Annotated in this window: 46 protein-coding genes and 3 pseudogenes (1 of these 49 running past the window's edge); 25 read left to right on the top strand and 24 right to left on the bottom strand. The window is 70.1% G+C overall.

The genetic code is table 11. The features are described 5' to 3' along the window. Nucleotides 1-208 carry the 3' end of a hypothetical protein gene (locus IPN03_15190; protein ID MBK9375024.1) on the top strand. Its footprint begins 902 nt before the window's first position, so only the last 208 of its 1,110 coding nucleotides appear in the window; the start codon falls outside the window, past its left edge; the stop codon is at nt 206-208. On the opposite strand, the gene IPN03_15185 is transcribed toward IPN03_15190, so the two are convergent. Further along, nucleotides 183-419, bottom strand: coding sequence for a hypothetical protein (locus tag IPN03_15185; protein MBK9375023.1), 237 nt, complete (start codon nt 417-419; stop codon nt 183-185). The two genes, IPN03_15190 and IPN03_15185, sit on opposite strands and share 26 nt — an antisense overlap. Between IPN03_15185 and IPN03_15180 the strand changes: the two are divergent. The 3 genes and pseudogenes from IPN03_15180 to IPN03_15170 all read left to right on the top strand — a co-directional run bounded on the left by IPN03_15180 (nt 315) and on the right by IPN03_15170 (nt 1,694). Beyond that, a pseudogene (locus IPN03_15180) lies at nt 315-866 on the top strand (YdcF family protein). The gene IPN03_15185 and the pseudogene IPN03_15180 sit on opposite strands and share 105 nt — an antisense overlap. Before the next feature lie 193 nt (nt 867-1,059). After that, a complete protein-coding gene (locus tag IPN03_15175) occupies nt 1,060-1,302 on the top strand; it encodes a ribbon-helix-helix protein, CopG family (protein ID MBK9375022.1) in 243 nt (80 codons plus the stop codon). Further along, nucleotides 1,299-1,694, top strand: coding sequence for a type II toxin-antitoxin system VapC family toxin (locus IPN03_15170; GenBank protein MBK9375021.1), 396 nt, complete (start codon nt 1,299-1,301; stop codon nt 1,692-1,694). The genes IPN03_15175 and IPN03_15170 overlap by 4 nt, the downstream gene beginning before the upstream one ends. A 10-nt stretch (nt 1,695-1,704) precedes the next feature. Here IPN03_15170 and IPN03_15165 read toward each other — a convergent pair whose 3' ends face one another. From IPN03_15165 to IPN03_15150, 4 genes are all read right to left on the bottom strand, one after another. Further along, entirely contained in the window at nt 1,705-3,735 is a 2,031-nt protein-coding gene (locus IPN03_15165; GenBank protein MBK9375020.1) for a S9 family peptidase, read from the bottom strand. A gap of 120 nt (nt 3,736-3,855) precedes the next feature. Then, nucleotides 3,856-4,017: a hypothetical protein gene (locus tag IPN03_15160; GenBank protein MBK9375019.1), complete on the bottom strand. Its 162-nt coding sequence runs from the start codon at nt 4,015-4,017 to the stop codon at nt 3,856-3,858. A 498-nt stretch (nt 4,018-4,515) separates the two neighbouring features. Then, nucleotides 4,516-4,752, bottom strand: a complete 237-nt coding sequence (locus IPN03_15155) for a hypothetical protein (protein MBK9375018.1) — start codon at nt 4,750-4,752, stop codon at nt 4,516-4,518. Between the two features lie 21 nt (nt 4,753-4,773). Next, nucleotides 4,774-5,544 carry a hypothetical protein gene (locus IPN03_15150; GenBank protein ID MBK9375017.1) on the bottom strand — a complete coding sequence of 257 codons (771 nt, stop codon included), beginning with the start codon at nt 5,542-5,544 and terminating at the stop codon, nt 4,774-4,776. Nucleotides 5,545-6,298: 754 nt separating this feature from the next. Between IPN03_15150 and IPN03_15145 the strand changes: the two genes are divergently transcribed. Continuing rightward, nucleotides 6,299-10,828, top strand: a complete 4,530-nt coding sequence (locus IPN03_15145; protein ID MBK9375016.1) for a hypothetical protein — start codon at nt 6,299-6,301, stop codon at nt 10,826-10,828. A 199-nt stretch (nt 10,829-11,027) separates the two neighbouring features. After that, nucleotides 11,028-12,152 carry a hypothetical protein gene (locus IPN03_15140; protein MBK9375015.1) on the top strand — a complete coding sequence of 375 codons (1,125 nt, stop codon included), beginning with the start codon at nt 11,028-11,030 and terminating at the stop codon, nt 12,150-12,152. 840 nt (nt 12,153-12,992) lie between these two features. On the opposite strand, the gene IPN03_15135 is transcribed toward IPN03_15140, so the two are convergent. Genes IPN03_15135 through IPN03_15120 form a run of 4 tightly spaced genes read right to left on the bottom strand, consistent with a single transcriptional unit; the run spans nt 12,993 to nt 16,590 of the window. Continuing rightward, complete coding sequence (locus IPN03_15135; GenBank protein MBK9375014.1) at nt 12,993-14,375, bottom strand: DDE-type integrase/transposase/recombinase; 1,383 nt, start codon at nt 14,373-14,375, stop codon at nt 12,993-12,995. 55 nt (nt 14,376-14,430) lie between these two features. Further along, nucleotides 14,431-14,820: a DUF5615 family PIN-like protein gene (locus IPN03_15130; protein MBK9375013.1), complete on the bottom strand. Its 390-nt coding sequence runs from the start codon at nt 14,818-14,820 to the stop codon at nt 14,431-14,433. Beyond that, nucleotides 14,817-15,047 carry a DUF433 domain-containing protein gene (locus tag IPN03_15125; GenBank protein MBK9375012.1) on the bottom strand — a complete coding sequence of 77 codons (231 nt, stop codon included), beginning with the start codon at nt 15,045-15,047 and terminating at the stop codon, nt 14,817-14,819. Before IPN03_15125 ends, IPN03_15130 begins: the two co-directional genes overlap by 4 nt. A 52-nt stretch (nt 15,048-15,099) precedes the next feature. After that, nucleotides 15,100-16,590: a mechanosensitive ion channel family protein gene (locus IPN03_15120; protein ID MBK9375011.1), complete on the bottom strand. Its 1,491-nt coding sequence runs from the start codon at nt 16,588-16,590 to the stop codon at nt 15,100-15,102. A gap of 175 nt (nt 16,591-16,765) precedes the next feature. On the opposite strand from IPN03_15120, the gene gltB reads away from it, so the two are divergent. The 4 genes and pseudogenes from gltB to IPN03_15100 all read left to right on the top strand — a co-directional run bounded on the left by gltB (nt 16,766) and on the right by IPN03_15100 (nt 25,491). After that, a complete protein-coding gene (gene gltB, locus IPN03_15115; GenBank protein ID MBK9375010.1) occupies nt 16,766-21,373 on the top strand; it encodes a glutamate synthase large subunit in 4,608 nt (1,535 codons plus the stop codon). Nucleotides 21,374-21,375: 2 nt separating this feature from the next. After that, nucleotides 21,376-22,864: pseudogene (locus IPN03_15110) on the top strand (glutamate synthase subunit beta). A 65-nt stretch (nt 22,865-22,929) separates the two neighbouring features. After that, on the top strand, nt 22,930-24,378 hold the full coding sequence (locus tag IPN03_15105) for an aminoacyl-histidine dipeptidase (protein MBK9375009.1): 1,449 nt from the start codon (nt 22,930-22,932) through the stop codon (nt 24,376-24,378). A gap of 204 nt (nt 24,379-24,582) precedes the next feature. Further along, nucleotides 24,583-25,491, top strand: a complete 909-nt coding sequence (locus IPN03_15100; GenBank protein MBK9375008.1) for a hypothetical protein — start codon at nt 24,583-24,585, stop codon at nt 25,489-25,491. A 19-nt stretch (nt 25,492-25,510) separates the two neighbouring features. Here the strand turns inward: IPN03_15100 and IPN03_15095 are convergent, their stop codons facing one another. Beyond that, nucleotides 25,511-26,245 (bottom strand): hypothetical protein, encoded by a 735-nt coding sequence (locus IPN03_15095; protein MBK9375007.1) that lies wholly within the window; start codon nt 26,243-26,245, stop codon nt 25,511-25,513. Nucleotides 26,246-26,294: 49 nt separating this feature from the next. Between IPN03_15095 and mutL the strand changes: the two genes are divergently transcribed. Genes mutL through IPN03_15080 form a run of 3 tightly spaced genes read left to right on the top strand, consistent with a single transcriptional unit; the run spans nt 26,295 to nt 29,561 of the window. Continuing rightward, on the top strand, nt 26,295-28,088 hold the full coding sequence (mutL, locus tag IPN03_15090; protein ID MBK9375006.1) for a DNA mismatch repair endonuclease MutL: 1,794 nt from the start codon (nt 26,295-26,297) through the stop codon (nt 28,086-28,088). Next, nucleotides 28,085-29,005, top strand: coding sequence for a rhomboid family intramembrane serine protease (locus tag IPN03_15085; GenBank protein ID MBK9375005.1), 921 nt, complete (start codon nt 28,085-28,087; stop codon nt 29,003-29,005). The genes mutL and IPN03_15085 overlap by 4 nt, the downstream gene beginning before the upstream one ends. Before the next feature lie 25 nt (nt 29,006-29,030). Next, nucleotides 29,031-29,561, top strand: a complete 531-nt coding sequence (locus tag IPN03_15080) for a hypothetical protein (GenBank protein MBK9375004.1) — start codon at nt 29,031-29,033, stop codon at nt 29,559-29,561. Between the two features lie 90 nt (nt 29,562-29,651). Here IPN03_15080 and IPN03_15075 read toward each other — a convergent pair whose 3' ends face one another. From IPN03_15075 to IPN03_15065, 3 genes are read right to left on the bottom strand one after another with little or no spacing between them, the layout of a single operon-like run. Continuing rightward, on the bottom strand, nt 29,652-30,248 hold the full coding sequence (locus tag IPN03_15075; protein ID MBK9375003.1) for a hypothetical protein: 597 nt from the start codon (nt 30,246-30,248) through the stop codon (nt 29,652-29,654). Between the two features lie 20 nt (nt 30,249-30,268). Next, a complete protein-coding gene (locus tag IPN03_15070) occupies nt 30,269-31,069 on the bottom strand; it encodes a hypothetical protein (GenBank protein MBK9375002.1) in 801 nt (266 codons plus the stop codon). After that, a complete protein-coding gene (locus IPN03_15065) occupies nt 31,066-31,695 on the bottom strand; it encodes a sigma-70 family RNA polymerase sigma factor (protein ID MBK9375001.1) in 630 nt (209 codons plus the stop codon). Before IPN03_15065 ends, IPN03_15070 begins: the two co-directional genes overlap by 4 nt. Before the next feature lie 141 nt (nt 31,696-31,836). On the opposite strand from IPN03_15065, the gene IPN03_15060 reads away from it, so the two are divergent. From IPN03_15060 to zupT, 3 genes and pseudogenes are all read left to right on the top strand, one after another. Next, the gene (locus IPN03_15060) at nt 31,837-32,346 is read left to right on the top strand and encodes a hypothetical protein (GenBank protein ID MBK9375000.1); all 510 of its coding nucleotides are present in this window, start codon (nt 31,837-31,839) and stop codon (nt 32,344-32,346) included. A 67-nt stretch (nt 32,347-32,413) separates the two neighbouring features. Continuing rightward, nucleotides 32,414-34,229: pseudogene (gene typA / locus IPN03_15055) on the top strand (translational GTPase TypA). An 82-nt stretch (nt 34,230-34,311) separates the two neighbouring features. Continuing rightward, entirely contained in the window at nt 34,312-35,169 is an 858-nt protein-coding gene (gene zupT, locus IPN03_15050; GenBank protein ID MBK9374999.1) for a zinc transporter ZupT, read from the top strand. 10 nt (nt 35,170-35,179) lie between these two features. On the opposite strand, the gene IPN03_15045 is transcribed toward zupT, so the two are convergent. After that, the gene (locus IPN03_15045) at nt 35,180-37,894 is read right to left on the bottom strand and encodes a protein kinase (GenBank protein ID MBK9374998.1); all 2,715 of its coding nucleotides are present in this window, start codon (nt 37,892-37,894) and stop codon (nt 35,180-35,182) included. A gap of 83 nt (nt 37,895-37,977) precedes the next feature. On the opposite strand from IPN03_15045, the gene IPN03_15040 reads away from it, so the two are divergent. Then, nucleotides 37,978-38,652, top strand: a complete 675-nt coding sequence (locus IPN03_15040) for a chromophore lyase CpcT/CpeT (GenBank protein MBK9374997.1) — start codon at nt 37,978-37,980, stop codon at nt 38,650-38,652. Here the strand turns inward: IPN03_15040 and IPN03_15035 are convergent. Continuing rightward, nucleotides 38,649-40,037, bottom strand: coding sequence for a polynucleotide adenylyltransferase PcnB (locus tag IPN03_15035; protein MBK9374996.1), 1,389 nt, complete (start codon nt 40,035-40,037; stop codon nt 38,649-38,651). The two genes, IPN03_15040 and IPN03_15035, sit on opposite strands and share 4 nt — an antisense overlap. Before the next feature lie 119 nt (nt 40,038-40,156). On the opposite strand from IPN03_15035, the gene IPN03_15030 reads away from it, so the two are divergent. After that, nucleotides 40,157-42,445, top strand: coding sequence for a hypothetical protein (locus tag IPN03_15030; protein MBK9374995.1), 2,289 nt, complete (start codon nt 40,157-40,159; stop codon nt 42,443-42,445). A gap of 10 nt (nt 42,446-42,455) precedes the next feature. Here IPN03_15030 and IPN03_15025 read toward each other — a convergent pair whose 3' ends face one another. Together IPN03_15025 and IPN03_15020 are read right to left on the bottom strand one after the other, a co-directional pair. Then, nucleotides 42,456-42,716, bottom strand: a complete 261-nt coding sequence (locus IPN03_15025; protein MBK9374994.1) for a hypothetical protein — start codon at nt 42,714-42,716, stop codon at nt 42,456-42,458. After that, nucleotides 42,713-43,981: an AAA family ATPase gene (locus tag IPN03_15020; GenBank protein ID MBK9374993.1), complete on the bottom strand. Its 1,269-nt coding sequence runs from the start codon at nt 43,979-43,981 to the stop codon at nt 42,713-42,715. Before IPN03_15020 ends, IPN03_15025 begins: the two co-directional genes overlap by 4 nt. A 48-nt stretch (nt 43,982-44,029) precedes the next feature. On the opposite strand from IPN03_15020, the gene IPN03_15015 reads away from it, so the two are divergent. Both IPN03_15015 and IPN03_15010 read left to right on the top strand, forming a co-directional pair. Further along, nucleotides 44,030-44,608, top strand: coding sequence for a dTDP-4-dehydrorhamnose 3,5-epimerase family protein (locus IPN03_15015; protein ID MBK9374992.1), 579 nt, complete (start codon nt 44,030-44,032; stop codon nt 44,606-44,608). A 40-nt stretch (nt 44,609-44,648) separates the two neighbouring features. Continuing rightward, complete coding sequence (locus tag IPN03_15010; protein MBK9374991.1) at nt 44,649-45,476, top strand: hypothetical protein; 828 nt, start codon at nt 44,649-44,651, stop codon at nt 45,474-45,476. 52 nt (nt 45,477-45,528) lie between these two features. Here IPN03_15010 and IPN03_15005 read toward each other — a convergent pair whose 3' ends face one another. The 3 genes from IPN03_15005 to IPN03_14995 form a co-directional block, all read right to left on the bottom strand. Continuing rightward, nucleotides 45,529-45,996: a universal stress protein gene (locus tag IPN03_15005; protein ID MBK9374990.1), complete on the bottom strand. Its 468-nt coding sequence runs from the start codon at nt 45,994-45,996 to the stop codon at nt 45,529-45,531. A gap of 39 nt (nt 45,997-46,035) precedes the next feature. After that, nucleotides 46,036-47,439: an amidohydrolase family protein gene (locus IPN03_15000; protein MBK9374989.1), complete on the bottom strand. Its 1,404-nt coding sequence runs from the start codon at nt 47,437-47,439 to the stop codon at nt 46,036-46,038. A 90-nt stretch (nt 47,440-47,529) separates the two neighbouring features. Continuing rightward, nucleotides 47,530-48,162, bottom strand: coding sequence for an HDIG domain-containing protein (locus tag IPN03_14995; GenBank protein ID MBK9374988.1), 633 nt, complete (start codon nt 48,160-48,162; stop codon nt 47,530-47,532). A gap of 171 nt (nt 48,163-48,333) precedes the next feature. On the opposite strand from IPN03_14995, the gene glnA reads away from it, so the two are divergent. Then, nucleotides 48,334-49,674, top strand: a complete 1,341-nt coding sequence (gene glnA / locus IPN03_14990; GenBank protein ID MBK9374987.1) for a type I glutamate--ammonia ligase — start codon at nt 48,334-48,336, stop codon at nt 49,672-49,674. Nucleotides 49,675-49,805: 131 nt separating this feature from the next. On the opposite strand, the gene IPN03_14985 is transcribed toward glnA, so the two are convergent. The 3 genes from IPN03_14985 to IPN03_14975 form a co-directional block, all read right to left on the bottom strand. After that, the gene (locus tag IPN03_14985) at nt 49,806-50,057 is read right to left on the bottom strand and encodes a hypothetical protein (protein MBK9374986.1); all 252 of its coding nucleotides are present in this window, start codon (nt 50,055-50,057) and stop codon (nt 49,806-49,808) included. Nucleotides 50,058-50,184: 127 nt separating this feature from the next. After that, the gene (locus tag IPN03_14980; protein ID MBK9374985.1) at nt 50,185-51,447 is read right to left on the bottom strand and encodes a hypothetical protein; all 1,263 of its coding nucleotides are present in this window, start codon (nt 51,445-51,447) and stop codon (nt 50,185-50,187) included. Beyond that, on the bottom strand, nt 51,444-52,715 hold the full coding sequence (locus tag IPN03_14975; GenBank protein MBK9374984.1) for a hypothetical protein: 1,272 nt from the start codon (nt 52,713-52,715) through the stop codon (nt 51,444-51,446). The genes IPN03_14980 and IPN03_14975 overlap by 4 nt, the downstream gene beginning before the upstream one ends. A gap of 85 nt (nt 52,716-52,800) precedes the next feature. Between IPN03_14975 and IPN03_14970 the strand changes: the two genes are divergently transcribed. The 4 genes from IPN03_14970 (at nt 52,801) to IPN03_14955 (ending at nt 56,700) form a co-directional block, all read left to right on the top strand. Continuing rightward, entirely contained in the window at nt 52,801-55,209 is a 2,409-nt protein-coding gene (locus IPN03_14970) for a winged helix-turn-helix domain-containing protein (protein ID MBK9374983.1), read from the top strand. Between the two features lie 81 nt (nt 55,210-55,290). Beyond that, nucleotides 55,291-55,776 carry a hypothetical protein gene (locus IPN03_14965; protein MBK9374982.1) on the top strand — a complete coding sequence of 162 codons (486 nt, stop codon included), beginning with the start codon at nt 55,291-55,293 and terminating at the stop codon, nt 55,774-55,776. Beyond that, complete coding sequence (locus tag IPN03_14960) at nt 55,773-56,096, top strand: hypothetical protein (protein ID MBK9374981.1); 324 nt, start codon at nt 55,773-55,775, stop codon at nt 56,094-56,096. The genes IPN03_14965 and IPN03_14960 overlap by 4 nt, the downstream gene beginning before the upstream one ends. Before the next feature lie 64 nt (nt 56,097-56,160). Continuing rightward, the gene (locus IPN03_14955; protein ID MBK9374980.1) at nt 56,161-56,700 is read left to right on the top strand and encodes a thioredoxin family protein; all 540 of its coding nucleotides are present in this window, start codon (nt 56,161-56,163) and stop codon (nt 56,698-56,700) included. Nucleotides 56,701-56,722: 22 nt separating this feature from the next. Here the strand turns inward: IPN03_14955 and queA are convergent. Beyond that, nucleotides 56,723-57,671, bottom strand: a 949-nt coding sequence (gene queA, locus IPN03_14950) for a tRNA preQ1(34) S-adenosylmethionine ribosyltransferase-isomerase QueA (protein ID MBK9374979.1), incomplete at its 5' end; no start/stop codon positions are given.

The raw sequence follows: 57,671 nt of genomic DNA, 5'->3' as shown, positions 1-57,671 counted from the left end.
GTCCGCCCTGTTCGCGGTCATCGCGCAGGTCACGTCGACGCCACCGGCGGCGAGCGGCGGCGAGCCGCGTTCCGCCCGTCGCGCGGAGTCGTTCCTGCTCCGGAAGGGGCAGCCGGTCCGCTGGACCCTCGACTCCTCCTGGGACGGCGGACGCGCGGCTCTCGTCCTCGAGATCACGCTCGTCAGGGTGGGCGCCGTTCCGCGCTGAGCGCCGGGCCTGCGATCATCGAGGCGTGCTCCTCGCCTCGAAGATCGCGGCCACGCTCGTCCTTCCGCTGAATCTCGCGATCCTCCTCGGCCTCGTCGCGCTCGTCATGGCGCGGCGGCGCCGGGGAGCGCTCGCGGCCACCTTCGGCTTCCTCGCGCTGGCGATTCTCGTCACGGCATCGCTCCCGGTGGTGAGCGACGCCCTCGCTCACTCGCTCGAGCGCGCGTACCCGCCCTCCGACCCCGCCGCCGCGCCGACGGCCGGGGCTATCGTCGTCCTGGGCGGCGCCCTGGCCCCGGGGGCTCCCCCGAGGCTCGGCCCCGAGCTCGTCGATTCCTCGGACCGGATCCTCCACGCCGCCCGCCTCTTCCGCGCCGGGAAGGCCCCGCTCGTCATCCCGACCGGCGGGCGCCTCCCGTGGTCTCCCGCGCCGCGCACCGAGGCGGCCGAGATCGCGGACCTCCTCGTCGAGTGGGGCGTTCCGCGCACGGCGATCGTCGAGGAGGGGAAGGCCCGGACGACCTCCGGCAACGCGGTCGAGACCGTGAAGCTCCTCCGCGCGCGCGGCGTGAGGCGCGTCCTTCTCGTCACCTCGTCGCTCCACATGCGGCGCGCCCTCGCCTCGTTCCGGGCCGAGGGGCTCGAGGCGATCCCGTCGCCCTGCGACGCCCTCGTCGTTGCGCCGAAGCCGCGCGGAGGCGCTCGACTGGATCCCGCGCCCCGGTGCGCTCGAGCAGACGCACGCGGCCCTCTGGGAGCTTCTCGGCCTCGCGTTCTACCGCGTCACCGGGAGGGCGTGAGGAGCACGCACTCACGAGGACCTCCCGCCGCGAGCGCGGTATACTCATCATATGAGTACGCGCCTCCAGGTGCTCCTGGACGAGTCCGAGCTGAAGGAGATCCGGCGGGCGGCCCGTCGCCGCGGGATGACGGTGTCCGAGTGGGTACGGGGCGCCCTGCGCGACGGACGGCTGGTGGAGCCGGGTACGGCCGCACGGCCGAGGGGGGGGGCGGCCCCCCCCCCCCCCCCCCCCCCCCCCCCCCGGGCGGAGATGCTCGAGGAGATCGAGTCGGGCTACCGGAGCCCCGTGTGATCTTCATCGACTCGAACATCCCGATGTACCTCGTCGGCGCGGCTCACCCGCTGAAAGCGGTGGCCCGGGCGCGCCTCGAAGAGGCGATCTCGGGTGGCGAGCGCCTCGTCACGAGCGCGGAGGTGCTGCAGGAGATCCTCCACCGTTACGTCGCGATCGAGCGGCGCGAGGCGATCCGGCCCGCGCTCGACGCCATCCTCGGGGTCGTCGACGAGGTCTACCCGGTCGAGCGTGCGGACGTGGAGAAGGCCGCGGAGGTCCTCGCGGGTCGGCTACGGGTCTCGGCCCGTGACGCCCTTCACGTCGCCGTCATGGCGCGCCGCCGGGTGAAGCGGATACTCAGCTTCGACGGCGGTTTCGACGGCGTGCCAGGGATCGAGCGGATCTCTTGATCCTCTAACGCTACTTCAGCCACCGCGCCAGCCAGCCGAGCACCTCGCCGTACCAGTGCTTCGCGTTCGTCCCCTTGAGGACCCAGTGGTTCTCGTCGGGGTAGGCGACGAGGCGCGCCGGGACCCCCTTGGCCGTCAGGACGCCGTAGAGCTCGAGCCCCTGCGTGATCGGCACGCGGAAGTCCTTCTCTCCGTGGACGACGAGCATCGGCGTCTTCAGGCGCGCCGCGTGGCGGTTCGGGGTCCAGCGCTCGACGTTCTCGAGGGCCGTGAACGGGTACCCGCCGTACGAGTGGTGCCGCCCGAACGTCACGTCCGACCCGAACTGCCCGAGGAGGCTGTAGATCCCCGCGTGGCTCACGAGCGCCGCGAAGCGGTCGGTCTGGCCCGCGATCCAGTTCACGAGGTAGCCGCCGTACGACCCGCCCGTCGCCGCCATCCGCTTCTCGTCCACCGACCCTTCGGCGATCAGGAAGTCCGTTGCGGCCATCACGTCCTGCAGCGGCTTGTCGCCCGGCGCGCCGAGGATCGACTCGACGAACGCCTGACCGAAGCTGGAGGAACCGTGGAAGTTCACCATCGCCACGACGTAACCCGGCGCGGCGAACGCGTGGGCGTTCCAGCGCGGGTGGAACTCGTCGCCCGACGTCCCGATGGGGCCTCCGTGGATCACGTGGACGAGCGGGTACTTCTTTCCCTTCTCGAATCCCGGCGGGTGGATGACGAACATCTGCACGTCGTCGCCGCCGGCCCCCTTGAAGACGACCTCGCGCTCCTCGCCGAACGAGATCCCGGCCATCAGCGCGTCGTTCCAGGTCGTCAGCGTGCGCAATGCCGTGCCGTCGAGCTTCACCGTCGCCAGCTCCGCCGGGCGGCGGAAGGAGGTCGCGCCGAAGACGAGGTCCGTGGCCCCGGCCATCGCGAGGCTCGTGGCGCGGCCGCCCTTCCAGACGAGTCGCGGCGTCCCGCCCGCGATCGGCAGCGCGTAGACGTTCGTCCGCGCGCGGACCTCGGAGCGGCAGACGAGCGACTTCCCGTCGGGCGTGAAGCTCCAGTCCTCGGGAACGGAATCCCACTCCTCGGTGAGGACCCGCGTCTTTCCGGTCGCCAGGTCGAGGAGCGCGAGGCGCGTCCGGTCGGGCCAGCCGTCCCCCTTCGTCTCGCGCCCGTAGGCGATCGTCTTGCCGTCCGGTGAGAAGACGGGGCTGCCGTCCTCGGCCGGGTTGTCGGCCGTGAGGTTCCTCGGCGCGCCGCCTCCGGCCGGTACGAGGAAGAGGTCGGTGTTCGTCGTCTTCCACGGCGGCTCGGTGGCATTCGCGGCGAAGACGACCGAGCCGTCGCGCGCGACGTCGAACGCGAGGCCGCCGTCGAGCTGCCCGAGCCGCTTCATCCCGGGCGTCAGCTCCGTCACCGCGCGCGATGCGACGTCGAGGGCGAAGAGGCGCACCCACTCGTCCGTCTCGAGCCAGTGGTCCCAGTACCGTACGACGCGGTTCTCGGAGACCGTCGCCTTCACCCGCGTCTTCTCGTCCTTCTCGCGGCGCGCCAGCTCCGTCTTCGTCGTCTCCAGGCTCCCGCCGAGGACCGACGACACGAAGACGATCCGCTTCCCGTCCGCCGTCCACTTCGGCGACTGGACCGCCATCGGCATCTGGGTCCACCGCTCCGCCTCGCCGCCGTCGAGCCTCAGGACGTAGAGCTGGGCCTCCTTGTCACCGTCGCGCTTGCTCACGAACGCCAGGCGCGTGCCGTCGGGGGAGAACGCCGGGGCCGACTCGCCCGCCTCGTGCGACGTGAGCCGCCGCCCCGGTCCCCCGGCGAGCGGCTGGAGCCAGAGGTCTGTCAGGTTCCGGTTCTTCTCCGCCTCCCAGGTCGTTCGCGGATAGACGACCGTCTTCCCGTCGGGCGAGGCCACCGGCCGCCCGACGCGCACCACGGCCCAGATGTCGTCGACGGTCAGCGGCTTCTTCGCGGGCGGTTCGGCGGCGGAAAGGGAGAACGCGGCGAGGAGCGCAACGGCGAGCAGGGCGCGAAGACGCATCGGGACCTCCGGGGGAATGGTACGGGAGGAGAAATTCGCGAGGGGGGAACGCCGGACGGAGGGACCGGCGGGGCCTGGAGTCGGCCAGTTCCTTACCGGCCTCGAAGGTGCCTTTCACCTCTACGCGCCGCCCGGAACGGCGTCGGTCACCGTTTCGAGGCAGGGCTTTGCCGCCACCTCGTCCACTCCGCAGTCCCTCTCTCCCGGGCAGGCGGTCGATCTCGGAGCGATCCGCCTGAAGAGGACGGTCGGCGGCGCCTGCACGGCCGTCGGTACGGTCATCACGCCTCAGGGAGCCCCGATCGAAGGGGCGACAGGCGTCCTCGAGGGTTACGACGCCACCTACGTGACGAACGCCGCCGGGGAGTACACGGTGTCTCTCCCGTCGCACCTCTCCCGTTATCGGATGACGTTCTCCAAGGCGGGCTATCCCGCATGGACGGAGGACCTCACCTTCATGGGGTTCTACCCGGTGGATTGCCTTTCCGTCCCGTACCTCTCGGATCTCATCCTCGACCCAAATCCCCGGCCGGCTCTCTCCTCCGTGTCGTTCCTGCAGCCGACAGTGGTTTCCGGGGGAAAGGTGCATGTCCGACCAGTCCTTGCGGGTCCGGCTCCTCCGGGTGGTGCCCGGGTGTCGATGACCCTCGTGACGCAGGGTCTTTCCGGCACGAGCTGGCGAGCACTCTCGATACCGGGAGGGCAGACCGGTTCCGGAGGCTCTTTCGAGGTCACCCTCCCTGCGGTCGGGGCTCCGACGACCGTCACCTATGCCTTCTTCTACGGCGGCGTGACGAAGAGGACCTCCATCGATGTCGTCCCCGAGACACTCTCGATCAGCTGTCCCAACGGCCTGACAGGGGCGACGACGGCTACGTGCACGGTCTCACTCAGTACGGGCCCGGCTCCGGCCGGAGGAGCCGTCGTTGCGCTGACGTCCTCGTATTCCGGCCTCTTCTCGGTGCCCGCGTCCGCAACCGTGCCGCAGGGGCAGACGAGCGTCACCTTCCCTCTCACGATCGGTCCCTTCTTCGGCAACTACCTGAGTGCCACGCTGAAAGGCCTGTGGGCCGGGGGGTGGGGTGAGCGCTCGATAAGCGCCTTCCGCCCGGATGTCGATCGGATCGACATCTCCCCGACGGCCGTCGTCGGGGGAGGCAGCGCGACGGCAACGGTGGTTCTGATGGGTCCCGCGTATCCGACCGGACAGACCACCGTCACACTGGAAAGCACGTTACCTGCGATCACCCTTCCCGCCTCGGTCACCGTCGCTCCCGGGGAGTCGACTGCGACGTTTCCGATCGCGACGACTTCCGTCTCGCAGCCGGCGACCGGGTCGATTCTCGGGCGCGTGACGATGCTGTCCGGCTCCCCGATCGTCGGGGCGCAGCAGAGAGGTGGGAGCCTCCTCGTGACACCGTCCGGCCTCGGTCTCGCCTGCATTCCCGCAGAGCTCCTCGGCGGGGAGGAGGCGTCGTGCCAGGTCTCGCTTCCGGGCAGCCCGGCGCCGGCGGGTGGCACCGTTGTCGCGCTGACCTCGCCGTCGGGCGTCCTCTCCGTACCCGCCTCGGTCACGGTTCCGCAGGGTATGAGCTCCAGAGGCTTCACGGTGACGGCTATCCCCGTGGTCTCGACGACCAGCGCCGTCGTTCGAGCCTCACTGGGAACGGAAGTGGCGGAGGTGACGCTGACCGTCCGAGCGTCCAGCCTGAGTTCGCTCGATCTCGTTGGCGGAGGATCTCCCGTCGAAGGTGGATTCCGGACCTCGGCGAGCGTCTCGCTCCACGGAACAGCGCCCGCAGGCGGCATCCTCGTCGCGCTCTCGGTCGCGGGAACAGCGGCGACCGTTCCTCCGTCCGTGCTGATTCTCGAGGGGAACTACTCGGCATCGTTCCCCGTCACGACCGTCGCCGTCTCCACGGCCACCGACGTCGTCCTCACTGCGACGTACGGCTCCGTGTCTCTCACGAAGACGCTGCCCCTAGAGCCCCAGACGTGGCGCCTCTCTCCTCTCGCGCCCGGTCGCGTCGTGGCCGGCGCGGGAGGCGTCACGCTGTACGGCCGCGACTTCCTGCCGAGCAACACGATTCAGCTCTCCGGCCCCGTCTACTCCCTTGCGGCCCCCGACGTGCCCCTGTGTGACGAGCCGGTTGGAGCCTGTCCCGCCGTAGACGCCTCGGACGCGACAGTGGTCCTCCAGAACGGCCCCGAGAGCGGGAACCGGATCGTCTTCACGGTCCCGGCCTCGCTCTCCCCCGGCTACTACACTGTCCGGGCGAAGACCGCCGCCGGAACCCTCTCTTCCGAGGCTCGCTGGCTTCTTCTCGACGACCCCGCCCCGGTCGTTCCCGCCCTCGCCCCCGAGCAGCACGGCCTGGCCCGGCCCATCACCTCGGGCCAGACGGTCACCGGTACCTTCGTCGAGAACGGCGACACGTCGGGCGCCACGAACGACTTCAACCTCTACTACCTCGTCGCCGCCGCCGGGACGCGGGTCTCCGTCCGCCTCGAGCGGGCCGACGCCTCGCTCCCGTGGGAGCACCCCGACAGCCTCGACCCGCAGGTGGCCCTCATCGCGCCCGACGGCTTCGTCTACGAGAACGAAGGGCGCCAGGACGTCGCCCGCGCCACCGACCTCAATGCAGAGATCACCGACGTCGTCCTCCGACAGACGGGGATGTGGCTCATCGCGGCGAGCACGAGCCGCGGGCACGGCGGCTACCGGCTTTCGTACACGCTGACCCCTCCGGGGAGCGTCCCGCTCGACCAGCGGGTTATCGCCTTCTCGGGCCGTGGCATCACGGCGCCTGTGGGGCAGAGTGCCCGCCTCACCCTCGCTGCTCTCGATCCGAGGGGATACCCGCTCTCCGGCGCCGGCATCTCCTTCATCCCCTCCTACCCCGACCCCGTGGCGGGCCACGTCGAGTGGCTCGAAGGACAGAGCACCTTCACAGCGGTCGACGGCCTCGCCCAGTGCACGGTGCGAGCCACGACACCCGGCGCCGTCGATATCCGTCCCAATCTCCTCGACGTTAACGGCATCATCAACTCTCTCTCGGAAGACCCTGCGGCCGAAGCGCTCTTCCAGACCGCCCTCGAGGGCCTCCCGAGCTACCAGCCGCTCGAGCATCACACCTACGCGGTGCGCGACGTCGACCCCGACGGAAACCTGTCCCTCGACCTCGGCCCCGTCCGTGCCTTCCAGCCGGCCCACCCCTCGCGCCCCAGAACCGAGTGGAAGACCGGAACCGGCGCCACGAAGGTGCTCGGTACCAAGGCGGCCCCCGCTCCGGAACTCGAGGAGCGCGCCACCCCGCGGCCCCTGCCTCCGGTCGAGCAGGCGGTCGCGTCGACCTGCACCGAGCTGAAGCTCTTCCGGTTCGAGGCGGTGGCCGCCTCGGAGGTCAAGGCGCCCTTCACCGTGACGCTCGCGGACGTGTCACCCGGCAAGCCTGAGGGGGGCGTTCCCATCGGCGAGAAGGGAATCGAAGGCTACCGGATCGAGAAGACCGTCCACCTGAAGATCGACGTCAGGGACCGCGACGGCAACACGCCGCCGCACCCGGTGCTTTTGCGCCTCTCGGTCGCCGGGCCGATCTCACGCACGGGAATGCTCATCCTCGACCCCAACGGCGCCCGGCGTCAGTGCAAGACCGCTTTCCTGGTCTGGCACGACCGCGATGCCCAGGGAACCGTCATCGAAAACGATCTCATCGAATACCGCCTCGGCACCCTCTCGGTCCTGCCAGGCGTGGAGCCCGATCCGGATCACCCGGGGCAGGTCAAGCCGGTCTGGGGCGTGGCGGAGCTCCTCGACGTCACGGCCGAAGTCGTCACCACCGATTCCACCGTCATCAGCCGCAAGGCCTTCCCCCTCCGGCCCCTCCCGGGCAAGCCGCTCGAGCTCGTCGACTGGGACGGCAGCCTGCAGGACGACGGCTGGGAGTGGTGGAACGGCTTCTACACCTACCACGACTCGCAGCTGGGAAGGCGAGCGGTCTCTCTGACGAGCTACAACGCCTACACCCTCGTCGACAAGTACCAAAACATCGTCTGGGGCTACCGGGACACGGTGACCCGCAACGTGCCCGCCCAGATGACCGTGGGCCTGCCCTTCCAGGAGACCACGGGACCCGACTTCCGGGCCTATGCGCTCCAGTTGAAGTGGTGGGCCGACGCGACAGACCAGATGCCTCAGGGGGCTTTCCCGGTCCTGCTCGTCGTCCCCTACGCGGCGAATGAGCCCGACTGGACGGCAGGAGAGGTCATCAAACAGACGCTGATCGACCTTCAGGGGGGAAACCAGACCCACCTGAAGTTCTACGACCGTTACGAGGCCCGCTACGGCCTGGACGACGGGGAGTTCCCGATGTCGGTCTCGCCGGGGGCGGACGCTGAAAACGGTGCGCTCCCCAAAGTGGGCCCTCCGGCCTTCGGGGCCGTCCCGGGAAGGAGCTTCGACTCACCTCGGCGGCTCGCCCTCGTCCTGGTGACGGGCAAGGAATCCCCGTCGGCAGAAGAGATCTTCAGGGCACCGCACCACCCGTGGGAGTGGCAGGGGACGGGCTGGGTGGAGAGGCCTGTCGTCCCTGCGCCCAACCCTCACCTCGACGTCGCTTCGAGACCGAAGCTGACGATGAAGCTCGTCGACGTCAACGGCAACGTCCAGACGGCCGCGGGCTTCAAGGTGCACCTCTGCCCGAGGTTCGATCACGAGGGGAACCCGACGGCCCCGGAGTGGGCCTGCCCGGCGGCGCCGCGGGAGAGCACGAACGGAGTCATCGCGGAGCTGGCCATGAACCCGGGCGTGGTCGGCAGCGGAGACCCGCCGTCTCCCGATGCCACCGGCTACCTCGGCCTCGAACTGACGAAGGCGCCCGTCGCCCCGGGAACCTACTATGTGTACGTGGAGTCTCTGGATAAGGACGTGAAGATCCGCGACCAGTCGCCGCTGCACCTGGATGACACGCCGGAGGGGCAATTCCAGGGCGGGTTTGCTCTGTGTACGGTGATGAGCGGGGAGATCCTGGATTCGGATTTCCGACTCGTCACTCCGATCGATGTCGCGGCCCCCACCGCCGCTTATGTCCGCATCGTCGATCCTGACGAGACTGCGAACTCATTCGTTATCGATCTCGAGACCTACGACGGTGACAGTCCCTTCGATCGAGCGGAAGAGATCGCCATGACGCGCCTGGGTCGCTCGAGTACCTTCATGTCGGAGCCAGTTGAGCTCTATCCGCCAGGAGCCTCCCCATCCGGGGCTGCACCTGCGAGTCGGCGCCTAGCCGTGACTGGCACATCAACGAAGAGAGTGCGCATCAAGGCTAAAGACGAGAAGGTCGAAGCCATCAAGAGACTCCCGTCGAGGAGGGTGGCGATCAACGTCACCAGGTTCTTGAACACGCCGACGATCCCGTCTGGTCTCCGAGTCGCCCTCACTCTGTACCAGGGGACGAAGTTCGGCGACGGCACGCCCTACTACTTCCTGGCGGATCCGTCCTTCGTGGGACCGATCCTCGGGGAAAGACTGGATCCCTCGCCACCCGTCACCTGGAGCATCGACCCGCCCGCAGCAGCGCAGGAAGGAACGGGGCAGATCGCCCGGATCGAGATCGAACCCGCAGAGGGGCAAACACCAGGTCAGGCGTTTCTCCGTGGGATCAGGATCTCTACGGGTGAAGGAACGATACCCGCCACCAAACTCGTGGTGACGGCGGTTGCACCGGGAAACGTGAAGGCCTCGGTCGGAGTCAGGATCGCGCGGCCGGCGGCACTGGGCTCGCATACCGAGATCTTCCGAGACTACGAAGGCGTTCCTGTAGATCTGAAGAAGCTGATCATCGACACTGCCGATCGCCACGGCATTCCTCCTCACTATCTGGCGGCGCAAATGTATGCCGAGTCGGGTTTCAATCCGTACACCTACCGATACGAGGCATCTAGTCGAGACTTCAAGCAACTCGTCGGCGACTGGCATGAGACGGCCGTCGGTGGCGTGCGCCGGCTCTATTCCCCGGCTGCGGCCTTCTCGAAACTCGGCATCAGGCGCGGCACTGTCGCCGAGTTTCTGCCGAGCCAGAACGCGCCGACGGACAGTCTGACTCGCGGGGTGGCACGCATCCCTGGGCAAGAGCCTCCGGAGATCGAGACCTTCACCTTCGTCGCCGACGGCAGTTCAACGTCCTACCAGGTAGCTGGATTGAACGGCGACAAGATACAACTCGGGGTCGACATTCGGCCACCCGGTGCGGTTCTCCGCGAGTTCGCTCAGGACCTCTTAGCCGATTGTGCCAGCGACGCGCTATCCCTCAGCGAGTTCTGCGTTGACGGGGACGCAGGTACATTGCGTTTCGGCCTGCCGCCGGTCGGGCAGCAGGTCGTTAGCTTCCGGCGTGTCAAAGTCCTTCGGAATCTGCCTCCTCCTGGTACGTTCGGCAGTCTGATTGGTGACGCCCAGCATCAACAAGACGCGGTCGACAAGATCCGACTGAAGAACCCATTGGCGCACGTAAGGCCCCCGGCTTCAGTCAGCACGACGATCCGCCAGTGGGCGATCCAGCGAGGGACGAACCCCCTCGCCGGGAACTCTCTCGAACGATGGGGCGAGACGTTCTGGGACTCCAACCTCTTCACCCTGATCAAACGGGATCCGTCCTTCGAGGTGCAGGGCCAGTGGTTTGGCGCGGCGAGCTACGGACTGCTGCAGGTCCTTCCCGACGACGTGCGCGACAAGTACGAGAACCCAGCGGTGTTCTCTGAATCTGACGCTCAGTTCCTTAGAACGACGTACTACGATCCGATGACACAGAACCCTCTCGACACGCTCTTCAATCCGGCGAACTGCGTCCCGTTGGGCGCGGCGATTGACGTCAGGGCGCGAGTTATCTCAGAGGACCAGGACCCGGACTGCGCCCACAAGCGCAATGAGTGTACGTGGAGAAACAACTGGAGCCGACGCTTCTGCAGGTTCAACACTGGCGGCGAGGGACCATGTGCCTACGGCAACAAGATCCTGTTCGGAATCGTCTATCAGGACGGATCCTCGGAACCTCCACTCGTCGATTCCTTCGTGCCACGGCTCAATCCGTGAGGGGGCAGCAATGAGACACGCATGGTCCGGTATCGGAGTACTTGTTCTCTTGGTCACGAGCGGTCCTGCCGCGTCCCGCTGCCCGTATCCAGATACCGGGCTCTTTCAGGTAGGGCGGGACGAGAGAGGGTACTTCGTGCGCGCGAAGCCGGCCGAAGGCTTCTCTCGAGTGAGTGCACATGCTTGGGTCAACCCGGTCGTGGACTACCTCGCAGAGGCGAAGGGGACTACGGCGTTCTATTTCGGCGAAGGAATGACTGAGAAAGCCCTTGAGGCCAACGAGTGGCGGGGGGAGGACCCGCTGTCGACGCTAAAGGCCTTTCTCCTCGACGCCGGCTTGGAGGTGGAAACGCCCCAGCCTGACGTGTGGGTAGTCGGCCCCTCGTGGTTCAAGGAGCGAGGCGCGGTGTCGGTCTCGGCGCAGCCGCTGGATCCGACCACGCAGGGATTCCTCTCGGCCGCACAGGTCGGGGACATGGAGAGAGCTCTGGTCGCCCAGCTCCCGATTCGCGAGGGCTCAGGGAGGCAAGTGGTCAGTCGGATTGGCGTCAGCTATTACTGGCTTCCGAAGGAGGGTCGGGAAGTGCTGTTGACGCTCGCCGCGCTTCCCCCTTCACTCGATGGCCGACCGCCGAGGTATCGGGCTTTCAAGGTACGGCTCGACCGATCGGGCGGAAGAACGAGCGTCGAGTGCTTGTGGGCTGGCGATGCCCCCGGTCGGCTGGTCACGGACATCGAGGAGGATCTCGACGGGGACGGCTACCGCGACTTCGTGTTTGAGGCGGATACGCCTGACTATGGCGACGCAAACACCGTGCTCTCCGGGAAGGACGGAACAACCCTATTGACGTTCTCCTACTCCGAGCTTGCGGTGGAAAAGAAGGCAGCCGGTCCGAAGCGGATCGCCGTCAGGCAGATGCCGGGCCGCGAGACCGGCGAAACACCGGAGGCGTATTCCGAGACCTATCAGTATTCCCGGGGTCAGGCGTGCTACATGCCGGTGAGCGACACCGGCCAGCAGGCGCGCGCATTGGAGTCCGCCGGCCCCGCCGGCATCAACACGGGCTGGAAGCGCCTGGCGCAGATGGCCGGAGGTGCCGAGAACGTCCGCGTCTACCTTCTCAACCGCACGCCGGAACGGCTTAGCGGCGACGTGGAGACCGTCCTCGTCCGGCGGACGACCTGGACCCCGGAGGTCACGAAGGAACTGATCGACAATGGCTACCCCGCGCGGATTCTCTTCACCTACGAGTCGGCGGGCTTCCTCGCACACGAGCGAGAGCAGGAGAAGCTCCGAGAGCAGATGTCACCGAGGAGCAAGTGACTTCAGAGATTCGCGCACCGGTAGGGGACCCGTCGTGATTTCATGTCTTTGCGTCGTAGCTGACTCGTCACCAGGGCGACGAAGGCGGGAAGAGCCCGACCGGAGCGGAGCACCGCACGGCGCCAGTGGGCGCCGTGGGACCGGGAGCGCCCGCGCCGGCTCCGGGGGCCGGGGTGAAGGAACCGGGCGCTCTGCGAGGCGCGCGCCGGGCGGGGCCCCAATTTCCCCGTCCCGTCACGCGCCTCGCAACCCTGCCGCGCCGCGCAACTGCGGCGAAGCGTCGCCTTCGTTTCGCGTCGCGTCAGGGCCGCTGTCCGATAGCCGCGGCTATCGGACCCGGGTCGTTGATGTCCCGCTCCACTTCGTTTCGCGGGGGCACCCCGGCCCCCTCCGGGTCGCGCTGCGCGCGACCTTCAACATAATCGACAGCGACTATGTTTAACCGGCGCGGTCGTAAGGAGCGCGCTTCGCGCGGTCTTCCAACGCCTGGACACGCCGCTCGCGCACGCACCTGCGGCGTCCCCTGCGGTCCGCGTCGCCTTCGCTCGCCTGCTCGCTCCGGCGCCTTGCGGTCCTCGGGCACGCCTTCGGCGCGGGCGACCGTCGCGCCAGGCACCCGCCGCCCGCCGCGGCCGGCCGCCCGCCTGCCCCGCCTGCTCCTAGTCCATTGGCCTCCGGGACGGCTCCGAAGAGAGCCGCCAAGGGCAGGGGCAAGGCGGTAACGGAGGAACGACGCGACACCGGTAAACACCTCCTCCGTCGCCGACAACGGCCGGTTTTCGGACTTGCCTTGCCCTGGTGAACGCCCCGAGCGCCGCGAGCCTCTCGCGGCGCTCGGCCCTACGCGGCCTTCCGGAACAGAACAGGCAGGCGCCGGGCGGCGTCGAGATGACGGATGACGAACGCCGGCGGCGGGATCGGGTCGATCTCCCTCGGTGGCGGCACCGTCGAAAAGCGCGCGGGCTCCTTCTGGAAGTAGATCTGCGCCGGCGTCGCGCCGCCGAGCCCCTGGTGCGGCTTCAGGACCGAGTAGTAGAAGAGCCCGAGCCCGATCCGCGGCTCGAGGTCCTCTCGCAGGAGCCTTCGATCCAACCGGAGGTTGAGAAGGTCCTTCAGCCCGCGCCAGAGTCGTTCGATGAAGGCGATGGAGCCGTGCCGTCCAACGGCTCCGAATCGCGCCTTCATTCCGTGTCGTGCGACCGTCTCCTGGAACTCGGCGGCCGTGAAGCAGGCACCCTTGTCGGTGACGAAGTGGGCGAGGGAGAGGCTTGGGTGGAACCGCCTGGCTCGAGCGACGGCCTCGTCGAGAACGGAGGCCATCTCCTCGGCTGAGGGCTCGCTGTCGAAGAGGCGCCAGGCGAGGGGGAATCTCGAGAAGACGTCGATGACGACGGCGAGGCGGAAGTGGAGGAGCCCCATCAGGGCCTTGATCACAGTGACGTCGACCATGAGGACGTGGTTGGGGCGCTTGGCGCGGACAGCGCGCTCGACGAGGCTCGGCCCCTTCGCAGCTTCTCTGGTGGTGGTCGCCCGGTCACCAGAGGCGATTTCCACAGCGGTGATCGACGAAGCACATCGCGGAGCCGCTGGCTCCGGCATAGTGTCCTTCGTCCAGCGGCGCACCGTGCTCCGAGAGAGCCGGATTCCCTCGAGCGCCAGCGTCTGGGCGATTCGCAACGAGCCGCCGAAGCCGGCCATCGCCATGTTGAGCACCTGCTGGCGGACGAGTGCGGCGTACGTCCGGTCGGGCGGCGCCGGAGCCACGAGCGGCCGGTCGGGTCTCTTCGGAGCGACGGAGTCGACGACCCAGCGGTGGATCGTCGAACGTGTCACGGCGTAGAGCCGTGCCACCTCGCGGCAGGAGAGGTGAAAGACGTCCTTGTGCTGGAGGATCCGCCCGCGGTCGGCCTTCCGGTAGTGCGGGCGATGAGCGGGAGGGACCCGGCTCAGGCGCTCCAGGAGGATGTCGATCGTCTGCCAGGCGAACGAGAGCTGAAGCTCCAGCTCCTTGGCCCGGGCGAAGGAGCGCTCGACCGGGTCGCCCGCTCGCCGCAGCTCGGCGACCTGAAGGAGCAACGCCGCGCCGAAGAGCTGGTTCGCGCGGCGAAGGGCCGTCATGAAGAAGTCCGCGAGGCGGCCCCTCCCCATCACCGCCGAAAGCGCGCGGGTCTCGAGATCGGAGGGGCAGGCGTGCGAGGAGTCACAGGGGACGAGGCGGGGCATCGAGGGAGGATGCCCTAGGAGTTCGGAGTCTGTTCGCGGCGCGAATCAGAGAGCTTCAGCTCGCAGGCTCCGCGCCTCCCAGCCGGATCGGCAGCAGCCGGGCTCGCTCCTTGCGTTCGTCCACCGTGATCAGGGCCCCCGCCAGAAGGTCTCGTTCGAATCGCTCGAGCGCCCGGAGGAGCCGCACTCCGAGGCAGCGGGGGGAAACGGCCTCGGTCCGGATCTGGAGCACGCTCGGGCCCTCAGCTTGCGGGGCGGCCAGGATCGCGCCGAAGTCCAGGTCATTCGTCAGGACGACGAATCCGTGGGTCCGCGCCCAGGCCATCAACTCCCCGTCCTCGGCCTCGGCCGGGCCGACGACGGACCAATGCCCGGCGTCGTGGCCAGCCTGTCGAAGGACCTCCGCCCATCGGGGGGAGAGGTTCATGTCGAGGAGGAGCTTCACGCCGAGGCGAGGGGAATCTCGACCTCACCGGCACGCCAGGCGGCGTATTGCAGCGCCTGGAGGATGTCCTCCTCCTCCAGGTAGGGATAGAGGTCCAGGATTTCGGCGTGCGAATGCTCGGTCGCGACGAGCCCGACCACTGTGCTCACCGTGACGCGCATCCCGCGGATGCACGGCTTTCCTCCCATGACCTTGGGGTTGAGGGTGATGCGCGGCAGCTCGCCCATGGTGCCCGGATGATAGCGGTTCGGGCGAACCCGGGAGTTGTTCAGCAGCCTCCTACCCCTCCAGCCCGAAGAACCGCTGTATCCGGTCCAGCAGGCCTTCGGTGATCACCTGTGGTCCGACCGCGCCCGCGGCCGGCGCCTCCACGCGTGACTGCGACCGCGAGCGCTCCTCGAGCGCCTCGGAGAGGGCCCGGGCGAGGTGTCCGTCGTCGTGGAGGAGGGTGGAGAAGGCGTCCTTCTCGACGACGACGACCTCGACCTCGCCGAGGGCGACGACGGAGGCCGAGCGGGGCTCGCCGGTCAGGAGGCTCATCTCACCGAAGAAGCTCCCCGGCCCGAGCCGCGCGAGGTCGCGGGTGAAGGCGCCGTCGGTCCGCTCGACGCGGACGTCGCCGGCGCGGACGACAAAGAGCGAGCGCCCCGCCTCGCCCTGGCGGACGAGCGCCTCGCCGGCCGTGTAGCGCTCGAGGCGCGCATGGCGGGCGAGGCCGGAGACCTGCTCGTCGGTGAGTGGCTGGAACGTCTCGACGTTCCGGAGGGCCTCGAAGCTCTGGGTGCGCCGCCTCTCGAGACGCTCGTCGTCCCGGTTCTCGGAGACGTGGTGGAGCGCCACCTCTCTTTGCGGGAACGGAATCTCGAGTCCCGCGCGCCGGAGGGCGTACCAGGCGCGTGAGAGAGCCGCGTCGCGGATGCCGGCGACGCCGGCGAGATCGCCGGTCCAGAAACGAAGGTCGTACTCGACGGCCGAGTCGGCGAAGCGCGCGACGAGGGCCTCGACGGGCGGGTTGGCCGAGATGCCGGGAACCGCCGCGAGGGCGCTCTCCAGGACGGTCTTCACCTCTGCAGGCGGATGGGCGTACGCGACGCCGATCGTGGCGTGGAGCATCACCGCGGGACCGGGACGCGAGTAGTTGGCGATGTCCTCGCGGGCGACGCGGGCGTTGGGAAGGACGACGTGGTGGCCGTCGCGCGACCGGAGGGTGATCGTCCTCCAGTTCATCTGGACGACCTCGCCCTCCTTGTCTCCCACGCGGACCCAGTCCCTGGGCGCGATCGGGCCCTCCATCTGGAGCGCGATGCCCGCCATGACGCTCGAGAGGACGTCCTGCAGGGAAAGGCCGAGGATGGCCGAGAGGACGGTCGACGTGACGAGGAGGCCGGTGAGGTTGAAGGAGTAGAGGACCTTCAGGAGCGTCAGGGCGACGCCGGCCAGGACGAGCGCGTTGACGACGTCGAAGAGGAGGCGCGGCGCGGAGATGTGCCGGGGCTTGAGGAGCTTCTCCCAGACGACGTGGTCGGCGATCTGGAGGAGGACGTAGGCGCCGAGGACGACGATGACCGCGAGCGTCGCCTTCGTGAACGCTTCCTTCCCGGGATGGCTGAGCTGGCTCTCGACGAGGAGGAGCGCGCCGAGGAGGCCGAGGCCGGCGAGGGCGAAGCGGATGTGGGCGATGAGCCTCGACTGGCGGGAGAGCCGGAAGACGGCGACGACGAGGGCGGCAACGCTGGCCACCTCGAGGGCGGAGAGGAGGGCTGGGGACATCGCGCGGAAGATACCAGCGGAGGTGGAGCGTCCCCGCGCATCGCGGGCTTTCGCTGCGGCGCGGCAACCTTTGATAACATTTCCCGATGGATACGTCTGACATGGGTCGCCACGAAGCGGCGCGCGGTTGGCGCGGCTGCCCAGGGTTCCCGCTGACAGGACTCCCGGGACGGACATGAAAGCCTTCGGCCCCCCGTCTCCCCAGGGCCTCTACGACCCGGCCAACGAGCACGACGCCTGCGGCTTCGGATTCGTCGTCGACGTGAAGGCCCGCGCCTCCCACGACATCGTCCGCAAGGCGCTGCAGGTCCTCTGCAATCTCGAGCACCGCGGGGCGACCGGCAGCGAGAAGAACACCGGCGACGGAGCAGGGCTCCTCACGCAGATCCCGCACGCGTTCGTGGCGCGCTGGGCGAAGGCGAGCAGCACCGAGGTGCCGCCGCCGGGCGACTACGGCCTCGGCATGCTCTTCCTCCCGGTGGAGGCGGCGAGCCGTCAGGTCTGCCAGCAGAGGCTCGAGGAGATCGTGGAAGCCGAAGGGCAGCGGGTCCTCTGCTGGAGGGACGTCCCGACCGACAGCGGGTCGCTCGGCGCGACGGCGCGCGCGAGCCAGCCCGTCATCCGGCAGGTGCTCGTGGGCCGGGGAGCCGGGACGGAAGCGGGAGCCGCTTTCGAGAGAAAGCTCTTCGTCATCCGCCGTCTCGCGGAGAAGGCGGTCTCGCGGTCGGCCCTCGCGGGGCGCGACAACTTCTACTTCGCGAGCCTCTCGGCGCGGACCGTCGTCTACAAGGGGATGCTGAACGCCAACCAGCTCGGGGCCTTCTACCCCGACCTCTCCGAGGAGGCGTTCACGTCGTGCCTCGCGATGGTCCACTCGCGCTTCTCGACGAACACGTTCCCAAGCTGGTCGCGCTCGCACCCGTACCGCTACATCTCGCACAACGGCGAGATCAACACGCTGCGCGGGAACGTGAACTGGATGCAGGCGCGGCAGCGGATGTTCGAGTCGAAGCTCTTCGGCGACGACCTGAAGAAGGTCCTCCCCGTGATCGACACCGAGGGCTCCGACTCGTCGATGTTCGACAACGTCCTCGAGCTGCTCGTCCTCGCGGGCCGCTCGCTCCCGCACGCGCTGATGATGATGGTGCCGGAGCCGTGGAGCCGGCACGAGTCGATGAGCGCCGAGCTGAAGGCGTTCTACGAGTTCCACTCCTGCTTCCTCGAGCCGTGGGACGGCCCGGCCTCCATCGCCTTCACGGACGGCACGCGGATCGGCGCGATCCTCGACCGCAACGGCCTGCGGCCCTCGCGATGGGTTTCCACGAAGGACGGCCTCGTCGTGATGGCCTCCGAGGTCGGCGTCCTCGACTTCCCGCCGGAGAAGGTCGAGGCGAAGGGACGCCTGCAGCCGGGCCAGATCTTCCTCGTCGACACCGCGGAGGGAAGGGTCGTCCCCGACCGCGAGATCAAGGAGACGCTCGCGGCGGCCTTCCCTTACGGGGAGTGGCTCCGGGACCACCTCGTCCGCCTGAAGGACCTGCCCGACCCGCCCGGCGTCCGCGAGCCCGACCACGAGACCGTCCTGACGCGCCAGGAGACGTTCGGCTACACGCTCGAGGACGTGCGGATGATCGTCAACCCGATGGCGGCCGCGGGAACGGAGCCGATCGGGTCGATGGGGACGGACATTCCGCTCGCCGTCCTGTCGGAGGGGCCGCAGCTCCTCTCCGACTACTTCAAGCAGCTCTTCGCCCAGGTGACGAACCCGCCGGTCGACGCGGACCGCGAGGCGATCGTCATGGCGGTCGACACGGCGATCGGCCCCGAGGGGAACCTCCTCGAGCCGACGCCCGAGGCCGCGCTCCACTTCGAGCTGCCGACGCCCGTCCTCCTGAACGTCGAGCTCGAGAAGATCCGCTCGCTGGCCGGTGGCCCCGGCTCGCGCGGCTTCCGGTCGATCTCGCTCCCGATCCTCTTCAAGGTGAAGGACGGGGGGAAAGGGCTCCGGAAAGCCATCGAGGAGCTGCGGCGGCGCTGCTCGGAGGCGATCGCCGAGGGGCACAACATCCTGATCCTCTCCGACCGCGGCCACGACGCGACCGATGCGCCGATACCGGCGCTGCTGGCCCTGTCGTCGGTGCAGCACCACCTGCTGCGCGAGGGCTCGCGGACCCGCGTGGGGCTCGTCCTCGAGTCGGGCGAGCCGCGCGAGGTGCACCACTTCTGCCTCCTCATCGGCTACGGCGCGAGCGCCATCAATCCCTATCTCGCGTTCGAGACGATCCACGACCAGATCCGGCAGGGGCTCCTCGCGGGCGACCCGGAGGCCGCGGAGAAGAGGTACGTCAAGGCCGTCAACAAGGGGATCGTCAAGGTCATCTCCAAGATGGGGATCTCGACGGTCCAGAGCTACCACGGCGCGCAGGTGTTCGAGGCGCTGGGGCTCTCGCAGGACTTCGTCGACGAGTACTTCTGCGGCACGCCGACGCGGATCGGCGGCATCGGCATCAAGGCGATCGCGCAGGAGGTGCGCCTCCGGCACGACTTCGCCTACCCCTCGCGCCCGGTGAAGCACACGACGCTCGGGACGGGAGGGCGCTACCAGTACCGGCGGGACGGCGAGGAGCACCTGAACTCGCCCGTGGCGATCCACCTCCTCCAGAGCGCGTGCCGGAGCGGGGACGCCAGGACCTGGAAGCAGTTCAGCGATCTCGTGAACCGGCACGGGAAGCACCCGGTGCGGATCCGCGACCTCATGGACTTCCGGCCGCTGGCGAAACCGGTTCCGATCGAGGAGGTCGAGCCGGTCGAGAGCATCCTGGCGCGCTTCAAGACGGGCGCGATGTCGTACGGCTCGATCAGCCAGGAGGCGCACGAGGCGCTCGCCGTCGCGATGAACCGGATCGGCGGGAAGAGCAACACGGGCGAGGGGGGAGAGGACCCCGCGCGCTACCAGGCCGACGCGAGCGGCGACTCGAAGAACAGCGCGATCAAGCAGGTGGCTTCGGGGCGGTTCGGGGTGACGAGCCAGTACCTCGTCGAGGCGCGCGAGATCCAGATCAAGATGGCCCAGGGCGCCAAGCCGGGCGAGGGGGGGCAGCTCCCCGGCCCGAAGGTCTACCCGTGGATCGCGAAGGTGCGGCACGCGACGCCAGGCGTCGGTCTCATCTCCCCGCCGCCCCACCACGACATCTACTCCATCGAGGACCTCGCCCAGCTGATCCACGACCTGAAGAACGCGAACGCGGGCGCCCGCATCAGCGTGAAGCTCGTCTCGGAGAACGGGGTCGGGACGATCGCCGCCGGGGTCGCCAAGGCCCACGCCGACGTCATCCTCATCAGCGGCTACGACGGCGGCACGGGCGCCGCGCCGCTGACGAGCATCCGCCACGCCGGCATCCCGTGGGAGATCGGCCTCGCCGAGGCTCACCAGACGCTCGTCCTGAACGACCTCCGGAGCCGCGTGACGCTCGAGACCGACGGACAGCTGAAGACGGGGCGCGACGTCGTCATCGCGGGGCTCCTCGGGGCGGAGGAGTTCGGCTTCGCCACGACGCCGCTCCTGGCGCTGGGCTGCGTGATGATGCGGGCCTGCCACCTGAACACGTGTCCGGTCGGGGTGGCGACGCAGGACCCCGAGCTGCGCAGGCGGTTCACGGGGGACCCGGAGCACGTCGTGAACTTCATGCGCTTCGTGGCCATGGAGGTGCGCGAGCTGATGGCGCACCTCGGCTACCGGGAGTTCTACAAGATGGTGGGGCGCAGCGAGCGTCTCGAGATGCGCCGCGCCGTCGACCACTGGAAGGCGCGGACGCTCGACTTCGGGCGGATCCTCTGGAAGCCGACCGTGCCGCGCGAGGTGAAGCGGACGCAGCGCATCCCGCAGGAGCACGGCCTCGAGGAGGCGCTCGACGCCACGACGCTCATCCCGCTCTGCCGCCCCGCCCTCGAGCACGGGACGCCCGTCACCGCGACGCTGCCGATCCGGAACGGGAACCGCGTCGTCGGGACGATGCTCGGGAGCGAGGTGACGCGCCGCTGGGGCGCCGCGGGCCTCCCCGACGACACGATCCGCCTCCGCTTCCAGGGCTCGGCCGGGCAGAGCTTCGGCGCGTTCGTTCCGCACGGAATGACGCTCTCCCTCGAGGGGGACGCCAACGACTACGTCGGCAAGGGGCTCTCGGGAGGGCGCATCGTCGTGGTGCCGCCGGCCGCGGCGACCTTCGTGGCCGAGGCGAACGTGCTCATCGGCAACGTCGCCTTCTACGGGGCCACCGCGGGTGAGGCCTTCATCCGGGGCGTGGCCGGAGAGCGGTTCTGCGTCCGCAACTCGGGCGTCACGGCCGTCGTCGAGGGGATCGGCGACCACGGGTGCGAGTACATGACCGGCGGGCGCGTCGTCGTTCTGGGCCCCGCGGGGCGCAACTTCGCCGCCGGGATGTCGGGAGGGGTCGCGTACGTCCTCGACGAGGCGGGCGACTTCGCAAACCGCTGCAACACGGAGTTGGTCGGGCTCGGCCGGGTGGAGGACGAGGCCGAGGCGGCGGAGCTGAAGGAGCTCGTCCACCGCCACGCCGCGGCGACGAAGAGCGCGCGGGCGGCGGTCATGCTGAAGGAGTGGGGCACCTTCCTCCCGCTCTTCGTGCGCGTGATGCCGAACGACTACCGCCGCGTCCTCGAGGCGCAGGCGCGCATGCGCGAGAAAGGAATGTCCGAGGACGAGGCCGTCATGGCCGCGTTCACGGAGAACGCGCGGGCCTACACCCGCGCGAGCGGGAGCTGACGATGGGCAGGCCGACCGGTTTCCTCGAGTTCCCGAGGGAGGGCCTCCCGCAGCGGCCCCCGGCCGAGCGGGTGAAGGACTGGGACGAGTCGCACGCGGACGTCCCGGAGGAGCTTCTCCGGCGCCAGGGCGCCCGCTGCATGGACTGCGGCACGCCGTTCTGCCACACGGGAAAGCTCATCGCCGGGATGGCCTCGGGCTGCCCGATCAACAACCTGATCCCCGACTGGAACGACCTCGTCTACCGCGGGCAGTGGCGCGAGGCGGCGATCCGCCTCCACCAGACGAACAACTTTCCCGAGTTCACGGGGCGCGTCTGTCCCGCCCCGTGCGAGGGCTCCTGCACGCTCGCGCTCAACGACGACGCCGTGACGATCAAGGCGATCGAGTGCGCCATCGTGGACCGCGCCTTCGACGAGGGGTGGATCTCGCCGGAGGCGCCGGCGACGCGCACGGGCAAGAGCGTGGCGGTGGTCGGGTCGGGCCCGGCGGGCCTCGCCTGCGCGGCGCAGCTGAACAAGGCGGGGCACACCGTCACCGTCTACGAGCGCGCCGACCGGATCGGCGGGCTCCTGATGTACGGCATCCCGAACATGAAGCTCGACAAGCGGCTCGTCGAACGCCGCGTGCGGCTGATGGGCGGCGCGGGCATCCGCTTCGTGACCGGGGTCGAGATCGGGCGGGACGTTCCCTCGCAGAGCCTCCTGACGGACTTCGACGCCGCCGTTCTCTGCATCGGCTCGACGGTCGCCCGGGACCTGACGATCGAGGGGCGGAGCCTCTCCGGGATCCACCTCGCGATGGAGTTCCTCCACGCGAACACGCGCAGCCTTCTCGACTCGGCGCACGCCGACGGCCTCTACGTCTCGGCCGCCGGGAAGAACGTCGTCGTCATCGGAGGCGGGGACACGGGGACCGACTGCGTCGGCACCGCCCTGCGCCACGGGGCGGCGAGGCGTCGTCCAGCTCGAGATCCTCGGACGGCCCCCGGACCAGCGCGCTCCCGACAACCCGTGGCCGCAGTGGCCGAAGCTCTACAGGCTCGACTACGGCCAGGAGGAGGCGGCGGCGCTCCAGGGCTCCGATCCCCGCCGGTACTCGGTCCTGACGAAGCGCTTCGTCGGCGACGCCGAGGGGCACGTGCGCGAGGTCCACACGGTCGAGGTGGAGTGGCGGAAGACGCCGGACGGCCGCCCGCAGCTCCACGAGCTGCCGGGGACCGAGCAGGTCGTTCCGGCAGACCTCGTCCTCCTCGCCCTCGGCTTCCTCGGCCCCGAGCGCCGGGGACCGGTGGAGGAGCTCGGGGTCAGGCTCGACGAGCGGGGCAACGTCGTCACCGACGGCGAGAGGATGACGAGCGTTCCCGGGGTCTTCGCCGCCGGAGACGCGGTGAGGGGCCAGTCGCTCGTCGTCTGGGCGATTCACGAGGGGCGGAAGGCGGCCCGCGGGGTCGACCGGCACCTGATGTACGGCGAGACGTACCTCCCCTGACGGCGGCCCGGTAACCCGATATCATCCACGGTCGGCCCTCCGGGCCCCTTGAAGGAGACCCTTTCATGACTCACGCCCTCTCCGGCCTCGAGCCGCAGCTGCTCTGGGACCACTTCGCCGCCCTCGCCGCGATCCCCCGCGGCTCCAAGAACGAAGCGGCCGCCACGGCCCACGTCGTCGCGTTCGCCGCCCGCCTCGGGCTCCCCGTAAAGGTCGACTCCGTGGGGAACGTCCTCATCACCAAGCCCGGGACGAAGGGGCTCGAGACGAAGCCTCCCGTCCTCCTCCAGGGGCACCTCGACATGGTGTGCGAGAAGAACTCGGGCACCGTGCACGACTTCACGAAGGACCCGATCCGCCTCGTGGTGGCCGGGGACGAGGTGAAGGCCGACGGCACGACGCTCGGCGCCGACAACGGCATCGGCTGCGCCGCGGCGCTCGCGCTCCTGGAGTCGAAGGACATCCCGCACCCGCCGCTCGAGTGCCTCTTCACGATCGACGAGGAGACCGGGCTGACGGGGGCGAACGCCCTCACGTCCGACTTCCTCTCCGCCACACGGATGCTCAACCTCGACACCGAGGAAGAGGGCGCCATCTACGTCGGCTGCGCCGGCGGCCTCGACACGATGGCCGCGACGCCCGTCACCCGCGTCGCGCCGGCGGCCGGGGCCTCCCCGTACCGCATCGCCGTCACGGGCCTGCGCGGCGGCCACTCGGGCTGCGACATCCACGAGGGGCGCGTGAACGCTCTCAAGGTCCTCGCCCGCGCCGTCTCCGAGGCCGAGACGTTCGGGTTCGCCCCGTCGACGCTCGACGGCGGTAGCAAGCGCAACGCCATTGCGCGCGAGGGATTCGCCTCCGGCTGGCTCGACACGACCCGCGAGGCCGACCTGCGCGCCGCGCTCGCCAAGCTCGAGGCCGACGTCCGCTCCGAGTCGGGCCGCTTCGACAACCCCGTTCACATCGGGATCGAGCGCGTCGAAACCGCCCCGAATCCCCTGGCGGCGGGCGACGCGAAGCGGATCGTCGGGTTCATCCACGCGGCGCCGCACGGCGTCCTCGGCTGGTCGCCCGACATCCCGGGCCTCGTCCAGACCTCCACGAACCTCGCGATCGTCGAGACGAAGGACGACGAGGTCTCGTTCGCCACGAGCCAGCGCAGCTCCGTGGACTCCGCCAAGAAGGACGCCGGGCGCCAGATGGCGACGGCGATGATGCTCGCCGGCCTCGCCGTGAAGCAGGGCGACGGCTACCCGGGCTGGAAGCCGAACGTCTCCTCGCCGATCCTCGGCGTCGCCAAGAACGTCCACGCCGAGGTCTTCGGCCACGAGCCCGAGGTGAAGGCGATCCACGCCGGCCTCGAGTGCGGGATCATCGGAGAGAAGTTCCCCGGCATGGACACCATCTCCTTCGGCCCGACGATCCGGAATGCCCACTCGCCCGACGAGTGCGTCAGCATCCCGTCGGTCCAGAATTTCTGGAAGTACCTCACCGTCCTCCTTCCGAAGATGTAGTCCAGAGGCCCGGGGGCGGGGTAACGTTCATCGATGCCCCGCCCCCTCGGCCGTGACCGTCTCGAGCCCACCTCCGACGAAACGATCGCCCTCCTCTCACTCCATCCCAAGCCGTGGGCGGGGCGGGAAGAGGTCTCTCCACGTGCTCCCGTACTCCCGGGGACGGCCGTACGGTGGGATGGAGAGCTGTTCGAGGTCCTGAGCATGGAGCCGCGGCCGGGCGGCGGCTGGCGCCACGTCCTGGCGCCGTGGGACGACCGGTTCCTCGTACGGACGCTCGTGGAGTACGGAGACGCGGGAGCGGCGGCGGGCAGCGAGACGTTTCCCGAGGCCCCCGCGATTCCCGTGGTTTCCGCTGCCGTGCCGACCCCTCGCGCTTCCGGGTCGCCGGCGCCCGGCAGCGTCCCGGCAGCGTGGGGCGCCCTCGCGCCCGGTGTCCGGGCGCTCCTGGTGGCCTTCGTGCCCTCGGTCCTCCTCGGCTGGTTCTTCCCGTTCCGCGTCATGGGCGAGGGGATCTCATTTCTTGTCCACGAGCTGGGACACACGCTCGTCGCCTGGTTCTTCGGCTGCTCGGCGATGCCGGCGATCGTCATGACGATCGTCTTCGCCCAGAGCCGGGTCTTCGCGGCCCTCGTCTGGGGCGCGCTCGTCTTCTTCGCGGTGAAGTACCGCCACGCGCCCCGCTGGAACGTCGGCCTCGCCGCCCTCGCCCTCGCCTACCCGCTCGTCGCCTTCACGCCGGCGCACGTCACGGCGTTCGACATCGGAGGCCACCTCGCCGAGGTCGCCTTCGCGGCGTGGGCCTTCCGGCGCGCCGTCCGGGGCGAGCGCCCCGAGTGGGAGCTGCCCGTCTGGGCCTTCTTCGCCTTCTACCTCGTCGCGCGGAACGTGAAGCTCTTCGGCGGCGTCGTCCTGAGCGCCGCGGCGCGGACCGACTACCAGACCATCGCCATCACCGGGCAGAACGACATGGTGAAGGTGGCCGCGACGACCGGCCTCTCGCTGACGACGGTCGCCGCGCTGACGGCGCTCGTCTTCCTCGTCGTGCCGCTCGGAGCGCTCGCGCTCGCGCTGCGTGCCCCGGCGGAGCCCTCCCGACCGTCCGTACAATAGAAAATCAAGACCTGACCCCTTACAGAGCCGGTGCGATCGTCTCCGGCTCGCCGCGGAAGCGGACGACGACCCTCACGTCTTCCGGCACGCCGTAGGCGCGCAGGAGCCAGGTCCTGACGAACTCCTCGGTCTGCTTGCGCGCCGTCTCGCGGACGAGCGGCAGGTTCCGCCGCGCGCGCTGCGCGAAGAGCCCGGTGAGGGAGGCGCGCAGCTCCTCGACGACCGGCGCCTCGTCCCGGAGGATCGAGCTCTCCGTCGTGACGACCGTCATCGCCGAGACGTCGACGGCCGGAGCGTTCCAGCGGATCTGCGGGGCGAGGACGGTGACCGTCCGTTCCGTCAGGTCGAAGTCCCACTCCCCGTCGAGGTCGAGGGTGTAGGTGAACGTCACCGGAGCGCGGGCCGAGACGACGACGTCGGGAAGGGAGAAGCCGAGGAGCTCCGTCGCGTCGCGCCGCTCGACGACCTCCACCTGGGAGAGCTCGGCCACCTGCAGGCGCTTCGTCCCGCGGATCTCGGTCGCGGTGCTCGCGAACGTCGTCGTGATCGTCCGCGTCCGGATTGCCGCGGCGAGCCTCGCGAGCCCCTCGGAGACCGCCGTCGTCGTCTCGCGGATCGTGCGCGGGATGGCCCCTGCCATCTCGCCGGGGAGCCGTGCGACCCGCCCCACGAGGATCGACGCCGCGACGAGGATCGCGAGGACGAGCGCCCCGAAGGCGAAGAGGGCCGGGGAGGGGCGGCGGGGCCGGTCCATGTCGCCAGCGAGCCTAACTGATTCCCGCCCCCTGCTACTCTCCCGCGGCGTGGCGCGGATCGCGGTTCTCCCGGACGTCCTGGTCGACCAGATCGCCGCGGGCGAGGTGGTCGAGCGGCCGGCGTCGGTCGTCAAGGAGCTCGTCGAGAACGCTCTCGACGCGGGGGCGACCCGCGTCGACGTGGAGATCGAGGGGGGCGGGATCGCGCGCCTCTCGGTCGCGGACGACGGCTGCGGGATGGATGCGGAGGACGCCCCGCTTTCGCTCGAGCGGCACGCGACGTCGAAGGTGCGGACGGCGGAGGACCTGGGGCGGATCGGGAGCCTCGGCTTCCGGGGCGAGGCGCTGCCGTCGATCGCGTCGGTCTCGCGCCTCGTCCTGACGACGTCTCCCGACGGGTCGGGCCTCGGCACCGAGGTCGTCGCCGACCGGGGGGCCGAGCCCGTCGTGAAGCCCGTGCGGCAGACGAAGGGGACGCGCGTCGTCGTGGAAGACCTCTTCGGGAACGTCCCGGCGCGGCGGAAGTTCCTCAAGTCCGAGGACGCCGAGCAGAGGGCGATCGTGAAGACGCTGACGGCCCTCGCGCTGTCGCGCCCCGGGGTCGCGTTCACGCTGCGGTCCGGGGAGCGGGAGCTGCTGACGCTGCCGGCGGCGCCGAGCGCCCTCGACCGCTTTGCCGAGGTGATGGGGAGATCCTCGCTTCCGAACGTCCTGCCGGTCTCGTTCGCGTATGCGGGGATGGGCCTTTCGGGTGCCGTCTCCTCGCCGGAGACGACGTTCGCGTCGCGGACGTTCCAGTGGCTCTTCGTGAACGGGCGCGCGGCGCGCGACGGATCCGTGGCGCACGCGGCGCGCCTGGCGGCCGAGGAGGCGCTCCTGGGCGAGCGAAACCCGGCGTGGGTCCTCTTCGTGACGTGCCCTCCCGGGAAGGTCGACCCGAACGTCCACCCGCAGAAGAGCGAGGTCCGGTTCCTCGAGCCGTCGTCGGTCCACTCGCTCGTCCACCGGGGGCTGCGCGCGGCGCTGACGGAAGGGAAGTCGGCCACGTCGCTGCCGGCGTCGGTCCTTTCGGAGCCGTTCGCGCGGCCCGCGAGCTGGGGCGATGCCCCGCCCGCCGCGACGGCGCTCGCCGAGTCGCTCGGGCTCTGGGACGCCGGGGGAGGGCCCGGGCCCCTCGCACCCCATTCGACGCACGCCTCGTGGGAGGCCGCGCCGGCCACCGCGGCCGTCGCCTCGCCCGCCGGGACGCTCCGGCTCCTGGGCCAGTACCGCGAGTCGTATCTCGTGGCCGAGGGAGCCGAGGGGCTCGTTCTCGTGGACCAGCACGTGGCGCACGAGAGGGTCCGCTTCGAACGGATCCGCGACAGGCTCGAGGGTCAGGGGCTCGCCTCGCAGACGCTTCTGACGCCGGTGACGTTCGAGGCCGCTCCCGAGGAGGCCGACGCCCTCTCGCGCGCGGACGAGGTCCTTTCGGCGGCCGGGTTCTCGGTGTCGGAGCTCTCGGGCCGGCTCTTCGTCGTCTCGGCCGCTCCGGCCGACTGCGCGGCGGAGAAGGTCGTTCCCGTCCTGCGCGACCTCCTCGCCCGGCTCGCGGACGCGGCCGAAACCGGAGGCTCCCGGAGCGCGGAGAGCGTGTCGAAGATGAAGGACGTCCTCGCCGCGTCGCTCGCCTGTCGCGGGGCCATCACCGTGAACCGGCGCCTCGCCCCGGAGGAGGCGGCCCGCCTCCTCTCCGAGCTCGCTGCCTGCCGGGACCCGTGGACCTGCCCCCACGGACGCCCGATCCTCCTCACCCTCGCGCACGCCGAAGTCCTCAAGCGCTTCGGAAGGAGCTCCGGATGACCTCGGGCCGCGACCTCTTCGCTCCGAAGCTGGGTCTCACGCTGCCGCTCTGCGGCCTGCACTTCATCTTCTTCCTCCTCTACGTCACCGACCCGAAGAAGGTGGCGGCGCTCTTCGGCTTCTGGCCGCAGCAGGCGCTGACGCAGCCGTGGGGCTTCGTGACGTTCCAGTTCCTCCACTCGGGGCCGATGTCGCTCTTCTTCGGCGCCTTCGCGCTCTACATCCTCGGGAGCGCCCTGGAGGCGGAGTGGGAGACGCGGGAGTACACGATCTTCTGGCTCGTCGCGACGCTGGGCGGATCGCTCTCGGCGTGGGCGCTCGGGACGCCCCTGGTGAGCGACCCGTTCGTCGTGCCGATTTCCATGCTCTTCGCCTACGCCTTCCTCTTTCCGGACACGGAGTTCCTCGTCTTCTTCGTCATACCGGTCAAGGTGAAGTGGATCGCCTTCTTCAGCCTCGGCGTCCTCGCGCTGAGCTTCTTCCGCGACCTCTTCTCCTTCGGCCCGGGGCCGGCGTTCGTGAGGATCCTCGGCGCCGGCGCGGGGTTCGTCTACTTCTGGGTGCGCCATCACGGCCGGTTCAAGGCGGGCAAGGCGGCGCGCGAGGCGCTCGTCGCGGTGAAGACCGCCGGGGAGGCCCGCCAGGACGAGACGCTCGAGAAGAGGAACCGGGAGCTCTTCCCCCGCGTCGAGGCGCTCCGGGCGGCGGAACGGTCGGGTGTCGAGCCACCTGCCGGCGAAGGGCTCCGCGGCGAGCTGACGCGCCTCGTCGTGCCGGGGGTGAACATCTGCAAGCCGGTCGATTTCAAGGGGGACAAGGACCTCACCTGCCTGCGGTGCGAGGGTTTCGCCGAGTGCTCGCTGAGGTTCCTCGCGGGGCAGCCGGAGGAGATCGTCGTAAAGAAGCGCGAGCCGTGACCGCGCCGGGTAAACTCCCGCCCCGATGACCTCCCTCCTGACGCTCCTCACCCTCTTCTGGCTCGCCGAGCCCTCTCCGGTGAAGGGCGTCCCGCCGCCGCCCGGCGGGATCTTCGAGACCGAGATCACGAAGGTCGTCTCCGACCGGGCGAAGGTCGAGATGCAGGGAATCCTCGCCGAGCTGGAGAGGATGTCCCAGCCGGCCGAGACGAAGGCCGAGATCAGGCGCCGCCTCGCCGGCCTGAAGGTCGCGGTCTACACGACGCCGAAGAGCTGGGACGAAACGGTCGCGTTCTACGAGGGGCCGGCGATGAAGGTCGTTTTCCTCAAGGGCCAGAGGGACATCCTCACCGACCTCCAGGACTACGCCCGTTCCGCCGGGCTCTCCGTCGACCCCGCGGTCGAGAAGGCGTGGGCGGGGAAGTCCGGCCTCACGGCCCGGTGGACGAAGGACGACGAGACGCTGCAGATCGTCGTGGAAGACCACCTGATCGACCCGCGCGATGGCAAGGTGGCGCCGAAGACGGTCGTCCTCGTGACGAAGCTGGGCTCGTAGAGCCTGCCTCTCGAGGCCGGTCCGGCGGGAACGGAAAAGGGAGGGGCCGAGGCCCCTCCCTTTCGCTCGAGGACTCGTCGCTCGGGGACGCTAGGCCTTGAGGACCTCGGCCGCCGCCGCCTCGCTGGCGACTTCCTCCCGCCGCTTCTTCTCCTGGAAGTAGGCGAAGACCTGCCAGCCGCCGAAGGCGACGAGGAGGCCCGGCCACCAGTCGAGGAGGAACGAGAGGTCGATCGAGAAGACCTTGTTGGCCAGGAGGAAGAGGCCGACGAGCATCAGGAAGATGCCGAACGTCAGGCCGCCGTCGGCCTTGAACGGCCTCTCCTCGCCGAAGAAGCCGGGCTCGGGCATCCCCGTGGCGTTGATCGCCCGCGCCTGCCGGACGGCGTCGATCAGGACGAAGATCACCCAGAAGGGGATGAGCATCCCGAACGGTCCGGAGTCTCCCCGGTCGGCGATGGCGATCAGGAGGACGAAGATCGAGAAGAAGACGATGCCCCGCTTGTAGAGACCGAGGTAGACGTGCCCGAGCCCCGAGAACAGGGAGAGGAGCCCGGCGGCCGCGGGGTTCTTGCCGGGCGGCGGCGCGGGACGCGCCGACACTGCGGGAGCGGGCGGCACGAACGCGACCGGGGGAGCCGCGTAGGCGCTCGGGGGGGGCGGAGGGAGGCTGGCGTTGTCGTTCATCGGCGTCACCTTCTGGCTCTTCAGGCTCGCTGGGCTCTGTGGTGCGGGGCGTCTTGCCCCGCTCGATCCAAGGAACGCAAACCGGAGGGGTCCGGTTCGCGAACCGGCGCGGGACGGGCCGGTTCCGTATCCACGCGGCTGCCGAAGACCCGGCCGAGGAGGATCTCCGCCCACGCCGTCGTCTTCGCCTTGCCGACGGCGAGCGTCCGGTAGAGCCGGTAGTCGAGCTGCTCGGTCAGGGGCCTCTTCCGGTGGCCCGCCAGGACCGTGTCGAGCTTCTCTTCGGCAACGACCTTCGCCTCGGCGAGGGCCCGTTCTCCCGCCGCCGTCATCCCGCTGGCTCCGCTGCGCGCGGCGGAAAGGGGATCGACCCCCAGGATCGCGACGAGGGCGAGGCAGGCGGCATACGCGAGCGCGACGACGACGCGCCAGTCGCTGCGCCAGCGGCGGAAACGGCTCGTCTCTACGGCCGGCTCGACCCGCCGAGGGTGCCCCGCCGGGAAGGAGAGGAGGCGCCGGAGGAGGGCGGGGGAGGGCTCGGGCGGCGCGAGCGCGCCAGGGGAGAGCAGCGCCAGGACCTCGCGCGCGGCCACGCGCGGCGGCACGGACCCGGAGAGGTCCTCCAGTGACGCGACGAGCGTGGCGGCCGGCCGGGGAACGGAGAGCAGGCCGAGGACCCGGTCGTTCTCCTCGCAGTCGAGGAGGAGGGGGCCGCAGGTCTCGCAGAAGGACGCGTGGCTCGAGACCTCGGAGGGCACGGGAACGCCCCCAGCGAGGAGGGCCGTCTCGGCGCGGCGGCAGGGGCCTGCCTGACCGGTCACGCGGCCCCTCCGGGCTGGGGTGTGAGGGAGCCGAAGAGCGGCCCGCGCGTCAGGGGTGCCGCGCCGATCCGTTCTCTCACGATGCGCGCCAGCTCGACCCGCGCCCTGTTGAGCCGGGACTTGACCGTGCCGTCGGGGAGGCCGAGGAGGTCGGCGATCTCCCGGTAGTCGAGGCCGTCGAGGTCGCGCATCTGGACGACCTCGGCCAGCTCGTCGGGGAGCTGGGCCAGGGCGTCGAGGAGGAAGCGGAGCCGCTCGCGACGGACGGCGTCGGCCGACGGATCGTCCGACCCGGGGAGGAGGGTCACGAGGGCGTCGTCGCTGACGAAGCGGAATCCCTTTTCCCGGCGGCGTTTCCGGTAGTGGTCGATGGAGAGATTGCGGGAGAGGGTGGCGATCCAGGCGAGGAGCGAAGCCTCCGTCGGCTCGTACCGGTCGAGGTTCTCCCAGACTTTCAGGAAGCAGTCCTGGGTCAGCTCTTCGGCTTCGGACCGGTCGTAGGTGCGGTGGTAGGCGATCCGGTAGACCTTCGCGGAGTACCGCTCGACGAGCTCCCGCCAGGCAAGATCGTCGCCGTTCAGGCAGCGGGCGACGAGCTCGGCATCGGGATGGGCAGCGTTCGCCATGGGTCTCCTCGTTCTGAAGGAACGAACGAAAGGGGCGCGAGGTTCCGCCCCGAGTCTATAATTCCGGCTGGTTGATTCTTTCGAGGAGGAGGTGGGATGTCTCCTGACCGAATCCCGGGGCCCGTTCGCTACGTTCCGGCCTTGATCCTTCTTCTGACCGCCGCCGTCGCCTCGGCCCAGGCGCCTCCGGCGGGTGCGTGGAAAGTGTTCCAGGAGTTCAACTTCGTGACAGGTTCCTGGTCCGGCCCCGTGGAATCGGGGGGACGGATCGGAGGCCGGGTCGTCTCCTTCGGCCTCGAGGTCGACGGAGCGACGCTCGGGTACCGGGCAACGACCTATTACCCCGTCAAGGACAGCCAGCCCGAGGCGCGCAGCGAGGAGATCGCCAAGATCGTCTACGACGGCGCCAGGGGGAAGTACGTCGCTCTCGTCGTCTTCTCGACGAAAGCCTGGGGCATCTACGACGCAGAAGTGCGTCCCGACGGCTCTATCCGCTTCACGGCACGTGAGTTGGCGAACCTCGAGGCGGGGGTGAAGTCGCGCTGGACCCTGACGCGAAAGGCCGACGGCACGCTGCTCGAAGAGCTGGACGTCGCCCCTCCCGGAAAGGACTTCGCCTCGTACCTGAGCGCCACGCTGACGAAGAAGTAGCGGATCCCGTTCCGGCCGGTCTGGTACCCTCCCCCTCCCGTGCGTCCTGCGCGGGCAAGGGGAATCCATGGTTGAGATCCGGAACGTCGCCATCATCGCCCACGTAGACCACGGCAAGACCACGCTCGTCGACTGTCTTCTCCGGCAGTCCGGGACGTTCCGCGCCGGGGAGCACACCGAAGAGCGGGTGATGGACTCCAACGACCTCGAGCGCGAGCGCGGGATCACGATCCTCGCCAAGAACACGTCCATCCGCTACCACGGGACGAAGATCAACATCGTCGACACCCCGGGGCACAGCGACTTCGGCGGAGGAGGTGGAGCGCGTCCTGAAGCTGGTCGACGCCGTCCTCCTCGTCGTGGACGCCGCGGACGGCCCGATGCCGCAGACCCGCTTCGTCCTCCGCAAGGCGCTCGAGCTGGGCCTGCGCCCGATCATCACCGTGAACAAGGTCGACCGCCCGGAGGCGCGCCCCCACCAGGTGATCGACGAGGTCTTCGACCTGATGGTCGACCTCGGTGCCACGGACCACCAGCTCGACTTCCCGATCGTCTACACGTCGGCCAAGCAGGGGTTCGCGCGCCTCGAGGTGGACCACGCCAACAACGACGTGCGGCCGCTCCTCGACGCGATCCTCGTCGAGGTGCCTCCGCCGGGCGGGGACCCCCTCGCGCCTCTCCAGATCCTCGTCGCCTCCCTCGACTACGACAACTACCTCGGGCGCCTCGCGATCGGGCGCGTCGTGAACGGGGTCGTGAAGCCCGGGCAGGACATCATGGTCTGCCGCCACGACGGCTCGTTCGTGAAGTCCCGTGTCGGAAAGGTCATGGTGTTCGAGGGGCTCAGGCGCGTCGACGTGACGGAAGCCCCGGCGGGGGAGATCGTCGTCCTTTCGGGGATCGAGGAGGTCACGATCGGCGAGACGGTGGCCGACGCCGAATTCCCGGTGGCCCTCGACCCGATCGCCGTCGACGAGCCGACCGTCTCGATGACGTTCCGGGTGAACGACTCGCCCTTCGCCGGCCTCGAGGGGAAGTACGTCACGAGCCGGAACATCTTCGACCGCCTCCAGAAGGAGCTCCGGACGAACGTCGCCCTGCGCGTGGAGCCGACCGACGGCCCCGACGCCTTCAAGGTCTCCGGGCGCGGCGAGCTGCACCTGGCGATCCTCATCGAGACGATGCGGCGCGAGGGCTTCGAGCTGGCGCTCTCGCGGCCGGAGGTGATCGTCAAGGAAGTCGACGGCGCCTCCTGCGAGCCGATCGAGCAGCTCGTCGTCGACGTCCCCGAGGAATTCGTCGGGACGGTCATCGAGAAGATCGGCCGGCGTCGCGGCGAGATGACGGCCCTGGTCAACAACGGCACGGGACGCGCCCGGATCGACTTCAAGGTCCCGACGCGCGGCCTCTTCGGCTATCGCAACGAGTTCCTCACCGACACGAAGGGCGAGGGGATGCTCAACCACGTCTTCGCCGGCTACGAACCGTGGAAGGGCGACGTCGACACGCGCCGGACCGGCGCGCTCATCTGCAAGGAAGGCGGGGACACGACCGCCTACGCCATCGAGCGGCTCGAGACGCGGTCGGTCTTCTTCTTCGGACCGGGCGTCGCCTGCTACCCCGGGATGATCGTCGGCGAGAACAGCCGCGAGAACGACATGGTCGTCAACCCGTGCGTCAAGAAGCACCTGACGAACATGCGCGCCTCCAACTCCGACATGGCCATCAAGCTCACGCCGCCCCGCGAGATGCCCCTGGAGCTGGCCATCGAGTGGATCGGAGACGACGAGCTCGTCGAGGTGACGCCCCGTTCCATCCGCTTGCGCAAGCGCGTCCTCGACCACTCCCAGCGCAAGCCCAAGAGGCCGACGGAAGCCGCCTGAGACCGGGGGACGAGGACCCCGGGGACCTGACGTTCCCGTCCCCTGATCCGCTCCCTGCGGGGGCGTCCTCCGTCGTGCGAACATGCCCGGTGCGCCGCGCGCGCGGGAGGGGTGTACGCCTGCAAGCAACGTCGGGATCGCGTTCGGGCTGACGATCGCAGCAGGGCTGGCGACCGGCCTCGGGAGCGCGATCGCGTTCTTCGCGAAGCGGACGAACCTGAGGCTCCTGTCGGTGGCGACCGGCTTCTCGGCCGGCGTGATGCTCTGGGTCTCCTTCGTCGAGATCCTCCCGAAGGCGCAGCAGGCGCTCGGGGCCGCGCGCGGTGCGCGCGAGGGGGCGTGGCTGGCGGTGGGCTCCTTCTTTCTCGGGACGCTCGTGATCCTGGCCATCGACCGGCTCATCCCCGGCGACGAGAACCCTCACGAGGTGCGATCCGCGCTGGAGATCGCCTCTCTCGGCGAGGCGACGGCGAACCCGGCGACCGCCAGGCTCCGGAGGACGGGATCTGCGCTCGCCATCGCGATCGCGATCCACAACTTCCCCGAGGGGCTCGCGACGTTTCTCTCCGCCCTCGAGGATCCGGCCGTCGGGCTCGCCATCGCGATCGCGGTCGCGCTCCACAACATTCCCGAGGGCGTCAGCGTCGCCGTACCGATCTTCTACGCCACGGGACGCCGGAAGGCGGCCTTCGGCTGGTCGCTCCTCTCGGGCCTCGCCGAACCGCTGGGGGCGGCCGTCGGCTACCTCCTCCTCCGGCCGTACCTGACCAGCTCGGTGATGGGAGTTCTCTTCGGCGCGGTCGCGGGGATCATGGTGTACATCTCCCTCGACGAGCTCCTCCCGACGTCGCGCGCGTTCGGGAAGGGCCACGACTCGCTCTACGGCCTCCTGGCGGGGATGGGCACGATGGCCCTGAGTCTTCTCCTGCTGATGCGCTAGGCAGGGCCGCTCAGCGAATCTCCTGGAATCGCCAGAGCTCGGTCCGGAGACTGACGCCGAGGCCTACGAGGCCTTCGCCGTCAGCCCAGCCCGAGGACTGGACGTCGCCCTCGAAGACGACGGGAATCCGCTCGACGGTGCCGGTGAAGGGGTCGAGGAGGGCCGGGCTCCACCTCCAGGAGTCGCGGGAGGCGACGGTCACGACGATCCGGTCGTCCGGACCCACGGCCCGGCCCGACAGCGGCACCGGCGCGAGGCGCAGGTTCCCCTGCAGCGGTATCCGGAGCTCGTGGCCCCCGGTGACCGGGACGCGGAAGAGATCCACACCGTTGATGCCGTTTCGCTGGACGAGGAGCTCCTTGCCATCCGGGAAAGCCGCGACGCCGTGCCCCGTGGTGAACTTCCTCGGCGGGGTGCCGCCGTCGACGTCGATCGCCCAGACAGAGCCACGGTCGGGGTAGTAGACCGTCCGTCCGTCGGCCGAGGCCGCGAGGTCCTGCGGAACGACTCCCTCCGTGCCGGGCAGCCGGCGCTGGATGCGGCCCTCCTCGATGGATGCCAGGACGAGCGACGGAGGCGCGCCCGGCGCTCCGGCAAGAAAGACGGACCGGGTGCCTCCGAGCGTCGCGACCGGCGGAGCCGTCTCCTCGGAGGTGTCGACGAGCGGACGCGTCTCGCCGGACGGGCTCCTCAGAAAGAGCCGGCGGCGGCCCGCGACGAGGCCGGGGAGGATGACGCGGCCGTCCGGGAGCAGCGCCGGGCTCGTCAAAGCACCTCTCGCCGCTCCGAGGCGCACGGGCACACCCCCTGTGACCGGGAATCTGAGGACCTCCTGGGTGCTCTCGGAGAGGCAGACGTAGGTGCTGCCGGCGGGACCCGGAGAGATGCTCGACGGGCGCGAGGTGACGGTCAGGAGCCCGCGGACCTCGTGCCCGTCGAGCGAGACGGAGACGAGGCGGAAGAGGTCGCCGACGGCGACGGTCGCCACGACCGACCGGCCGTCGGCCGAGAAGGCATAGGGCGGCGCCACCGGAAGCTCCCCCGTGACCGGGCGCACCGTGCCGGTCGCCAGGTCGAGGAGATGAAGCTGGCGGGGCAGGGACTTCGCTCCTTCGGTGGCGAGCCGGCCCCAGAAGAGGGCCTCCCGGCCATCGGGGCTCGCCCGGAGGGCGAGGCCGACCGACTCGGCGACGACGGGTGGGCCGAGCGGCGAGACGAGACCCGTGTCTGGAGAGAACCGGTGGATACGGAACTCCCCCTGGGTCGACGTCCTCACGACGAGGAGGCCGCCGTCGGGAAGAGCTTCGGGGCTCTGGGCGTCCTCCAGGACGAGGTGTTCGGGACCCCCGACGGCCGGCACGCTGAAGATGCCGTGCGGGATGTCGGTGACGCGGTCGAAGTAGACCCGCGTGGCGTCCTTCGACCAGGCCACCCGGTAGACCGAGCCGGAGTCAGGGCGCGTCGTCAGGACGGTCCAGTCCCCCGAGGCGGGCTTCATCACGGCGACCTGCGTGACGCCGCCCGCCGGCGTGACGAACGCGAGCGTCTGTCCGTCCGGTGAGAGACGGGAGGCGAGGACCTGGGTCGTGTTCCCGAGGATGAGGTCGCCTTTCCAGGCGGACTCCGTCTCGGCTCCCCGGTTTCCCAGCCACCAGCCGAAGCCGGTGCCGCCCCCGAGGAGCGCGAGCGCGCCGAGCGCCGCGGCGAGAACTCTCGCCGTCCGGTGCCGGGCGCTCTCGGGAGCCGGCGCGGGGATGGACGTCGTGGCGGTGACGCGCGTCGTGGGGGCGGCGGCGCCCGTTCGGACGGTCGTGGCGGCGACCGGCACCGCCCGGGTTTCGCTGGTCCCCTGCTGGACTGCTCCGGTCAGGCGGGAGAGGTTGTCCCGCAGCTGCTTCAGCTCGCGGGCGAGGTCGCGCGTCGCGGCGTAGCGCTCCTCGGGCTGCTTCGAGAGACAGCGGTCGACGATCCACAGGAGAGGGGGCGGGACCTTCGGGTTGAGGTGCGCGAGAGGCTCGGGCTCCTCCTCGATGATCGCGGTGAGCGTCTGGACGGCGCTCGCCTTCGCGAACGCTTTCCTGCCGGCCAGGACCTCGTAGAGGATGAGGCCGAAGCAGAACTGGTCGGAGCGGAAGTCCACGGCGTGCCCTCGCGCCTGCTCGGGGGACATGTAGCTCGCGGTGCCGACGACGATGCCCGTGGACGTCTTCGAGAGGCTCCGGGCCAGCTCTCCCGAAGCCGCCTCCCCGAAGGGCTTGGCGAGGCCGAAGTCGAGGATCTTCACGGCGCCGTCACGGGCGACCATGACGTTCTCCGGCTTGAGATCGCGGTGAACGAGGCTCGCCTCGTGTGCGGCGGAAAGGCCCTCGGCCACCTGGACCATGATGTCGAGGGCCCCGCGCAGCGGGAGCAGCGCGCCCGAGGCGACCTTGCGCAGCGTCTGGCCGGCGATCAGCTCCATCGCGAGGAACGGCTGGCCGTCGGACTGGCCGATCTCGAAGATCGTGACGATGTTCCGGTGGTTCAGGGACGACGCGGTCCGCGCCTCGCCTGCGAAGCGCCGGAGCTGCTCGGGATCCGAGAGGTAGCCGGAGGCGAGGACCTTGATGGCGACCTCACGTCCGAGACGTTCGTCGCGGGCACGGTAGACCTCCCCCATGCCACCTGCGCCGAGGAGACCGAGAATCTCGAAGGAGCCGAGCCGCGCCCCTGCCGGGAATGCCACGGGCGGGAGACTACTTCCGAAGAGACGGATGCGTCACCCGTCCGGCCGGTGGACGAAGGGGAGAATTGCTACTCTCGGACTCCGTGAAGAGAACCACCCCCTCCGCGCTTCCCACCGCCGTCCTCCTCGCCGTGCTCTTCGGGACGTCGGCGACCGGCTCCGAGACGCCGGGTGCCCCCGAGGAGGTCGCTTCGCTTCTGGCGGGCACGTTCGATTCGGAGACGCAGGCCGAGGCGAACCCGGCGGCTTTTCGCGCCGTTCGCCTCGTCTCGGTGCTCGTGCCGAGGAGCCGGCTCGGGTCCGGATCGCCGGTCCTCTACCTGGAGCAGGCGCTCTCGGCGACACCGGACAAGCCGTACAGGCAGCGCTTCTACCGGATCGAGGAGACGGCCGACGGCGGCGTCGTGTCGCGGGTCTTCGAGCCGAAGGAGCCTGTCGCCGTGTCGGGGAAGTGGCGAGACCCGGCCGACCTCGCGCTCTACGGTGCGGGGGACGTCGTCGAACGGATCGGGTGCGCGGTTCGGCTGAAGAAGACCGCCGACGGGTGGGAGGGAGGCACCGAGGGGACGCACTGCCCGTCGGCGCTCTCGGGTGCCCGCTACGCCACCTCGCGGGTGAAGCTCGTCCAGGGGCGGATGGAGTCGTGGGACCGCGGGTACGACCTCGAGGACCGGCAGGTCTGGGGGGCAAAGGAAGGGCCGTACGTCTTCGAGCGGCGCTCGGCCGGTCCTCCCGACGGCGAGAAGGCGAAGGACTAGGCCGCTTCTCCCGGCCGGCCGCCCCGGCCCCGCCGCCGCCGCCGCCGGTGCGCAGCGGGAGCCGCGGGGCGGACCTCGTCGGGGAGGAAGATCTCGTGCGGATCGTGCGTCTCGTGCGGGATGAGAGCTTCGGGGAACGGGATGGCCGCCCGGAGGTCCTCGCCGGGCCGCGGGGTCCGCCCGCCGCGCCGAAGGACCTCCTCCCAGACGTTGGCGGCGTCGCGATAGCGCCCGGAGGCGGCCGCATAGAGCGACAGGAGGCCGACGGCTACCGGGAAATAGCCCTTCGTCACGAGCCGCCGCGCGGCGGCGTCTCCCGGCCGGAGCTCTGCGAGGCGTCCCATCGTGAAGAGCCCCTGCTTGAGGTCGTGGATCGCCGCGTTCGGAAGCGAGAGACGGACCGAAGACGGGTTGACGACTTCCTCGAGGAGGAGGAGGAGCTTCTGGGCGTCGACCGTTCCGCCCGAGCGCGTCCGGATCGCCGCGAACAGGAGCGGAAGGAAGACGACCCCGAGGAGGCTCGCGTCGGACAGGACCTCGCCGCCGGCCCTTCGCCGATCGGTCTCGGCGAGCATCTTCCAGAACAGGCCGCTGGCGCCCGCCTTCCCTCCGACCTCGCGGTCGAGGTCGGGAAAGATCTCGCCGAGGAGACCCATCTGCGACCAGAGCCGGTAGGTGGCCGCCCCCCAGCCCCGGCGAAGGGGGTCGAGGAGCTCTTCCGTGACCCGCGGAGCCGCGCTCTTGAGGATCTCCTTGCGGTTCTCGTCGATCGCCGCCCGGACCTCCGGGGTCATGTCGAACCCGAGCCGCGCCGCGAACTCGCAGGCCCGCATCATCCGGACGGGGTCCTCGCGAAAGCGGATCTCGGGCTCTCCGATCGTGCGGACGAGGTGCCGCTCGAGGTCTTCGACGCCGCCGACCCAGTCGATCACGGCGAACGTCGCGATGTCGTAGAAGAGGCCGTTGATGGTGAAGTCGCGCCGGACGGCGTCCTCGGCGGGGGTGCCGAAGGTGTTGTCCGAGCGGATCAGGAGATCCGCATCCCCCGTCTGGCCCGGCTCGACCTCCTCCGGCTCCGGACGCTTCCGGAAGGTGGAGACCTCGACGATCTTCCCGCCGTCGAAGAGAACGTGGGCGAGCCGGAAACGCCGGCCGATGACGCGGCAGTTCCGGAAGAGGCGGCGGACGTCCTGCGGGCGGGCGTCGGTCCCGATGTCGAAGTCCTTCGGGGTCCTCCCCGTCAGGAGATCGCGGACGGAACCGCCGACGAGGTACGCCTTGAACCCGGACCGGTGCAGGCGGTAGAGAACCTTCAGGGCGTCGGGGTCGATGTAGCCGCGCGAGATGGGATGCTCGGCGCGGGGGATGATCCGTGGCTCGGTCATCCCTTAAGGTGGGTCCTCGAAAGCATCGCCCCATTCTAGCGCCCCGGGGCGCAGTGGTTCCCGCCGGACCCCCGTACGCCCAGCCCCTGGTCGCCGGGGCCCCTAGAATGACGGTTCCCGTGAAGCTCCCGCCGTCACTGCCCCGCCCGATCGAGCCGCCGCTTTCCCTGGTCGCGGCGATCCTCGGCGCCGTCGTGGCCACGCGGTTCCTGGCGATCGCGGTGTCGCCGGGCGAGATCGACGAGGCGGTCTTCTCGGGGGCGGTGACGCGGTTCGACCTGGCCGAGCTTTCCCCCCAGGCCCCGGGCTTTCCCGTCTGGATCCTGATCGGCCGGGGCCTCCTGGGCATCATCCCTTCGCCATTCCTCGCCCTGGCCGTTGCGGCGACGCTGCTCTCGTGCGTCTCGCTGGTCGCTCTCTTCCTCTGGGGCCGCGGGGTCGTCGGCGGGTGGGCCGCGCTCGGGGGAACGGCGTTCGCGGCCGCGCTTCCGGTCGTGTGGGTGAATGGCGGCCGGGCTTTCACCGACTCGCCCTCGACGGCGTTCTTCCTGGCCTCGCTGGCGGCGCTGGCGGCCGCGGCCGGGCGGGCCCGGGCCGGGCGTCGGGCCTGGCCGCTCGCGCTCGTCGCGGGCCTGGCCGCCGCGGCGGGAGCGGGGGTCCGCCCGCACCTCGTCCTCGTGTTCGGGCCGCTCCTGTTCGTCGAAGCCGTTCGCCTCCTGCGGGATCGCCGGGGCCGGCTCGCGGCCGGCGTGCTCGTCGGGGCAGGGCTCGTGGGAACGCTCGCGTGGGGTCTCTGGCTCCTCGGCGAGGCGGGGGGAATACCGGGGCTTCTCGCGGCCGTGGGCGAGCGTGCCGAGTTCCGGTCTCACGCTTTCGCGACGGGGGCGTTCGGAACGGTCCTCGACTCTTTTCTCGTGCGGGATTTCCTCTCGTGGCGGCGTGCACTCGTCGTCCTCGCCCTCGGCGCCGTCGGTCTGGCCGCCACGGCCCGCCGCACCCCGCGGTCGGCGGCCAGCCTCCTTCTCGTTCTCGTCCCGGCCTTCCTCTCCCTCTGGTTCCTGCACAGCCGGGCGATGTCGCGCTACTCGGTGCCGTTCGTCCTCGTTCTCGCGCTGCCCGTCGCCGCCGGAGCGGGCGCCCTCCTGCGGCGTCCGCCTCTCGGCCTGGCCGCGATGCTCGCGGGGGCCGCGCTCTTCGGACGCCTCGCGTGGCCCGAGGTGCGCCACGGTGCGACGCACCAGACGCCTCCAGCGGCCGCGATCGACCAGATCGCCCGGTACGGCCATCCGGGGCGCGAGTCGCTCATCGCGGACGGCGTCTTCGCCTCGTTCCTGAGGACGGAGATCTGGGAGGGGAGGCTGAAGATCTGGGGCCTCACCGACGACCTCCTCCTGGCGCCCGTCCCGCGCATCAACAAGAGGCTCGTGCGGATCGCCGACTTCAGCGACGAGCCCGACGCTCCCGACCGTACGGATCCGCTCTGGCGCTCGTGGTACCACGGAGGCCGGGTGGCCGACGCGCTCGGGAACCGCCGGCTCCTCGGCGTGGCCGTTCGCGATCCCGCTCCGCCGCTGTTCGGTCCTGGTTTCGGGCTGCGCGAACGCGGACCGGGGGAGCCTTCCGTCCGCTGGGCCGGGCCGGAGGCGCGCCTCATCATCCCCGGTCTCCAGGGCCCTCCCGTCGCTCTCCTGAGAGGCCAGCGTCAGCACCTCGAGGGACCGACGACGCTGACGGTCCGGGACGTGGAGACCGGGCGGGTTCTCCTGACCCGGCGTCTCGACCCGGGCGCGTTCGAGCTCGCGATCATCCCTGTCCCCGTGTTCGGGCCGCTGCTGCGGCCACGCGAAGTCGTTCTCTCGTGCGACCGGCCCCAGCCGCTCCCGGCGCTCTCGGGGGTGACGCGCCCGTCCGAAGGCTGCTTCCTGATACGGGAGTCGACCTACTCGGTGCCGCCCGAAACTCTCTGGGAACGTCTCGGCGAGGAACGGATCCTGGATCTCGGACGCCCGCGTGACGCGTGGGGAGCGCTCGACGGCTTTCACGAGCGCGAGACGGACGCGAAGAGCGGCCTGACGATGCGCTGGACGTCGGGGCGGTCTTCCTTCGTCTGGGTGCCCGTCGCCGGCCTCATCCCCCGGGAGATCGCCTTGCGGGCGAAGGCGCCCGGAGCCGAACCGGTCTGGGTCGCCGTCTCGATCGGGGGCGTTCCGGCGGGCCGGGTGAGTGTCCTCGCGGGAGACTTCGGCGAGGCGCGCCTCGTCCTCGACGAGGCGGCCAGGATGCGCATGGCCGGTGCCGAGCCGGTGCGCGTCGAGCTCGCGTCGCCCGTCTTCGTACCGAAGGCGGCCGGCCTCGCCGACGACCCGCGTGAGCTGGGGATCGTCCTCGACCGGATCGTCGTCCGGTAGCTTCGCCGCGCTACGGTGCGCGCAGGAAATCGCGCCAGGCGAGGACGACGCAGGGCGCGACGACGACGAATGCGCCGAGCGCGAAGAGCCGTGGGTCTCCTTCGGAGAGGAGGCCCCTCACGAGCATCGAGGCGCAGAGCACCGTGACGATCGCCAGGAAGGCGAGCCGCAGCCGGACCCCCAGCTCGCGAAGCCTCCCGCGGAAGACGAGGAGACTCGCCGCCGCGAGGAAGGCGAGGACGATGACCGCCCCCCGGCCCGAGCCCCTCACGCCGGCGGAGTCTTCGCGCCCGCCGGGAAGAACGCGCGGAGGATCTCTGCGGGGCCGCAGAGCCGCGGCGTCCCGAACTCCGAAGGGCGGGCCTGCGTCAGCAAGTGAAGCGCCCGGGCGGTGATGTAGTCGAAGTTGTCGCGCGGGTCGTCCCGGTTCCCCCTCCGGTGGTACATCCGGTTCAACGAGTCGAGCTCGCGCGCCAGGGCGCTCTCCGGGTCGGGCCGGGTCGGGACCGGCAGCACCGGCTTCAGCTTCTTCGGCTCGATGGCCAGGCCCGTCGTCTCGCGGATGAGGGTGTCGAGGGCCTTGTCGCCGCGGGTCGCGTGGTGCACGGCGTGCCCGTCACGCGGGGAGAGCAGGACCGGACGCTTGCGGCAGTTGCCGAGGTGGATCTCGTCCGACTTCACGACCCAGCCGAGGTTCGTCAGCGTCATCCGCTCGGAGACCGTGCTCACGAGGTTCTCGACGAAGGGCTTCACCGCCGTGTCGAACGCCTCGTCGACGCCGTTGAAGGCGTTCAGGACGTAGTGGACCCGGAAGTGCTCGACCGTTCGGGCGACCTGCTCGAGGACCGGGTGCGGGCCGAGGGCCGAAGCGAGGTCGACCAGGAAGGCGTCCAGGTTCGGGAGGCCCTCCTCGTAGACGTCCTCCACCTCGTCGAGAAGGTCGTTGACGAGAAGGGTCGTCGTCCGCGGGTCCTTCACCTGGGAATAGAAGGGGCTCGAAGGCGAGAAGACGATCCGGAGCTTGCGGAAGAGGATGGCCTTGACGATGTCCGACGCGGCGAGCGTCGCCGAAGGCAGGTGCGGCGTGAAGACGAGGATCCCGGAGTTGGACCAGGGGAGGAAGTCGACGACGTTCGAGTCGAGGCCGGCCTTCATGTCGAGGACGATGTAGTCGGCCGGGAGCTCGTTGATCGCGGCCGAGAGCCGGGCCTTCTTCTCGGGGCCGAAGTTCGTGACGTCCTCGATCAGGTGGAGCGGCGCCGCGACGAACCCGAAGCCCGCGTAGAGGCCGTCGGGGTCCCACGAGGAGGGAAGCCGGGTGATGCACTCGTCGAGGCGGAAGCCCTTTCGGAAGAAGTGGTAGAGATCCCGGCCGACCGGGACGCCGATCGTGTTCCGGACGGAGGAGGTCCCGGTGTCCAGGTCGACGAGGATCGTCGGGGCGTACCGGGAAAGCGACAGCGCGAAGTTCGTCGCGACGGTCGTCTTGCCGACGCCGCCCTTCCCGGAGGAGACGGGAATGATCCTCTTCGGCATCGGGCCCGGGGAGGCTAGCACGCTCCCGGCACCGATTAGAATCGGGGAATGAGCAACGCGCCGACACCCGTCCTCTCCGCCGACGCGATCGGAGAGGAGTTTCGGTCGGGGACGAAGGCCTACGCGAAGCCGGGCCCGATCGAGGGGGTCGACATCCTCCGCCTTCCCCGGTTCGTCGACGACCGCGGCTTCTTCCAGGAGATCTACCGCGCGAAGGCCGACCACCCCGGGAGCGAGAGCCTCGCGGCATACTTCAGGGACGTTCCGGTCGCCCAGATGAACTACACCATCGTGGACGTGGAGAACCACATCAAGGGTCTCCACTACCACCTCAAGCAGCAGGACGTCTGGTACTGCCCGCACCCCTCCAAGGCGAAGTTCGTCCTCTTCGACGTGAGGAAGGGCTCGCCGAGCTACCTGAGAACGCAGGTCGTCGTCGCCGGCGACGGGCAGGACCTCCTCGTGAGGATCCCGGAAGGGGTCGCCCACGGCTACCGGCCGCTCACGAATCCCTGCGCCCTCTTCTACATCGTCACGCGGACGTTCGACGTGAACGATCCCGACGAGTTCCGGATCGCCTGGGACCATCCGGCCGTCCGCGACCTGTGGGAAGTCCCGAACGGCTGAGCCATACACGCCCCGGCGCAGCCGGGAGCCAGGAGAAACGATGGAACGGTTGAACCTCGTCCTGACGATCCCTCACGGCTCCGTGATCGCGACGAGCCTCGGCGTGGACGGGCTCGCCCACCACCTCTCGCCGGGGTCGGGGCGGCACTTCCACGGCCGGGCGATCTTCGTCGACCTCGCCCTGGCAGACGGGGCGGCAGCCTTCTCCTTCCTCGAGGAAGGGGGATGGCGGGACGCGAACGGGGACACGGCGCGGGCGATCCAGGAGGTCCGCTCCGGCAAGCGGACGAAGACGGCGCTCTCGTGCAATGGCTTCACGACGACCCCGCTCGACGCGTATCGGAAAGTCCTTCTCGTGAAGACGGGGGGACAGGCCCTCGACATGGGATCCACGGCGGACGTCGCCCGCTTCGAGTCCGCGCCCTGCAAGGAGAGCATGGACCCGAGCGAGGTCGCCAGGGCCATCGGCGCCGCCGAGCCGGCCCGGCGCGAGCCCCGCCTCTACTCGATCTTCGCCCCGCTCGAGCTGCTCGTCCTCTCCAACCTGACGCCGATCGAGTACGCCTGGTACGCCACGCACCGCCCCGGGAAGGTCTTCCGCCAGGTCTGCTTCGCCGAGCTTCGGACCGACCAGACGCAGCTGGCGGCCTCCAGCCGCTACGAGAACGCCCGCAAGGAGATCCGGGAGAACCCGAAGAAGAAGACGAAGACCGTGGCGGTTCAGGATCTCCTGAACGCCGTCTCGTTCGAGGAGTGGGTCGGCTACGGCGATCCGACCGCCGGTGGGCTCTACTTCGGGGACCGGACGCGCCTGACACGGACACCCTTCCCGGTGGAGATCCCGCACGCCTGGGAGAAGGTCGACTAGAAAGTCGCACGGCGCGCGCCGGAGAGCCCCTGGAGGCTCCTCCGGCGCGGCGCTACTTCCTCTTTTCCCGGACGGTGAGGACCGGCACGGGCGACAGGCGCAGGACCCGCTCGGCCGTCGATCCGAGGAGGAGCTTCTCGAGCGCGGACCGGCCGTGCGTCCCGAGGACGATCAGCGAGGCTTTCTGCCGCGCGGCGGTGTCGACGATCGTGTCGGACGGGCGTCCCCAGCGGATCTCGGCGGTCGTCGCGACACCCCGCTTCTCGGCGGCCTTTACCTCGCGATCGAGCTTGACGCGCGCGGCCTGCTCCCACTCCTTCCGGACCTCGACGTCGGGGTAGGGGAGCGCAGCGGCCACGTCGAGCGCCTGGACCGGCTCGAGCAGGACGTGAACGAGGTGGATCTTCGCGCCGGAGAGTTGCGCCAGCGACACGGCGTGCGCGAGGGCACGGGCTGCACAGACGGAGAAGTCGGTCCCGACGACAATGCTCCTGAGCAGGGCGTTTTCACGCGCAGCCATCATTCACCTCCAGGGGGTTTCCCGATGAGTGTGGGCCCCTCACGCCCGCGCTTCAAGGGGCGTGATCCCATTTTGGCGGCCGTTCGCCACGATTCTCTCGCGGAGGCGACGGGCGGCGGCCTCGATCTCGTCGGCGGTGGGGGCGAGCGGCCCGACAGAGCGCTGGTCGCGGTGGAAGACGATCTCGCCGTCGACCCGCGTTTCGACGACGTTGCCGCGATCGAACGCGAAGACGAGCGGTCCGTAGGGGTCGTCGCGCCACGAGATCGGCCGGGCGAAGCCGGCGGACGGGTCGAGGAGGACCAGGTCGGCCCTCTTGCCCACCTCGATCGTCCCGCAGACGTCGCCCAGGCCGAGGGCCGCGGCCCCTTCGGCCGTCGCCATCCGGGCCACCTGCCACGCCGTCAGCGCCGCCGGTCCCGCGGCGACCTTCTGCAGGAGGGCGGCGTGGCGCATCTCCGAGAAGGGGTCCAGGCGGTCGTTGCAGGGTGCGCCGTCGGCGCCGAGCGTGACGCGGATTCCCCGGGAGAGGTAGTCGGGGACGGGGCAGATGCCGGAGGCGAGCTTCAGGTTCGAGGAGGGGCAGTGCGCGACGGCGGTGCCGTCGGCGGCGAGGAGTCGCCTCTCCTCTTCGTTGGTGTGGATCACGTGGGCGAGGACGGTCGCGCGCCCGGCGATACCGAGGTCGCGCAGGTGCTCGATGTTCGCGCGGCCGCTGCGCGCCCTCACGAGCTCGATCTCGTCGCGGTTCTCGGAGGCGTGCGTGTGGACGAGGACCCCCTGGGCACGGGCGCGCGCGGCCGCCTCGCCGAGGATCCGGTCGGTGCACGAGACGGCAAAACGCGGGCACCAGGCGAAGCGGAGTCGACCTCCGGCCTCGCCGTGCCAGCGCGCGAAGAGGCGCTCCCCCTCGGCGAGCGCCTCCTCCGTCCGGGCGAAGAGATAGGGGGGGTTCGTCGACGGGTCGTCCATGAGCGCATTTCCGCTCGTGACCCTGAGGCCCGAGGCCTCCGCCGCGCGGAAGACGGCGTCGGTGTGCCTCACCGTTCCCATGTCCAGGATCGAGGTCGTCCCGCCGGCGGCCAGCTCCGCCAGGCCGAGGCGGGCGGAGAGGAAGAGCGTTTCGTCGTCGTGGGCGGCCTCGCCGGGCCAGACGTGCGTCTTCAGCCACGGCAGGAGCGGGAGGTCGTCGGGGCCGTTTCGCAGGAGGGTCTGGCAGAGGTGGATGTGGGTCTGGACGAATCCCGGGAAGAGCCAGAGGCCCTCCGCGTCGACCCTCTCGACGGGTTCGCCGCGACGGGCAGCGGCCGCGGCGGCGGCTCGCGCCTCCGAACCGAGGGCGCGAATGACCCCCTCCTCGGCCCACACGGCGCCGCTGGGGTGAAGGTCGTCGGCCGAGCGCATTCCGGCGACGAGGGCGTTCTCGATCAGAAGGGTGCGCATCCGGCGGAGTATCGGTCCGCGGACCCTGCACGTCGAGGCGGGAGACGAGAGGGAATCGGCGGCCTGGTCCGGGTCCCTCGCCGCCCGACGTCAGGGCGCCGGAGGCGCGGGCGGACAGGGCGCGTCGGGGAGGTCCGCCGCCGGGGCGCCGTCGAGGCCGAGGGCCGCGGCGATCGGCACCTGCGAGGCGAGGACGAGGGCGATGAGCTCGGGCAGGGGTCGGCCCCACTCCTCGGCGCCGCGCCGCACGTACTCGCGATCGACCTTCTGGGCGAAGGCCTTCTCCTTGAGCCTCTTCAGGACCGACTCGACCGGGACCTCGGAGATCTTCTTCGACGGACGGACGAGGGCGCAGGCGCCGACGAACCCGGTCAGCTCGTCGGATGCCAGGATCGCCTTCTCCATCGGCGTGTCGCGCGGAATCCCCGTGTAGAAGGCGTGACCGCCGATCGCCTTGATGAGGTCCTCGGGCCAGGCGCGCTCGCGGAGGATCTCCATGCCCCGGAAGACGTGGTCCGCTTCGGTGGGGAACTTCTCGTAGTCGAAGTCGTGGAGGAGGCCCACGAGCCCCCAGCGCTCGACCTCGGCCTCGTCCGTCGCGCCCGCGGCCCGAGCGAGGTGGCGCATCGAGGCCTCCACGGCGAGGGCGTGGCGGCGGAGCGCCTGAGAGGAGGTGAACTCGGTCAGGAGGGCCCAGGCGTTCTCGCGGGTCGGAACGGTCATGGCCGGGAGTATCCCCCTGCCCGGGCCGGCGGCAGCATAAAACAGGACAGAGTGATCCTTTTAGCGATTTTTGCGACTCTACGACCAGCCATGAAGGAATTTGCTTGACGAAACTGGAGTTGTGCATCAGATTCCGCGCCGTCCCGGCCATATTCGGAAGAAGGAGCAGCGATGGGAATGAAAGCCGCCGAGATCCTGAAGACCTGCGACAAGGAAGGCGTGAGGTTCCTGCGCCTCCAGTTCACGGACATCCTCGGAATCATCAAGAACGTCGAGGTGCCCCGCTCCCAGTTCGAGAAGGCGCTCGCCGGCGAAATCCAGTTCGACGGCTCCTCGATCGAGGGGTTCGTGCGGATCGAAGAGTCGGACATGGGCCTCGTGCCCGACCTCGAGACGTTCCGGATCTTCCCGTGGTCCCACACGAACGGGAAGGTGGCCCGCCTCGTGTGCGACATCATCACGCCCGACGGAAAGCCGTTCGCCGGCTGCCCGCGCCAGACGCTGAAGCGGCAGAAGGACAGGGCGAAGGAGCTCGGCTACAGCCTGATGACGGGCCCGGAAGCGGAGTTCTTCCTGTTCCGGCGGGACGCGTCCGGGGACCCCATCGTCGACACGCACGACTCGGGCGGCTACTTCGACCTCACCCCGGTCGACCGCGGCGAGGACGCCCGGCGCGACATCGTCGTCGCCCTCGAGGCGATGGGCTTCGAGGTCGAGGCGGCCCACCACGAGGTCGCCCCGGGGCAGCACGAGATCGACTTCAAGTACGGCGACGCGGTCGCCACGGCCGACAACGTCACGACCTTCAAGCACATCGTCAAGAAGGTCGCCATGGACCACGGCCTCCACGCGACGTTCATGCCGAAGCCGATCTTCGGCATCAACGGCTCGGGGATGCACGTCCACCAGTCGCTGATGACCGGGACCGCCGCGAGCCCGAAGAACGCCTTCTTCGACCCGAAGGCCCCGTACCAGCTCTCGAAGATCGCGATGTACTACATCGGCGGCGTCCTGAAGCACGCCAAGGCGATCGCGGCGGTGACGAACCCGCTCGTCAATTCCTACAAGCGGCTCGTCCCGGGCTACGAGGCGCCCGTGAACGTCGCCTGGTCCGAGCGCAACCGCTCGCCCATGGTCCGCATTCCGGCCCGGCGCGGCATGGGAACGCGCTGCGAGGTCCGGATGCCCGATCCGGCCTGCAACCCCTACCTCGGATTCGCCGTCATGCTCGCGGCGGGCCTCGACGGCATCAAGAACAGGATCGAGGCCGGGGAGCCGGTGAACGAGAACATCTTCGAGATGTCCGAGCGCGAGAAGAAGCGCCGGAAGATCGAGCAGCTCCCCGCGAACCTCTCCGACGCCCTCGACTGCCTCGAGAAGGACGACGTCGTGAAGAACGCGCTCGGCGAGCACATCTGCGACAACTTCATCCAGGCCAAGCGCGCCGAGTGGTCGACCTACATCTCCCGGGTTCACCCGTGGGAGGTCGACGAGTACCTGCAGGCGTACTGAAGTGGACGGGGGAAACCCGGGCCGCCGGGTTTCCCCCGCGCCCCCTTCCGCGCGGTAAGGCTGCTCGCTGCGCGAGCGTGAGACGAAGGGAAACCCGGGCCGCCGGGTTCGGGCCGCCCGGCGAGCCGTGCTCAGCCCTTTCCGTCTTCCTCGTCGTCCAGCTCGTCGAAGGCCTCTTCGACGAGGGCGAACGGGATCTGCGCGACCTCGCGTCCATCGGCATCGAGGAGAGCGACCGGCGCGTTCTCGTCGACGGAGGGCGTCGTGAGGGCGGACGCGGCCAGCTCGCGCGCGAGGGCGGAATCCACTCCCGTCTCGTTGGCGATCTTCGCCGCGAGTATCTCCAGGAGGCGGGCGGGGGCGCGGGACGAGGCGTCGTTCATCTGCGGACTCTGAGGCCAAGATCGGGTCGGGCGTCCGTCCTGTCAACCTGGAGGGCCGTGGGCCGCCCGAACGGCCGACGGAAAGCGGGCCGGCGGGAGGGTTGGACTCCCCGCCGGCCGTCGATCCTCAGGGTATGAGCGGAACGTCCCGCGCCGCGATGAAGGTGCCGTCGCCGGAGCGGTCGTCGACGGCGATGACGAAGGGGAACACGGGGAGGCGCGCGGAGAAGGCGAGCAGCGCTCCTTCGGTGGCGACTCCCTCGGCCCCCACCTCGCGGAAGACGTCGTTCACCTGGAGCCAGGCGCCGGGCGCGAGGGTGCGCGTGAAGGTGCCGAGCTCGGTGCCGTCGCCGTCGTAGAGGCCGAAGACGGCTTCCACCGGGGCAGCGTGCGGGTTGAAGGCGCCGGCGTTGACGCGGAATGCGCCGGCGAGATCGTGCCGCGCCCCCGAGATGCCGTGGAAGAGGGCGCTCGTCCGGGCCTCGCCGCGCCTGACGACGGGGATGCCGGTGCCGTTCCCCGGGCTCTCGGGGTTCACCGTCACGACGCGGGCGGAGAAGTGCATCGGGCCCCCGCGGGGGTCGTACGAGAGCTGGAGCGTTCCGGCGGCGTCACGCTGACCGAGCGCCGAAGAGAGGACGTCGGGAAGGTGGCGGGTCTGTTTCTGCCCGACGCGCAGGACGACGGGTGTCGTCGCTCGGCCGTCCCGCCAGAAGCGCAGGGTGAACATCCGTTCGGCAGGAGCCGGGTTGTGGACCCAGAGGTCGGTCTCGAAGCGCTCGCCCTTCGCGCCGCGGACGGACGCGGCGGTCGGGAGGAAGACGTCCTCTTCCTCGAGGGAGCGGCGAAGGACGACGTCGTCGACGAAGATCGGGTAGGGCTCCTCTCCCGCGGAGCGGGCGACGACGACGACGAGAGCGCTGACGGCGCTCTCCGGAGCCGGGATCCGGCGCCGCTCCTTGACCTGCCACCCGGCGGGCTCGGTGTAGGAGAAGTCGAGCGACGGGGCGCCGCGAAGCGTCGACCCCTGGCAGAGAGGAGCCGCGTGCCACTGGAGGCGGACGGAGACGCCCCCGGAAACCCCGGGCCACTCCGGCAGGCGGGAGGAGGCGCCGAGGTCGTAGAGCCGGTAGCCCTCGACGGCGACGCACTGGACCATCGCGTCGCCCCCTTCCGGGCGATTCGGGAGCTCGATGCGTGCCGAGCCGGGAGTCGCAGCCCCCCCTTCGCTGAAGGAGACGAGGTCGAGGCGGGACCAGGCGGAGACTCCCTCGCGGAAATCGCCGTTGACGAGGAGGTTCTCGCCCGCGACGGCCTCTGCGGAGAGGGCCGCCGCGAGGAGGCCGGCGAGGATCGTCGGGAACGTCGGGATCAATGCCAGAGGTCTCATGGCTGGAAGCTCTCCCTGGGCTCGAGGAACGTCGGGTCGCCCGAGCGGTTGTCGATGGAGATGAGGAAAGGAAAGACCGGGCCTTCGGCCTGGAACGTCACGAAGGAACCCGGCCCGGCCGGCTCCACACTGGCCGCGGCATAGAGGTCGTTGATCTGGAACCACTCGCCGCCCGCGACCCACCGGAAGACCGAGTTTCGGAGCTCTCCGTTTCCGTCGTGGACGTTGAAGGCGATGTAGATGGTTGCGGCGTGCGGGTTGTAGACGCCGGCGTTCACGCGCGTTCCGGCCGCTCCGGCACGTCCGTCGGACAGGCCGGAGAAGGTCGCCGCGCTCCTCGCGGCCGACCTCGGGAGAACGGGGATGGCCATCCCGTTCCCGGGCCTCTGGGCGTGGACCGTCGCCGCTCTCGCGGAGGCGACGATCGGGCCGGGAGTCGCCTCGTAGGTCAGCTCGAGCGCGCCGGCGCCGCTGGGCTTCCCGAAGATGTCGAGGAGGGCGTCGGCGAAGACGCGCGTTTCCCCGGGCGCGAAGAAGAGGCTCACGTTGGCGGACCCGCACGTCTCGTCCCGCCTGCAGCGAAGGGCGACGTCCACGCGCCGGGTGTAGATGGCGGGATTCGTCACGACGAGCGTCGTCTGGAAGCGCTCCCCGCCCGCCCCGTCCACCGAGGCCGCGGTCGGGACCGTGAGCGTGACGAACCTCTGAGAGGGGGAGAGCTCCACGTCGTCGACGAACGCGGAGAAGGCGAGCTCCGGACCCGAGGCCCAGGGGACGACATGGACCGATGCGCTCGCCGCCCCGGACGGCGCGCGGAGCCGCTCGAGGCTCCGGCGCGTCCAGTCCGCCGGGGCCACGTAGGGAAAGTCGAGGGCGGCCGAGAGGCCGAGGGTCGCTCCCTCGCAGCCGGGCCAGGAGTGCCAGACGACGCGGAAGGAGACGCCTCCCTCCGCCTCCGGGGAGGCAGGGAGGAGCGTCGTAGCGCCGAGGTCGTAGTCGGTGCCGGGCGTCACGGCGGCGCACTGGGAGAGCGTCAGGGCGCCGACGATTCCGGGATTGCCACGGATCCGAGCGGACCCGGAACCGGATCCGGCGGCGCCCTCCGGGGCCCATTCGACGGAGGGGGTCGCTGTCCATCCTCCGAGCCCCGACCCGAAGGTCCCGTTGTTGAGTATGTTGGCCGCTGCCGACGGGAGAGCGGCGGAGAGGGCCGCTCCCGCGAGTGCCGCGCCGAGGAGGGTCGGTCGCGTTCTGAGGTGCTGTCTCATGGTGCCCCAACCTACGGCCCGGACCTCGGCGAGTTCCTCAATGGCGTCTCATTTTTCGGCTACGATTCCCTCACAGGATCCTGTGATGTCTGCCAAGTCTCCTGAAGACAGTGGTTTGTGGGAATTCGGCGCGTTTCGGCTGGATGGGCGGGCGCGCCTGCTCCTGAGGGATGGAATCCCTGTTCCCCTCACCCCGAAGGCCCTCGATGTCCTCCTTTACCTCGTTCGGCATTCCGGAAGGGCCGTCTCCCGGGAGGAACTCCTGGACGCCATATGGCCCGACACGATCGTCACGGACGCCTCCCTCACTCAGGCCGTGTTCCTGGTTCGCAAGGCGCTCGGGGAGTCGGAATCGTCCAACTTCGTGGAGACGGTCCCGAAGGTCGGTTATCGGTTCCACCTCCCCGACCAGCAGGTCCCTTCCCCGGCCCCCGCGAACGGCCGCGCCGGGGTGGGCGTCGGCCCGGTCACGCAACCAGCGATCGAAAGCCCCGAAACGGGTGGCACAGGAAGCCGCCGGAGACCGTCACCGGCAATCCTCGCCGTCGTCGCGGCGGGGGCGCTCGTGACGGCGGCCGTGATCCCGATCCTCCTCAGAAGCCAGGCGACTGGGGGATCGGCGAATCCCGCTTCCTCGTCTCCCCCTTCACCATTGCTGGCGCTCGACCGCGAGATCGCCGTGCCGCCCGACGCCCTCCGGATCCTTGGAGCCCTCGACGGCACCGTCGTCCTGTCGGCCCCGTCCGCCTTCTACATCCTCCCGTCCGACGGAGCGATCTCGGCGTCGCGTGTCCCCCTTGCGCCCGGCGAGGTCGCGGCTGCACCGCTCGGCGGAGGACGACTCCTCGTCTTACGCGACGGGAGGGTCGTGGCTCGCCACCCTTCCAAGCCGGAAGAGTCCGACCTCGGGCCTCTCCCCGCGGACGCGCCGAAGCCCGCGGAGGCGCGCGTCGCCGCGTCCCGCTCCGGGCGTTACCTCGCGGTCAGGGGAGACGAGGCCCTCGAGGTTTTCGAGCGGACGCCAGAGGGGTGGGCGCGCCGGGTGAGGGCGCGGGTCCCTTACGTTCCTGGCGAGGCGGTCGACCTGGGCGAGCGGTTCCTGGCGCTGGCGCAGGGTGCCGCGCTCCCGGTTCGGGCCTGGTCGCTTCCGGATGGCGCGGCCGTGCTCGAGGCCGCGTTCTCGGAACGGCAGGTCTTCGCGGTCTCGGTCGACGACGCGACCGGAAAGGTGGCGGTCGGCGGACCCTTCGACACGGTCGCGGTCTTCTCGACCTCCGGTCCTCCAGGGCCGCGGCTCCTTCCGCGGCGCGGGTGGACGTACGGCCTCGCCTGGGTCTCCGATGCGCCGACCCTCCTCGCGTCCGGGCAGGAGGGACTCACGGCCTGGCGCGACGGAGAGGAGCCGGTGTCTCTGCTCTCTTCGGCCTCTCCGGGCGGAACGCTCTTTCTCGATTCCGACTTCCTCCTGACCCTCGTGCCCCGGAGACAGCGGCTGGCGATCGTCTCCTACGCCGGATTCCCGCCGTCGGCCCGGGTGCCGGTCGGAGGCCGGGCCCTGTGGGCGGCCGAGCACGACGCCCAGGGGCAGACCGTTTTCACGGGAGGGAGAGACGGCCACCTCTGGTCGCTCGACACCCGGACCCTCTCCGTCCGCCGCGAGGAGGTCCACACGGACGGACTCACGTCCCTCGCGCGGGACGGCGACCTCCTCGCCTCGTCTTCGGACGACAAGACGGTGGGCCTCTGGAGGCTCCCCGGGCCGAGGCTGAGGTCGCGAACGAAGGCGCACGACTTCCTCGTGAACGACCTCGCGGTCGTCGAGGGAGAGAAGGGGCGAGAGCTCGTCACCTCGTCGTCGGACGGGACGGTTCGACGCTGGAGCTGGCCCGCGCTCGACCTTCTCGAGAGGATCGACGTCCAGGCGATGCTCGGCCGGCCGGTCTCGTTTCACGCGGTCTGGCCCGCGCCCGGGGTCCGGCGAATCCTGGTGGGCACGTGGAACTCGAGTCTCCTCGAGCTGACCTCGCGCGAAGGGAGGTGGCGGGTGCGCGAGTTCCCCGTCGCGTCCCGCTCGATCTACCGTCTCGCCGAGGTGCCCCGCCTCGGCCTCGTCGTCGCGGCCGGAATCCTCCCGAGCGGCCTCCACGTCTTCGACCTCGCCTCCGGAACGCTTCAGCCGCTCGACACGGCCGGGCTCGACGTGATGTGGTCCGTGCCGGTGCCGGGAAAGGACGAGGTCCTCGTCGTGGGTCTCGACGGCGTGTCGCGCTACGCTTTCTCAGCGCTCCTCCCCGACGCCTCCGGCCGGCGAACCCTCTCGTACCGCGTCTGGTCGGGCCGGTGGACGGGCGCCGGACTCCAGACGGCGACGCTCCTCCCCGACGGGGCGCTCTGGGCGGGAACGGCGAACGGCGAGGTGGTCCGTCACGACAGCCGTCTTCTCGACGGTCCGCCCCTCTTCTCGCGAGTCCTGGAGCTCGGGCCGGCGAGATGAGAGAGGGTCCGGTCGGTGACCGGTTCGTGCGGACATCCGACGGCCGCGCGCGAAGCGCCCGCTTCAGCTAACCTCCGCCCCGTGCGTGTCCGCTTCACACCCGTTCTCCGCCCGGCCATCCTCTTCCTCCTCGCCCTCGCGGCGGTCGTCGGTGTCTCGACCTCGGCCGACGCCGCGAAACGGCGTGACCTGCTCCGCGACGAGAAGCGGGGCGGGCACACACTTGCCCGGCACGTCGGCCTGAGCGACGCCGAGCTGCGCGAGCGGCTGCGGCGCGACCAGCGGATCTCCGCGGCCTCGACGTACACCGACCGCGCGACGGCCGAGGAAGCCGTCGCGGCGGCGATCAAGGCCGGCCGGAAGAGGATCGACCAGTGGGTGAGCCGCGACGGCTCCCGCGCGAACCTCGTCGTCGAGTGGGCGGGGAGCGGTCGTGTCCTCGGCAGATCCCTCCGGCGGGGAGACAAGGAGCCGGTCCCCTGCACGAGGGCCCTCGTCATCCTGAAGTGGGACACCCAGTCCGAGATCTACTATGTCCTGACGTCGTATCCGGAGGCTTCCCGATGACTGCTGCACCCAAGAAAGCGCCCGAAGCGATCGACCCCCGCAACTTCCCGGCCATCCGGGAAGCCTTCCGGGGCTACCTGCACGAGGACTGGACGACCGAGTACGCCGACTCGGACGACGCGGCCCGCGCATTCCGCCGCGACGCCGGGGAAGAGGAGTCGAAGGCCGTCGCCGCCGAGGCCAGGAAGCTGCGTGCGGCGCTCGCGGGCATGGAGGTCCGGGATCTCCGAAAGCTCCTCGGGGCGGGCTTCGGCTCGGGCTGGAGACCGGCGACGGCGGCCGAGGCCGACCGGGTTCTCAAGCGCCTGGCTGGCGAGTAGGCCGGAGGCCCGGGCCGCCGGGGTCGGCGAGCTGCGGTCGCGGATCCGGGTACACTCCTTCGTCATGTCGAGCCGTCGTCTCATCGCCAGCGTCGTGATCGGCATGGCGCTTCTCGCCGAGCCGATCGCCCTGGCCGACCCGCTTCCGGCGGAGGCGGTTCTCGCGGCTGCGGCGAAGGCGGGAAAGCCCGGGAAGAAGAACATCCTCGTCGTCTTCCACGCGTCCTGGTGCGGTTGGTGCCGCAAGCTCGAGGCCGTTCTCTCCGCTCCGGCGGCGAAGGAGATCCTCGAGCGTCACTTCGAGAGAGCCGGTCTGACCGTGCTCGAACGGGGGGAGAAAGAAGCCCTCGAGAACGCGGGCGCCGAGGAGCTCCTGGCGTCGATCGCGGGCAAGGACGCCGGGCTGCCATTCACGGCGGTCTTCGACAGGAAGTCGCGCCGAGCGATCGCGACGTCGAACACGTCCGGCCCTGGCACGAACATCGGGTTCCCGGGGAGGGCCGACGAGCTCGACCACTTCGTCGGAATGCTCCGGAAGGGAGCGCCCCGGATGACCGCAGCCGAGGCCGAGACGATCCGTTCGGCGTTCCCGGCAGCGCGCTGAGCCGGGGATCGGTCGCCGGCGCTCAGGTCACGAACATCGCGTCGCCGTACGAGAAGAACCGGTAGCCGGTGGCCACCGCTGCCCGGTAGGCGGCGAGCACCCGCTCGCGTCCCGCAAATGCGCTGACGAGCATGAGGAGCGTGGAGCGGGGGAGATGGAAGTTCGTCAGCAGGGCGTCCACCACGAGGAACTCCGCTCCCGGGACGAGGAACAGGCGCGTCTCGAAAGGACCCGGGGCGACCCGCCCGCCATGTTCGCGAGCGGAGGCCTCGAGCGTCCTCACGCTCGTCGTCCCGACCGCGACGACCCGTCGCCCTTCCGCTTTCGCCCTGCGGATGGCTTCGGCCGTTTCCGCGGGAACGATGCCGCGCTCCGGGTCCATCCGGTGCTCTTCGACCCGTTCGGCCTTCACCGGCTTGAACGTGCCGATCCCGACGTGAAGCGTCACGGAGGCGACGGCGACGCCACGGGACCGGAGCGCTTCGAGGAGCCGGGCACTCAGGTGGAGCCCTGCGGTCGGCGCTGCAATGGCGCCCGGCTCCCGGGCGTAAACGGTCTGGTACTCCTCGGCGTCCCGGGCGTCGGCAATGCCCCCTTCGCGGTGGATGTACGGGGGAAGCGGCGTCGTCCCGACCCGCGGCAGAGCCTCCTCGAGCGGAGTCCCCGAAAAGGCGACCCGGTAGTGCCCCGAAGCCCCTTTGCCCGTCACGATGCCCGAGAGGCCCTCACCGAATTCGAACGTCTTCCCCGGTTTCGCCCGGCGCCCCGGTTTCGCGAGGCAGTCCCAGGAGTCGGCGTCTTTCGTCTTCTCGACGAGGAGGAACTCCGTGCGCCGCCCCTCCGGGTCGCGCCCGAAGAGGCGGGCGGGAATGACGCGGGTGTCGTTCACCACCAGGAGGTCTCCCGGCAGGAGGAGCGACGGGAGGTCCGAGACACTCCGGTGCCCGACCTCGCCGCTGGCCCTGTCGAGC

It is taken from the genome of Holophagales bacterium (genome assembly GCA_016719485.1).
Taxonomy (GTDB): Bacteria; Acidobacteriota; Thermoanaerobaculia; order UBA5066; family UBA5066; genus UBA5066.
This window is presented reverse-complemented; position numbering and strand designations above follow the sequence as displayed.

Excerpts from the sequence above, each read along its gene's own strand:
- IPN03_15095 (MBK9375007.1), bottom strand. The coding sequence starts at position 26,245 with ATGGACCGGCCCCGCCGCCCCTCCCCGGCCCTCTTCGCCTTCGGGGCG.
- gltB (MBK9375010.1), top strand. The coding sequence starts at position 16,766 with ATGAAAGCCTTCGGCCCCCCGTCTCCCCAGGGCCTCTACGACCCGGCC.
- IPN03_14960 (MBK9374981.1), top strand. The coding sequence starts at position 55,773 with ATGACTGCTGCACCCAAGAAAGCGCCCGAAGCGATCGACCCCCGCAAC.
- IPN03_14995 (MBK9374988.1), bottom strand. The coding sequence starts at position 48,162 with ATGACCGTTCCGACCCGCGAGAACGCCTGGGCCCTCCTGACCGAGTTC.
- IPN03_15080 (MBK9375004.1), top strand. The coding sequence starts at position 29,031 with ATGACCTCCCTCCTGACGCTCCTCACCCTCTTCTGGCTCGCCGAGCCC.
- IPN03_15175 (MBK9375022.1), top strand. The coding sequence starts at position 1,060 with ATGAGTACGCGCCTCCAGGTGCTCCTGGACGAGTCCGAGCTGAAGGAG.
- IPN03_15100 (MBK9375008.1), top strand. The coding sequence starts at position 24,583 with ATGGAGCCGCGGCCGGGCGGCGGCTGGCGCCACGTCCTGGCGCCGTGG.
- IPN03_14970 (MBK9374983.1), top strand. The coding sequence starts at position 52,801 with ATGTCTGCCAAGTCTCCTGAAGACAGTGGTTTGTGGGAATTCGGCGCG.
- IPN03_15035 (MBK9374996.1), bottom strand. The coding sequence starts at position 40,037 with ATGACCGAGCCACGGATCATCCCCCGCGCCGAGCATCCCATCTCGCGC.
- IPN03_14985 (MBK9374986.1), bottom strand. The coding sequence starts at position 50,057 with ATGAACGACGCCTCGTCCCGCGCCCCCGCCCGCCTCCTGGAGATACTC.
- IPN03_15085 (MBK9375005.1), top strand. The coding sequence starts at position 28,085 with ATGACCTCGGGCCGCGACCTCTTCGCTCCGAAGCTGGGTCTCACGCTG.
- IPN03_15150 (MBK9375017.1), bottom strand. The coding sequence starts at position 5,544 with ATGCCGCCTGCGGGCGCTGTTCCGTGGAGCGAGACGCTCGCCGAGGTC.
- IPN03_15000 (MBK9374989.1), bottom strand. The coding sequence starts at position 47,439 with ATGCGCACCCTTCTGATCGAGAACGCCCTCGTCGCCGGAATGCGCTCG.
- IPN03_15075 (MBK9375003.1), bottom strand. The coding sequence starts at position 30,248 with ATGAACGACAACGCCAGCCTCCCTCCGCCCCCCCCGAGCGCCTACGCG.
- IPN03_15065 (MBK9375001.1), bottom strand. The coding sequence starts at position 31,695 with ATGGCGAACGCTGCCCATCCCGATGCCGAGCTCGTCGCCCGCTGCCTG.
- IPN03_15135 (MBK9375014.1), bottom strand. The coding sequence starts at position 14,375 with ATGCCCCGCCTCGTCCCCTGTGACTCCTCGCACGCCTGCCCCTCCGAT.
- IPN03_15105 (MBK9375009.1), top strand. The coding sequence starts at position 22,930 with ATGACTCACGCCCTCTCCGGCCTCGAGCCGCAGCTGCTCTGGGACCAC.
- IPN03_15010 (MBK9374991.1), top strand. The coding sequence starts at position 44,649 with ATGGAACGGTTGAACCTCGTCCTGACGATCCCTCACGGCTCCGTGATC.
- glnA (MBK9374987.1), top strand. The coding sequence starts at position 48,334 with ATGGGAATGAAAGCCGCCGAGATCCTGAAGACCTGCGACAAGGAAGGC.
- IPN03_15020 (MBK9374993.1), bottom strand. The coding sequence starts at position 43,981 with ATGCCGAAGAGGATCATTCCCGTCTCCTCCGGGAAGGGCGGCGTCGGC.
- IPN03_14975 (MBK9374984.1), bottom strand. The coding sequence starts at position 52,715 with ATGAGACAGCACCTCAGAACGCGACCGACCCTCCTCGGCGCGGCACTC.
- IPN03_15125 (MBK9375012.1), bottom strand. The coding sequence starts at position 15,047 with ATGGGCGAGCTGCCGCGCATCACCCTCAACCCCAAGGTCATGGGAGGA.
- IPN03_14980 (MBK9374985.1), bottom strand. The coding sequence starts at position 51,447 with ATGAGACCTCTGGCATTGATCCCGACGTTCCCGACGATCCTCGCCGGC.
- IPN03_15160 (MBK9375019.1), bottom strand. The coding sequence starts at position 4,017 with ATGACCGTACCGACGGCCGTGCAGGCGCCGCCGACCGTCCTCTTCAGG.
- IPN03_15015 (MBK9374992.1), top strand. The coding sequence starts at position 44,030 with ATGAGCAACGCGCCGACACCCGTCCTCTCCGCCGACGCGATCGGAGAG.
- IPN03_14955 (MBK9374980.1), top strand. The coding sequence starts at position 56,161 with ATGTCGAGCCGTCGTCTCATCGCCAGCGTCGTGATCGGCATGGCGCTT.
- IPN03_15120 (MBK9375011.1), bottom strand. The coding sequence starts at position 16,590 with ATGTCCCCAGCCCTCCTCTCCGCCCTCGAGGTGGCCAGCGTTGCCGCC.
- IPN03_15165 (MBK9375020.1), bottom strand. The coding sequence starts at position 3,735 with ATGCGTCTTCGCGCCCTGCTCGCCGTTGCGCTCCTCGCCGCGTTCTCC.
- zupT (MBK9374999.1), top strand. The coding sequence starts at position 34,312 with ATGCCCGGTGCGCCGCGCGCGCGGGAGGGGTGTACGCCTGCAAGCAAC.
- IPN03_15005 (MBK9374990.1), bottom strand. The coding sequence starts at position 45,996 with ATGGCTGCGCGTGAAAACGCCCTGCTCAGGAGCATTGTCGTCGGGACC.